At 71.2% G+C, this 57,671-nt stretch carries 51 protein-coding genes and 2 pseudogenes (2 of these 53 cut by a window edge); 33 read left to right on the forward strand and 20 right to left on the reverse strand.

Annotated features, from left to right (window positions below; genetic code table 11):
* The 4 genes in view from AB0959_RS03830 to AB0959_RS03845 are tightly spaced (each overlapping or abutting the next) and all read right to left on the reverse strand, a layout consistent with a single transcriptional unit that may run on beyond the window.
* Positions 1-464 carry the 5' end (the start) of an XdhC/CoxI family protein gene (locus tag AB0959_RS03830; protein WP_366824643.1) on the reverse strand. 679 nt of this gene lie to the left of the window's left edge, so 464 of the gene's 1,143 nt are visible here — the first part of the coding sequence; it begins with the start codon at positions 462-464; its stop codon lies beyond the left edge, outside the window.
* Positions 457-2,583: a xanthine dehydrogenase family protein molybdopterin-binding subunit gene (locus AB0959_RS03835; protein ID WP_366824644.1), complete on the reverse strand. Its 2,127-nt coding sequence runs from the start codon at positions 2,581-2,583 to the stop codon at positions 457-459. Before AB0959_RS03835 ends, AB0959_RS03830 begins: the two co-directional genes overlap by 8 nt.
* Positions 2,580-3,572 (reverse strand): xanthine dehydrogenase family protein subunit M, encoded by a 993-nt coding sequence (locus tag AB0959_RS03840; RefSeq protein WP_366824645.1) that lies wholly within the window; start codon positions 3,570-3,572, stop codon positions 2,580-2,582. The genes AB0959_RS03835 and AB0959_RS03840 overlap by 4 nt, the downstream gene beginning before the upstream one ends.
* Complete coding sequence (locus tag AB0959_RS03845; protein WP_366824646.1) at positions 3,569-4,156, reverse strand: 2Fe-2S iron-sulfur cluster-binding protein; 588 nt, start codon at positions 4,154-4,156, stop codon at positions 3,569-3,571. The genes AB0959_RS03840 and AB0959_RS03845 overlap by 4 nt, the downstream gene beginning before the upstream one ends.
* 350 nt (positions 4,157-4,506) lie before the next feature.
* Here AB0959_RS03845 and AB0959_RS03850 point away from each other — a divergent pair, with 350 nt between their 5' ends.
* From AB0959_RS03850 to AB0959_RS03900, 11 genes and pseudogenes are all read left to right on the forward strand, one after another.
* On the forward strand, positions 4,507-5,085 hold the full coding sequence (locus tag AB0959_RS03850) for a TetR/AcrR family transcriptional regulator (protein WP_366824647.1): 579 nt from the start codon (positions 4,507-4,509) through the stop codon (positions 5,083-5,085).
* A gap of 238 nt (positions 5,086-5,323) precedes the next feature.
* Positions 5,324-6,550 carry an amino acid ABC transporter substrate-binding protein gene (locus tag AB0959_RS03855; RefSeq protein ID WP_366824648.1) on the forward strand — a complete coding sequence of 409 codons (1,227 nt, stop codon included), beginning with the start codon at positions 5,324-5,326 and terminating at the stop codon, positions 6,548-6,550.
* 7 nt (positions 6,551-6,557) lie between these two features.
* The gene (locus AB0959_RS03860; protein WP_366824649.1) at positions 6,558-7,445 is read left to right on the forward strand and encodes a branched-chain amino acid ABC transporter permease; all 888 of its coding nucleotides are present in this window, start codon (positions 6,558-6,560) and stop codon (positions 7,443-7,445) included.
* A complete protein-coding gene (locus AB0959_RS03865) occupies positions 7,429-8,517 on the forward strand; it encodes a branched-chain amino acid ABC transporter permease (protein WP_366824650.1) in 1,089 nt (362 codons plus the stop codon). Before AB0959_RS03860 ends, AB0959_RS03865 begins: the two co-directional genes overlap by 17 nt.
* A gap of 4 nt (positions 8,518-8,521) precedes the next feature.
* A complete protein-coding gene (locus tag AB0959_RS03870; protein ID WP_366824651.1) occupies positions 8,522-9,265 on the forward strand; it encodes an ABC transporter ATP-binding protein in 744 nt (247 codons plus the stop codon).
* Positions 9,258-10,040 carry an ABC transporter ATP-binding protein gene (locus AB0959_RS03875; RefSeq protein WP_366824652.1) on the forward strand — a complete coding sequence of 261 codons (783 nt, stop codon included), beginning with the start codon at positions 9,258-9,260 and terminating at the stop codon, positions 10,038-10,040. The genes AB0959_RS03870 and AB0959_RS03875 overlap by 8 nt, the downstream gene beginning before the upstream one ends.
* Positions 10,041-10,201: 161 nt before the next feature.
* Complete coding sequence (locus tag AB0959_RS03880) at positions 10,202-11,155, forward strand: hypothetical protein (protein ID WP_366824653.1); 954 nt, start codon at positions 10,202-10,204, stop codon at positions 11,153-11,155.
* Positions 11,156-11,182: 27 nt separating this feature from the next.
* Positions 11,183-13,267, forward strand: coding sequence for a PQQ-dependent sugar dehydrogenase (locus AB0959_RS03885; protein WP_366824654.1), 2,085 nt, complete (start codon positions 11,183-11,185; stop codon positions 13,265-13,267).
* Positions 13,268-13,582: 315 nt separating this feature from the next.
* Positions 13,583-15,058 (forward strand): cytochrome P450, encoded by a 1,476-nt coding sequence (locus tag AB0959_RS03890; RefSeq protein WP_366824655.1) that lies wholly within the window; start codon positions 13,583-13,585, stop codon positions 15,056-15,058.
* Positions 15,042-16,049 (forward strand): (-)-alpha-amorphene synthase, encoded by a 1,008-nt coding sequence (locus AB0959_RS03895; RefSeq protein ID WP_366824656.1) that lies wholly within the window; start codon positions 15,042-15,044, stop codon positions 16,047-16,049. The genes AB0959_RS03890 and AB0959_RS03895 overlap by 17 nt, the downstream gene beginning before the upstream one ends.
* A 207-nt stretch (positions 16,050-16,256) precedes the next feature.
* Positions 16,257-19,170: pseudogene (locus AB0959_RS03900) on the forward strand (AAA family ATPase).
* A 31-nt stretch (positions 19,171-19,201) separates the two neighbouring features.
* Here the strand turns inward: AB0959_RS03900 and AB0959_RS03905 are convergent.
* A complete protein-coding gene (locus AB0959_RS03905; RefSeq protein WP_366824657.1) occupies positions 19,202-20,836 on the reverse strand; it encodes an AMP-binding protein in 1,635 nt (544 codons plus the stop codon).
* Positions 20,837-21,107: 271 nt separating this feature from the next.
* On the opposite strand from AB0959_RS03905, the gene AB0959_RS03910 reads away from it, so the two are divergent.
* Positions 21,108-22,619 carry an FAD-dependent monooxygenase gene (locus tag AB0959_RS03910; RefSeq protein ID WP_366824658.1) on the forward strand — a complete coding sequence of 504 codons (1,512 nt, stop codon included), beginning with the start codon at positions 21,108-21,110 and terminating at the stop codon, positions 22,617-22,619.
* Between the two features lie 41 nt (positions 22,620-22,660).
* Here the strand turns inward: AB0959_RS03910 and AB0959_RS03915 are convergent, their stop codons facing one another.
* The 6 genes from AB0959_RS03915 to AB0959_RS03940 form a co-directional block, all read right to left on the reverse strand.
* Positions 22,661-23,680, reverse strand: a complete 1,020-nt coding sequence (locus tag AB0959_RS03915; RefSeq protein ID WP_366824659.1) for an NADPH:quinone reductase — start codon at positions 23,678-23,680, stop codon at positions 22,661-22,663.
* Positions 23,681-23,738: 58 nt separating this feature from the next.
* Positions 23,739-24,632 carry an aldo/keto reductase gene (locus AB0959_RS03920; protein ID WP_366824660.1) on the reverse strand — a complete coding sequence of 298 codons (894 nt, stop codon included), beginning with the start codon at positions 24,630-24,632 and terminating at the stop codon, positions 23,739-23,741.
* Positions 24,629-25,186 (reverse strand): TetR/AcrR family transcriptional regulator, encoded by a 558-nt coding sequence (locus tag AB0959_RS03925; protein ID WP_366824661.1) that lies wholly within the window; start codon positions 25,184-25,186, stop codon positions 24,629-24,631. Before AB0959_RS03925 ends, AB0959_RS03920 begins: the two co-directional genes overlap by 4 nt.
* Positions 25,187-25,337: 151 nt before the next feature.
* Complete coding sequence (locus tag AB0959_RS03930) at positions 25,338-26,531, reverse strand: ArgE/DapE family deacylase (protein WP_366824662.1); 1,194 nt, start codon at positions 26,529-26,531, stop codon at positions 25,338-25,340.
* Between the two features lie 20 nt (positions 26,532-26,551).
* The gene (locus tag AB0959_RS03935; RefSeq protein ID WP_366824663.1) at positions 26,552-27,208 is read right to left on the reverse strand and encodes a LysE family translocator; all 657 of its coding nucleotides are present in this window, start codon (positions 27,206-27,208) and stop codon (positions 26,552-26,554) included.
* A 28-nt stretch (positions 27,209-27,236) separates the two neighbouring features.
* Entirely contained in the window at positions 27,237-28,370 is a 1,134-nt protein-coding gene (locus AB0959_RS03940) for a diaminopropionate ammonia-lyase (RefSeq protein ID WP_366824664.1), read from the reverse strand.
* Between the two features lie 128 nt (positions 28,371-28,498).
* Between AB0959_RS03940 and AB0959_RS03945 the strand changes: the two genes are divergently transcribed.
* From AB0959_RS03945 to AB0959_RS03960, 4 genes are all read left to right on the forward strand, one after another.
* The gene (locus AB0959_RS03945; RefSeq protein ID WP_366824665.1) at positions 28,499-29,497 is read left to right on the forward strand and encodes a LysR substrate-binding domain-containing protein; all 999 of its coding nucleotides are present in this window, start codon (positions 28,499-28,501) and stop codon (positions 29,495-29,497) included.
* Positions 29,498-29,603: 106 nt separating this feature from the next.
* Positions 29,604-30,725 carry a GDSL-type esterase/lipase family protein gene (locus AB0959_RS03950; RefSeq protein WP_366824666.1) on the forward strand — a complete coding sequence of 374 codons (1,122 nt, stop codon included), beginning with the start codon at positions 29,604-29,606 and terminating at the stop codon, positions 30,723-30,725.
* Between the two features lie 35 nt (positions 30,726-30,760).
* Entirely contained in the window at positions 30,761-32,392 is a 1,632-nt protein-coding gene (locus AB0959_RS03955; RefSeq protein ID WP_366824667.1) for a cellulase family glycosylhydrolase, read from the forward strand.
* Between the two features lie 77 nt (positions 32,393-32,469).
* Entirely contained in the window at positions 32,470-33,342 is an 873-nt protein-coding gene (locus AB0959_RS03960) for an LLM class flavin-dependent oxidoreductase (protein WP_366824668.1), read from the forward strand.
* 101 nt (positions 33,343-33,443) lie between these two features.
* Here the strand turns inward: AB0959_RS03960 and AB0959_RS03965 are convergent, their stop codons facing one another.
* Positions 33,444-34,448, reverse strand: a complete 1,005-nt coding sequence (locus tag AB0959_RS03965) for a D-2-hydroxyacid dehydrogenase (protein ID WP_366824669.1) — start codon at positions 34,446-34,448, stop codon at positions 33,444-33,446.
* Positions 34,449-34,834: 386 nt separating this feature from the next.
* Between AB0959_RS03965 and AB0959_RS03970 the strand changes: the two genes are divergently transcribed.
* From AB0959_RS03970 to AB0959_RS04015, 10 genes and pseudogenes are all read left to right on the forward strand, one after another.
* Complete coding sequence (locus tag AB0959_RS03970) at positions 34,835-36,190, forward strand: MFS transporter (protein ID WP_366824670.1); 1,356 nt, start codon at positions 34,835-34,837, stop codon at positions 36,188-36,190.
* A 38-nt stretch (positions 36,191-36,228) separates the two neighbouring features.
* Complete coding sequence (locus AB0959_RS03975) at positions 36,229-36,894, forward strand: HAD-IA family hydrolase (protein WP_366824671.1); 666 nt, start codon at positions 36,229-36,231, stop codon at positions 36,892-36,894.
* Positions 36,895-36,984: 90 nt separating this feature from the next.
* Positions 36,985-38,379, forward strand: coding sequence for an FAD-dependent oxidoreductase (locus AB0959_RS03980; RefSeq protein ID WP_366824672.1), 1,395 nt, complete (start codon positions 36,985-36,987; stop codon positions 38,377-38,379).
* A gap of 179 nt (positions 38,380-38,558) precedes the next feature.
* The gene (locus tag AB0959_RS03985; protein WP_366824673.1) at positions 38,559-40,166 is read left to right on the forward strand and encodes a PucR family transcriptional regulator ligand-binding domain-containing protein; all 1,608 of its coding nucleotides are present in this window, start codon (positions 38,559-38,561) and stop codon (positions 40,164-40,166) included.
* 19 nt (positions 40,167-40,185) lie between these two features.
* A complete protein-coding gene (locus AB0959_RS03990) occupies positions 40,186-40,638 on the forward strand; it encodes a YbhB/YbcL family Raf kinase inhibitor-like protein (RefSeq protein ID WP_366824674.1) in 453 nt (150 codons plus the stop codon).
* A 50-nt stretch (positions 40,639-40,688) separates the two neighbouring features.
* Entirely contained in the window at positions 40,689-41,213 is a 525-nt protein-coding gene (locus AB0959_RS03995; protein ID WP_366824675.1) for a MaoC family dehydratase, read from the forward strand.
* 151 nt (positions 41,214-41,364) lie between these two features.
* Positions 41,365-42,516, forward strand: coding sequence for a S1 family peptidase (locus tag AB0959_RS04000; RefSeq protein ID WP_366824676.1), 1,152 nt, complete (start codon positions 41,365-41,367; stop codon positions 42,514-42,516).
* A 161-nt stretch (positions 42,517-42,677) separates the two neighbouring features.
* A pseudogene (locus AB0959_RS04005) lies at positions 42,678-42,887 on the forward strand (aromatic amino acid lyase); the annotation flags it as partial.
* A gap of 70 nt (positions 42,888-42,957) precedes the next feature.
* Positions 42,958-43,146, forward strand: coding sequence for a hypothetical protein (locus AB0959_RS04010; RefSeq protein ID WP_366824907.1), 189 nt, complete (start codon positions 42,958-42,960; stop codon positions 43,144-43,146).
* On the forward strand, positions 43,143-44,042 hold the full coding sequence (locus AB0959_RS04015; protein ID WP_366824891.1) for an amidohydrolase: 900 nt from the start codon (positions 43,143-43,145) through the stop codon (positions 44,040-44,042). Before AB0959_RS04010 ends, AB0959_RS04015 begins: the two co-directional genes overlap by 4 nt.
* A 20-nt stretch (positions 44,043-44,062) precedes the next feature.
* On the opposite strand, the gene AB0959_RS04020 is transcribed toward AB0959_RS04015, so the two are convergent.
* The 6 genes from AB0959_RS04020 to AB0959_RS04045 all read right to left on the reverse strand — a co-directional run bounded on the left by AB0959_RS04020 (position 44,063) and on the right by AB0959_RS04045 (position 50,269).
* On the reverse strand, positions 44,063-44,887 hold the full coding sequence (locus tag AB0959_RS04020; RefSeq protein ID WP_366824677.1) for a DUF427 domain-containing protein: 825 nt from the start codon (positions 44,885-44,887) through the stop codon (positions 44,063-44,065).
* A gap of 111 nt (positions 44,888-44,998) precedes the next feature.
* Complete coding sequence (locus AB0959_RS04025) at positions 44,999-46,039, reverse strand: Gfo/Idh/MocA family oxidoreductase (RefSeq protein ID WP_366824678.1); 1,041 nt, start codon at positions 46,037-46,039, stop codon at positions 44,999-45,001.
* Positions 46,036-47,046 (reverse strand): Gfo/Idh/MocA family oxidoreductase, encoded by a 1,011-nt coding sequence (locus AB0959_RS04030; protein ID WP_366824679.1) that lies wholly within the window; start codon positions 47,044-47,046, stop codon positions 46,036-46,038. The genes AB0959_RS04025 and AB0959_RS04030 overlap by 4 nt, the downstream gene beginning before the upstream one ends.
* Positions 47,047-47,060: 14 nt before the next feature.
* On the reverse strand, positions 47,061-47,894 hold the full coding sequence (locus AB0959_RS04035) for a carbohydrate ABC transporter permease (protein ID WP_366824680.1): 834 nt from the start codon (positions 47,892-47,894) through the stop codon (positions 47,061-47,063).
* Positions 47,891-48,838: a sugar ABC transporter permease gene (locus tag AB0959_RS04040; RefSeq protein WP_366824681.1), complete on the reverse strand. Its 948-nt coding sequence runs from the start codon at positions 48,836-48,838 to the stop codon at positions 47,891-47,893. The genes AB0959_RS04035 and AB0959_RS04040 overlap by 4 nt, the downstream gene beginning before the upstream one ends.
* Before the next feature lie 78 nt (positions 48,839-48,916).
* Positions 48,917-50,269, reverse strand: coding sequence for an extracellular solute-binding protein (locus AB0959_RS04045; RefSeq protein WP_366824682.1), 1,353 nt, complete (start codon positions 50,267-50,269; stop codon positions 48,917-48,919).
* A 263-nt stretch (positions 50,270-50,532) separates the two neighbouring features.
* Between AB0959_RS04045 and AB0959_RS04050 the strand changes: the two genes are divergently transcribed.
* The 6 genes from AB0959_RS04050 (at position 50,533) to AB0959_RS04075 (ending at position 55,216) form a co-directional block, all read left to right on the forward strand.
* Positions 50,533-51,807 carry an ROK family protein gene (locus tag AB0959_RS04050; protein WP_366824683.1) on the forward strand — a complete coding sequence of 425 codons (1,275 nt, stop codon included), beginning with the start codon at positions 50,533-50,535 and terminating at the stop codon, positions 51,805-51,807.
* A gap of 188 nt (positions 51,808-51,995) precedes the next feature.
* Entirely contained in the window at positions 51,996-52,394 is a 399-nt protein-coding gene (locus AB0959_RS04055; protein ID WP_366824684.1) for a hypothetical protein, read from the forward strand.
* Between the two features lie 26 nt (positions 52,395-52,420).
* Entirely contained in the window at positions 52,421-53,203 is a 783-nt protein-coding gene (locus tag AB0959_RS04060; protein ID WP_366824685.1) for a transcriptional regulator, read from the forward strand.
* 38 nt (positions 53,204-53,241) lie between these two features.
* Positions 53,242-53,742, forward strand: a complete 501-nt coding sequence (locus AB0959_RS04065) for a roadblock/LC7 domain-containing protein (RefSeq protein WP_366824686.1) — start codon at positions 53,242-53,244, stop codon at positions 53,740-53,742.
* Between the two features lie 88 nt (positions 53,743-53,830).
* Positions 53,831-54,205 (forward strand): hypothetical protein, encoded by a 375-nt coding sequence (locus AB0959_RS04070; protein WP_366824687.1) that lies wholly within the window; start codon positions 53,831-53,833, stop codon positions 54,203-54,205.
* A gap of 156 nt (positions 54,206-54,361) precedes the next feature.
* The gene (locus AB0959_RS04075) at positions 54,362-55,216 is read left to right on the forward strand and encodes a glycoside hydrolase family 16 protein (RefSeq protein ID WP_366824688.1); all 855 of its coding nucleotides are present in this window, start codon (positions 54,362-54,364) and stop codon (positions 55,214-55,216) included.
* Positions 55,217-55,245: 29 nt separating this feature from the next.
* Here AB0959_RS04075 and AB0959_RS04080 read toward each other — a convergent pair whose 3' ends face one another.
* Positions 55,246-56,658, reverse strand: a complete 1,413-nt coding sequence (locus AB0959_RS04080) for a cytochrome (protein WP_366824892.1) — start codon at positions 56,656-56,658, stop codon at positions 55,246-55,248.
* A gap of 156 nt (positions 56,659-56,814) precedes the next feature.
* The gene (locus tag AB0959_RS04085; RefSeq protein ID WP_366824689.1) at positions 56,815-57,228 is read right to left on the reverse strand and encodes an ATP-binding protein; all 414 of its coding nucleotides are present in this window, start codon (positions 57,226-57,228) and stop codon (positions 56,815-56,817) included.
* A 348-nt stretch (positions 57,229-57,576) separates the two neighbouring features.
* On the opposite strand from AB0959_RS04085, the gene AB0959_RS04090 reads away from it, so the two are divergent.
* Positions 57,577-57,671, forward strand: partial view of a helix-turn-helix transcriptional regulator gene (locus AB0959_RS04090; protein WP_366824690.1) — the 5' end (the start) only. Its footprint extends 778 nt past the window's final position; the window shows 95 of its 873 coding nt (coding positions 1-95); it begins with the start codon at positions 57,577-57,579; its stop codon lies off the right edge, out of view.

Genomic DNA, 57,671 nt, shown 5'->3' on the forward strand with positions numbered 1-57,671 from the left:
CCGAGGCTTCCGTCGTACGAGCCGTCGGGCCGTACGAGCAGGGCCCGGCCGAGGAGTTCGTCCGGACCCCGGACCACCCGGGCGAGGGCCAATGGCTCTCCCTGGGACGCGGCCGACAGCGCCGTCAGGAACACCGGCCTCACCGGTGCGTGCGCGCCGACCGGCGTGACCAGGATGTCGATGATCCCACCGCAGGTCAGCCCGACGGCGAAGGCGTCCTCGTCGCTGTAGCCGAAGCGCTGCGACACGGCCCGTCCCTCCGCCAACGCCTCTTGGCACAGCTCGTACACGGCGCCCTCCACACAGCCGCCGGAGACCGAGCCGATGGCCGTGCCCTCGCTGTCGACGGCGAGGGCGGCGCCGGGAGGGCGCGGGGCGCTGCCGCTGACCGCCACGACGGTGGCGACGGCGAAGTCCCGGCCCTCCTCGGCCCAGCGGTGCAACTCGGCGGCGATGTCAAGCATGTCCGCCTGCCGTCAGGACCCGGTCCGGGCGGATGGGCAGGTCGCGGTGGCGTACGCCGGTCGCGTGCCACACCGCGTTGGCGACGGCCGCCGCGGCGCCCACGATGCCGATCTCGCCGATGCCCTTGATCCCGACCGGGTCTTCCGGGTCCACGTCGTCCACCCAGTCGGCCTCGATGTGGGGCACGTCCGCGTGCGCGGCGACGTGGTAGCCCGCCAGGTCGGCGCCGTAGTGACCGCCCGTGGCCCCGTCCCGCACCGCCTCCTCGTGCAGGGCCATGGAGATGCCCCAGGTCATCCCGCCGATGAACTGGTTGCGGGCGGTCAGCGGGTTGACGATGCGGCCGGCCGCGAAGACGCCGAGCATGCGCCGCACCCGCACCTCGCCGGTGGCGGGGTCCACGGCGACCTCGGCGAACTGCGCCCCGAAGGAGTGCCGTTCCTTCTGGGAGAGGGCGCCGATGGCCGCGGTGGTGTCCGACCGTACGGTGATCCCCTCCGGCGGGATGCCGGTGTTCAGGGCGAGCCGCTCCCGCAGTTCACCGGCCGCGATCATGATCGCCCACGACCAGGAGCGGGTGCCCGTCGAACCGCCGGCGATCATCGCCGGTCCGATGTCGCTGTCGCCGATGCGTATGCGGATCTGGTCCGGGGTGGTCTCCAGCGCGTCGGCGGCGACCAGGGTGAGTGCGGTCCGGGCCCCGGTTCCGATGTCCGCCGCGTTGACCCGCACGGTGAAGGTGCCGTCCGCCTCGGCCGTCACGGCCGCCGTGGACGGCCCGGCCCCGGCGCCGAAGGAGGCGGCCGCCGTGCCGGTGCCGAGCAGCCAGCGGCCGTCGCGGCGCAGTCCGGGGCGCGGGTCGCGGTCCGCCCAGCCGAACCGGCGGGCGCCCTGCCGGAAGCAGGCGATCAGGTTGCGGCTGCTGAACGGCAGCCCGGAGACGGGACCCCGCTCGGGCTCGTTGCGTACGCGCAGCTCGATCGGGTCGATCCCCACCTTCTCGGCGAGTTCGTCGAGCGCCGACTCCAGCGCGAACGACCCGGGTGCCTCACCGGGCGCCCGCATGAACGTCGGTGTCGGCACGTCGAGCCGTACGACCCGGTTGGCCGTGTGGTGGGCGTCGGCGTCGTACATCACCCGGGCCGGTCCGGCGCCGGACTCGATGAACTCGTGCACGGTCGAGGTGAGGCTCAGACAGCTGTGGTTCAGTGCGCGCAGCCGTCCGTCGGCGTCGGCGCCCAGCCTGACCCGCTGCGCGGTGGGGCTGCGGTAGCCGGCGAGCGAGAACATCTGACGGCGGGTCATGACGACGCGGACGGGGCGCTGGAGGACCGTCGCGGCCATCACCGCGGCCACCTGGTGCGCGCGCAGGCCCTTGCTCCCGAAGCCGCCACCGACGTGTTCGGACCGCACCCGTACCGAGCCCGGGTCGAGGGAGAACATGTTCGCGATCTCGCTCGCGACCCAGCTGGTGCCCTGGTTGGAGTCGACGACCTCCAGCCGCCCGCCGTCCCAGAGAGCGGTCGCCGCGTGCGGCTCCATCGGGTTGTGGTGCTCTTCCGGGGTGGTGTACTCGGAGTCCACGACGACGGCGGACGCGGTGAGCTCGGCCTCCAGGTCGCCCTTCTGCGTCACCGCCGGACCGAAGGCGTCCAGCGAGTACGCGTCCGGGCGGTCGGCGGAGAACGCGATGTCGTGCGGCTCCTGCTCGTAGTGCACCACGAGCGCCTCGGCGGCCTCCCTGGCCTGCTCGGAGGTCTCGGCGACGACCAGCGCCACCGGCCAGCCCACGTGCGGCACCCCGTCCTGCTGGAAGACGGCGGCGGTCGGGTCCGGCTTGCCGAGCATGCCGACGTAGTCGGTGTCGACGCGCGGGGCGTTCTCGTGGTGCAGCACGGTCAGCACGCCCGGCATGGCGAGGACCGCCTCGGTGTCCACCGAGCGGATGCGGCCGTGAGCGACGGTGGACAACACCAGCCAGCCGTGGGCGAGTTCGGCGAAGGGTATCTCGCCCGCGTACCGGGCCGCTCCCGTCACCTTCTCGCGGCCCTCGATGCGGGTGTGCGCGGTGCCGACGGAGCCCTTGACCGCCCTGGTCCCGGTCGTGGCGGTGGTCATCGGGTGCTCTCCTCGGCGAGTTCGGTCAGGACGGCCACCACGAGGTTGCGCATCAGGGTCACCTTGTATGCGTTGTGGGGCAGCGGCTCGGCGGCGGCCAGTTCGGCGTCCGCGGCGGCGGCGAAGGCCGCGGCGTCGGCCGGGCCGCCGGTCAGCGCGCTTTCGGCCGCACGGGCCCGCCAGGGGCGGGAGGCGACCGCGCCGAAGGCCAGACGCACCTCGCGGACGACGCCGTCCTGGACGTCGAGCGCGGCGGCGATCGAGCCGATGGCGAACGCGTACGAGGCGCGTTCACGGACCTTGCGGTAGCGGGAGTGCGCGGCCACCGGGGCGGGCGGCAGGCTCACGCCGGTGATCAGCGCGCCGGGCGGCAGCGCGGTCTCCCGGTGCGGGGTGTCACCGACGGGCAGGTAGAAGTCGGCGAGCGGCAACTCGCCGGGCCCGTCGGCGGTTTCGTACGCGACGACGGCGTCGAAGGCGGCCAGTGCCACACCCATGTCGGAGGGGTGGGTGGCCACACAGTGATCGGAGGCGCCCAGGACGGCGTGGTTGTGGTGCTCGCCGGCGATCGCGGGGCACCCGCTGCCCGGGACCCGCTTGTTGCACGGCTTGCTCACATCGGCGAAGTAGCCGCAGCGGGTGCGCTGGAGCAGGTTGCCGCCGACGGTGGCCATGTTGCGCAACTGCCCCGAGGCGCCGGCCAGCACCGCCTGCGCCAACGCCGGGTAGCGGCGCCGGACTTCGGGGTGGGCGGCGAGGTCGCTGTTGGTGACGGTCGCGCCGATCCGCAGACCGCCGTCCTCGGTCACCTCGATGCCGTCCAGTGGCAGCTCACGGACGTCGACGAGCCGGCCGGGCCGCTCCACGCCCGTCTTCATCAAGTCCACGAGGTTGGTGCCGCCGCCCAGGAAGCGGGCGTCCGGGTCGGCGTCGAGCAGGGCGAGGGCGCCGGAGACGTCCAGCGCGCGATGGTAGGCGAACTCCTTCACGCCGCAGCCCCCTCGGTCTGCTCGGTACCGTGCCCGGCCGTCTGTGCCTCGAGTCCGGCCGCACGGGCGACCGCCTCGACGATCGACACATACGCCCCGCACCGGCACAGGTTGCCGCTCATCCGCTCCCGTATCTCCTCGGGCGTCAGGGGCGGCGGCCCGGCCTCGGGCCGTACGTCGTCGGTGGCGGCGCTGGGCCAGCCCGCCGCGTGCTCCTCGATCACGGCGATCGCCGAACAGATCTGCCCGGGCGTGCAGTAGCCGCACTGATAGCCGTCCAGATCGAGGAAGGCCTGCTGCACCGGATGCAGCCGCTCGCCCTCCGCGACGCCCTCGATGGTGGTGATCTCACGCCCCTCGGCGGCCACCGCGAGCTGCAGACAGGACACGGCCCGCCGCCCGTCCAGCAGGACCGTGCAGGCACCGCACTGTCCCTGGTCGCATCCCTTCTTCGTACCGGTCAGATCAAGACGCTCGCGCAACGCGTCGAGCAGGGTGGTGCGATGGTCGACGGACAGCACATGTTTCTCACCGTTGATGTTCAAGGTGATGGCGCTGTTCGTCGAGGAGGGGGCTGTGGCCATGATCAGCCTTCTTTCGCGTATCCGGAGCACGCCCCAGGGGCGATCCGGCAGGCAGACATATCAGGAGAGGTATCGGTGAGTGACGTAACAGGACGGGGCCCACAGGGAGATGACATAGAAGCAGATGACATATGGGGAGACGTGGTGATGGAGCTGTACGTCGCGTTGTCGGTTCGGGAGCATGGACTGGGCAGGAACGCTGAAGGCGAACGGCCACCCGGCTACCGACACCACCCGCCCTCACAGGTAAGGTGGACCTAACCGGACAGCTGTCCGCTCACAGAAACGTAACGGACAACTGTCCGGTTCGGCAAGGACGGGATTCGGCCACGGGCCCGCGAGGAGGACGAGTGCGGCAGAAGAAGGACGCACCCCTGCGTTCGGACGCGCAGCGCAATCGCGAGCGCATCCTGGAGGTCGCACTGGCCGAGCTGACGCTCTGTGCCGACGCCCCACTGAGCGCGATCGCCAAGAAGGCGGGCGTAGGGCAGGGCACGTTCTACCGCAACTTCCCGCATCGGGAGGCGCTCGTCCTCGAGATCTACCGTCACGAGATGCAGCAGGTCGCCGACAGCGCGGCCCAGCTGCTCGCGACCCGGGAGCCCGACCAGGCGCTGCGCGAGTGGATGGACCACCTCGCCGGATTCGCCATGACCAAGGCCGGTCTGGCCGACGCGATCCGCCAGGCCACCAGCACACCGGGAAGCCCGGGAAAACCGGGACACACACCGGTGACCTCCGCGGCCGAGCTCCTGCTCCGCGCGGCGGAGGAGGCCGGCACCATCCGCCCCGGAGTGACGGGGGACGACTTCCTCCTCGCCATCGCCGGACTGTGGCAGATCGACCCCCGCCAGGACTGGCGGACCCGCACCACCCGGCTGCTGGACCTGGTCATGGACGGCCTGCGCGCGGGAGCACCCGGGCGCTGAGCGACACCGGTCCGCGCCGCCGGTCCGCGCCCCCGCGGGCGGCACCCACACCGGGCTCCGTCGGCTCACACGCCACATCAAGGACAACTGGTGCGTGCACAACGGTTGTCCGGCTCGGCACAGTGCGGCTTACATATGGGGAAAGCATCCGAGGTATGCGCTTTCCCGCACGCGTTTACGCACCACGAAATGCCGGCCGACCCATGACGGGTGTCCAGCCGACGAGGGGTGTCCAGCGATGTCCAGAACGCACCGTCCACAAGGAAGAATCGCCCTCGCCACGTTATCCCTGATCCTCACCGCCAGCGCCTGCGGCTCAGGCTCAGGTTCCCAGGAATCGTCCGATGACCCCATCACGATCGGCGTCTCCCTACCACTGACCGGCGACTTCTCCGAACCCGGCAAGGGCGTCGAACGGGGCTACAAGGCCTGGGCGAAGATCGTCAACGACAAGGGCGGGCTCCTGGGCCGCAAGGTCGAGCTGAAGATCCTCGACGACCAGTCCAACGCCGACCGCGTCGTCTCCGACTACGAGCAACTGATCGGCAGGGACGAGGTCGACCTCGTCTTCGGTCCCTTCTCCACCCGGCTCGTCGTCCCGTCCGCCCGCGTGGCCGAGGAGTACGGAATGCTCTTCGTGGAGCCCGCGGGAGCCGCACCGGAGGTCTTCACCCAGGGCTTCAAGAACCTCTTCTACGCGGCTCCGGCCGTCGCGAACGACCACTACAAGCACCTGGCCGAGTACATCCTCGCCATGCCGGAGAACGAGCGGCCCAGGACGGTCGCGTACGCCGCCATGGACGACCCCTTCGCCCAGGGAACGGCCTACGGGCTGAAGGACAGACTTCAGAAGGCCGGCATCAGGACCGTCGCCGACGAGGTCTACCCGCCGAACACCACCGACTTCGGCAACATCGCCGCCAAGATCGCCGACTCAAAGGCGGACATGGTGGTGGGCGGCACCCAGTACCAGGACGGCGTCAACCTGATCGTCGCTCTCCAACAGCTGGACTACCAGCCGAAGATGGCCGCCTTCTCCACCGCGCCGACCGAACCCGAGTTCGCCAAGGCCATCGGCAACAAGACCGAGGGGATCCTCGCGCCCACCGGCTACACCCAGAAGGCGGACTACCCCAGCAACAAGGAGTTCGTCGAGAAGTACACCAAGCAGTACGGCAAGGCGCCCGAGGAGGACGAGGCCAACGCCTACACCACGGGCCAGGTGGTCGCCGCCGCCGTCGAGGCGGCCGACTGCGCCTCCCAGGACCCCGACTGCCAGGGCGAGTTGGTGACGTGGCTGCGCGGCAACACGGTGCAGACCGTGGTCGGTCCCCTGAAGTGGGACGACAAGGGCCGCCCCCAGAGCGCTCACATGATCCAGCAGTGGATCGACGGCGAGATCCAGATCGTGCTCCCCGAGGCACAGAAGGAAGCCGACCTCGTCCATCCGAAGCCGAAGTGGTGATGCGGGCGTGCCCTCCGCGAGCCTCGTCTTCCAGAGCGTCGTCCTCGGTGTGCTGCTGGGTGGGCTCTACGCCCTGCTGGCCGCGGGCCTCACCCTCTACTTCGGCGTCATGCGCGTCGTGATGATCGCCCACTCCGCCTTCCTGATCCTCGCCGCCTACCTCGCCTGGTACGCCCACCGGGAGACCGGCATCGACCCGCTGCTCACCCTGTTCGTCACCGTCCCGCTGTTCTTCGCCGCCGGGGTCGCCATGCAGCGGCTGCTCCTGACCCGCCTCCGCCCGGCGACGCTCACCATGATGTCCGTGCTGCTCACCTTCTCGGTGGCGCTGGTCATCGAGGGACTGCTCGGGTACGCGTTCAGCGGCACCCAGCGCCGTGTCCGGCTCGGCTACAGCTCGGCGAGCATCGAGTTCTTCGGGGCGCGCGTCGCGGTGGTCAAGCTGATCGCCTTCGGTATGGCGGCGCTCGCCCTGCTCGGGCTCTACGTCCTGATGAAGCACAGCCGGTTCGGACAGGCGCTGCGGGCCACCATCCAGCACCGCGAGGCCGCCCAGTTGCTCGGCATCGACACCGACCGGATCGCCGGGTACGGCTTCGGGCTCGGCCTCGCCACGGCGGCCGTCGGCGGCACGGCACTGTCCCTGGACACCACCATCTACCCGTCGCTGCACTGGCACTGGATCGGCCCGCTGATGGCCATCATCGTCGTCGGCGGCCTCGGCAGCGTGCCGGGGGCCGCGATCGCCGCCATGACGCTGGGCATGCTGCAGAGTCTGCTGCAACTGGAACTCTCGACGACCTGGGCGCAGACCGTGTTCTACGTCGCGCTCTTCGCCACCCTGGCGGTCCGGCCGCAGGGATTCTTCGGGGGGCGGCTTGCGCAGAGGTTCTGAACTCCCGTCCCGGACAGGTCAATTACTGCACCTCGGCGCCATGCTGGCCGCCGTCGCCGTGGCCCTCTCCTTCCCGTCCATGGCCCCGAGCCCGTACGAGATCACCGTGGGCATCGCCGTCCTCAACTATGCGGTGCTGTCCACCTCCTGGAACTTCGTCGGCGGCTTCACCGGCTACATCTCCCTCGGGCACGGGGCGTTCTCCGGACTCGGTGCCTACGGAACGGGGCTGCTGACCGCCAAGGCCGAACTCCCGCCGTTCGCCGCGCTGTTCGTGGCCGCCGCCCTCGTGTCCGTGATCGCCGTCCCCGTCGGCTACGCCGCCCTGCGGGTGCGGGGCGCCTCCTTCGTCATCGTCTCCATCGCCCTCGTCCTCATCCTGCTGCTGGTCTTCCAGAGCTGGGCCTCCCTCACCGGCGGCTCCCGGGGGCTGGTCGTCCCACGGCCCTTCCCCGGCATGCTGCGGGCCGAGCACCACCGGACCTTCTACTTCCTCTTCCTGGCGCTGCTCGCGACGGCCCTGCTGGCCTGGTGGGCCATCGACCGCTCACGGTTCGGCATGGGCCTGAAGGCGATCCGCGAGGACGAGGACAAGGCCCAGTCCCTCGGCACGCCCACGTACACGTACAAGCTGGTGGTCTTCGTCGTCTCGGCCGCCTTCACCGCGCTGGCCGGCGGCCTGTACGCGCTCTGGTTCGGCGACCTCGACCCCGTCTTCCAGTTCTCCATCCTCAGCGGCGCCTACATGGTGCTGATGGCCCTGCTCGGAGGCGTACGCCATCTGTACGGGCCGCTGCTCGGGGCCGTGGCCGTCGGGTACGCGCTCGAGTACGCCAAGGTCGAGTACGGCGACACTCCGCTGCACCTGGTCGTGGCGGGGCTGCTCCTGTTCGTCGTCGTGATGTTCATGCCGGACGGGGTCATCCCGGCCGCCGGCGCTCTGCTCGGCCGGCTCCGCAGGACCGGCGAGACGTCCATCAGGGAGGTGACCGCCGCCGAACTGCGGGGGCGGCGCGAAGAGGGCGAGGGAACGGAGGTGAGGGACAGTGAGCGAACCGGAAGGGGCGCCTGAAGGCGTGCCGCGGCCCGAACCGAGTCTGGCGACCGAGGGGCTCACCAAGGCCTTCGGCGGTGTCACCGCTCTCGACTCCGCCGCCGTCGCCTTCCACCACGGCAAGGTCAACGCCCTGATCGGCCCCAACGGTTCGGGCAAGACGACCTTCTTCAACTGCGTCACCGGGATGATCCGCCCGGACGCGGGCCGTGTCACCTACCGCGGCCGCGACCTCACCGGCAGGCCCCCGCACCGGATCGCCCGCGCCGGCATCGGCCGCTCCTTCCAGCTCTGCCGGGTCTTCCCCCGGATGACCGTGCTGGAGAACCTGCTCGCCGCCGTGCGTCCCGGCTCCCTCGCCGGACAGCTCGCACGCGCGGGCGGCCGGGCGGAGACCGAGCGGGCCCGCGGCTGGCTGACCCGCATGGGCATCGAACACCTGGAGCGGGCGGAGGCCCGCCAACTGTCCTGGGGGCAGCAGAAGTTGCTGGAGCTCGCGGGTGTGCTGATGAGCGAGCCGGAGCTGATCCTGCTGGACGAGCCGGCGGGCGGCGTCAACCCGGCGCTGATCGACCGCATCTGCGACCTGGTCCGCGAACTCAACGCCGAGGGAAGGACGTTCCTGATCGTCGAGCACAACATGGACATGGTCATGAGCCTCAGCGACCACGTCGTCGTGTTCGACCGCGGTCGGCCGATCGCGCAGGGCCCGCCCTCGGTGATCCAGTCCGACGAACGAGTCCTCGGGGCATACCTTGGTGTCTGACTCCCCCATCCACTCCCCCATCCACTCCCCCACTCACTCCTCCACTGAATTCCTTCTCGAACTCGACGACGTACGTGCCGGGTACGGCCGTGCGGCCCTGGTCCTGCGCGGGCTGACGGTGCGGGTACCCGCCGGGGCCATCGTCTGCCTGGTCGGGCCCAACGGCGCGGGCAAGTCCACGGTCCTGAAGGTCGCCAGCGGACTCGTCACCCCACGCTCCGGACGGGTCCTCGTCGACGGCGAGGACGTCACCGGCCGCGGACCACAGCGGATGCTGGCCGCCGGGGTGGCCCATGTCCTCCAGGGCCACAGTGTGTTCCGCGAGATGACGGTCGCCGAGAACGTCCTGCTCGGCGGCTACACCGTGCGGGACAAGGCGACCGTCGCCGAGCGGGTCGCGTTCGTAAGAGACCTCTTCCCGGTCGTGGCCGAGCGGTGGACGGACCTCGCCGGGCTGCTCTCCGGCGGTCAGCAGAAACAGGTGGAGTTCGCGCGGTCGTTGATGGTCAGGCCCCGGGTGGTGCTGCTGGACGAGCCGTCCATGGGCCTCGACCCCAAGGCGACCGGTGTGGTCTTCGAGCAGATCGTGCGGATGCGGGACGCGGGAACCGCCGTGCTGCTGGTCGAGCAGAACGCACGCCGCGCCCTGGAGACCGCCGACACCGGCTGCGTCCTCGACCTCGGCCGCGTCCATGTCTCGGGCCCGGCAGGCGAGTTGCTGGCGGACCCGCAGCTCGGAGAGCTGTACCTCGGGGGCCGCCCCGCGCAAGGGTGACCTGCCCCTGTAAGGGGCGCGGGGCTGTGTTGAACATGCGGCTCCGCCGCGTGGACGCGACCAGCCACAACGAACCCGCAGCCGACCACCGACAGCAACCCGGCAGACGAGATCGATCCGGCCACGCCCCGAGTGCACCACGTCGCAAAGGAGCAAGTGGCATGTTGATACGACGAAGGCACACGATCACAGCTCTCGCGGGGGCGGCAGCCCTCCTGACCACCCTGACCGCGGCCCCCGCAGAAGCCAGGGCCCGCCCAGCTCCCGTACACCCCTCCCTGCGAAAGCACCTCACCGCGTACTACGACTTCGAGCACCCCGTGCCCGGCAACCCCGCCAAGGAGCGCGACCTCGGCTTCTCCGGCACCGACATCGACCTCGTGAACGGCGGGGCCCAGGCCCGGACGAAGGACGGCGCGCACCGGGGCAGCCGGGCCTCGCTCCAGGTGCGGCAGGTGAACCCGCAGAGCGCGGGCAACGACGACTGGAAGGCGGGCGTGTACTCGGCCTCCGGCGTTCCGACGCTCAGGGCCTTCAACGCCGTCAAGGGGATGACCGTCATGGGCTGGTTCAAGACGACCGGCCCGAACCCTGCCCTCAACACCAACACGGCCGCCCCGGACGACCGTTACGGCGCCGTCGGCCTGGCGGGGGTGCTGTCCGGGAACTCCGACGGCCACGCGGTGCGCGCCCTGCTGGAGATCATCGAGGTGAACGGCGAGCTGCGTCTGGTGGCCCTCGGCCGGCGCGTCGACGGGGCGGCCTCGCAGACCTTCGCCGCCTCCCAGGACTGGCGGACCCTGCTGCCGGACGGCGAGTGGGTGTTCCTCGCCGCCACCTTCGACTTCGACACCGGAGCCATGGCGCTGTACCGCAACGGACAGCGGCTGGACGGCTTCTACACGGTTCCCGGTGACCCCTGGGACCTCTCGGGTCCCGGTCCGCACCGGTCCTCGCCCACCGACCCGCGCGGCATCAAGATCGGCGGCAGCTTCCCGCAGAACACTGTGGAGCGCAATCCCTGCGACTGCCGCATGGACAGCCTGATGTTCCTGGACAGCGCGGTGGACGGCGCACACATACGAGCCCAGTACCGGCTCATGACCAGCCACTGAGGACGCATGTCGACGAAGGAGTGACACATGGCCCCATCTCCCGGCGCCAGACCGAGAACCCTCTTCCCCACCGCACTCGCCATCCTCGCGCTGTTGCTGTCGGCCCTCGTCGGCCTCCCCGGCACAGCGCACGCCGCCGACCCGATCACCGATCCCATCCCCGAGCGGCCCGCGGCCTCCGGCATCGGGCTGACCGTCGAGGAGTACGCCGCCTTCCCGAAGACGGAGCCACCGCCCGGCCCGGTCACCGATCCACGGCTGATGCGGCAGGCCCGTATCAACTACCTGAGCGAACTGCCCGACCGGTCCGGCCGGATGGCCGTCCCCGACCTCAACGGCAAGCTGTACCTGGTGAAGGACGGCACCCCGCGCCTCTACCTCGACATCGCAGCCGCCTTCGCCCCGCGGTTCTTCGCCAGCCGGGGCCTCGGACAGGGCTTCGGGTTCGTCACCTTCGACCCCGGCTTCCGGCGCAACGGCCGCTTCTACACCGTCCACACCGAACTGGCCTCGACCACCACGGCCGTGCCCGACTTCCGGCAGGCCGCCACGACGAACTACCACGGCGTCATCACCGAGTGGACCGCCGACGACCCCTCCGCCGACACCTTCTCGGGCACCCGCCGGGAGATCCTGCGCATCGGTTTCGCGGGCACGGTCCACGGCATCCAGCAGATCGACTTCAACCCCACGGCCCGGCCTCACAGCCCCGACCGCGGCCTGCTCTACGTCGCCGTCGGCGACGGCAGCGAGGGCTTCAGGAACAGTGAGCCGCAGGACCTCTCCCTGCCGCACGGCAAGATCCTGCGCATCGACCCGCGCGGCACCAACAGCGCCAACGGCAAGTACGGCATCCCGGCCGGGAATCCGTTCACCGGCACTCCCGGCGCGCTGGGAGAGATCTACGCGTACGGCATGCGCGACCCGCACCGCTTCAGCTGGGACCCGGGCGGCAGCCATCGCATGTACCTGGGGCACATCGGGCAGCACGCCGTGGAGTCCGTGTACGAGGTCCGGGCGGGCGACAACTTCGGCTGGAGCGAGCGCGAGGCCGCCTTCGTCTTCGACAAGAAGGCCACCGACCCCTGCGCCCAGATCCTCCCGCTCCCCGAGGACGACGAGAAGTACGGCTACACCTACCCCGTCGCCGCCTACGACCACGACCCGCCCGCCGACTGGAACTGCCGCTCCGACGTGGGCCGGGCCGTCGTCGGAGGCTTCGTCTATCGCGGCCGTGACCTGCCCGCACTGCGCGGCACGTACATCTTCGGGGACCTCGTCGACGGACGTCTGCTCTTCGCCGACACCAAGGACATGCGGCGCGGCAGCAAGGAACTCGCCCAGCTGTACGACCTCATGCTGTACGACGAGAGCGGCAAGCGCGTCACCATGCGGGATCTGGCCGGGGATGCGCGGGTGGACCTGCGGTTCGGGCAGGACGCCGACGGTGAGCTGTACCTGCTGTCCAAGGCCAACGGCAAGATCTGGAAGGTCACCGGCACCCGGACGTTCGCCTCCTGCGACACCGGCGGCTCCCGACTCACCCACGTCATGGACGCGAGGAACTGGGCTCCCGTGACCCCGTCCAAGTGGCGCTTTCCGGGCCGTGAAGCCGTCCTCGCCGAGGCCGGGGTCCAACGGCCGGGTCCGCGCCGTCCGTTCGAGTACGCCGTGCTGACCGCGGGCCGGGAGTACGGTGACGTGCGGATCGACGCCGAGGTGCGGATCGACACTCCGGTCGAGGTCACCAACCGGGACGTGATCCTCGTCTTCGACCATCAGTCGGACACGAGGTTCTCCTACGTCCATCTGTCCTCGGACAACACCATCTACCCGCACAACGGCATCTTCGTCGTCAACGACGCGGACCGGGTGCGGATCGAGGACCAGTGGAACGGCAGGACGGGCGCACCACCGGCCATCACGGACACCGCCTGGCACCGGGTGCGGGTCGTGCGCTGTGCGAGCAGCGGTGAGGTCGCGGTCTACCTGGACGGCTCGAAGCGCCCGCTGATGACCGCCGTCGACACCACGCTCGCCTCCGGCAGAGTGGGCTTCGGGTCGTTCGACAACACCGGTCGGCTGCGTGGTCTGAAGGTCTCCGCTCCCTGAGAACAGGTGCCCACCCCGTCGTGTCCGGCGGGCGGTCTGCCCAACTCCGGCAGTGCGTCCGCCGCCGACTCGGAGGCAGGCTCCCTCGCGAGCCTTCACCACGTATCGCTCACGCAGCCCGGCATTCGCAATTACCTGTCGACGTAACACACATAACGACTGTTGGGTCCATGCCCCTTTGTGCTCCCGTGCGCCCCCAAGGAAAAGAGATCCGGGGGGCCGACTGCGGATGGACTGGGCAGGACATGATTCGGGCACCAAGCCGAAGGAACAGTCACCGACTTTCGTGAGTCGACTGAGGCAGGTGGTATCGCGATGAGCGGCACAATCCCCGAACCAGAACGCAAGTGGACAGTGGGTACTGCGCCCGGCATATTCCCACCCATCAGCCACGGTATCGCTTTGTTCCGCAGACCGTTGGCATTTTTGAATTCCCTACCCACACAGGGCGATCTCGTCGAGATACGCCTGGGAACGCTGCGCGCCTGGGTGGTGTGTCACCCGGAACTGGTCCACAGGATGCTCATGGACACACGCACCTTCGACAAGGGCGGTCCGCAGTACGACAGGCTCAAAATCCTGATGGGTGACAGTCTCGTCACCTGCCGCCACGACGCGCATCGACAGCAGCGCAAGCTGCTGCAACCCGGCTTCCGCCCCTCCCGGGTCGCCGATCACACGGACCTGATGGGCAGGGAAGCCGAGTCGCTGTGCCGCGAGTGGCTGCCGGGGCAGAGGATCGACGTCAGCGCGGCGATGATGGCACTGACGACGCGCGTCACCAGTCGCGTGCTCTTCTCCGACTCGCTCAGCGACCCGGCAGCCGCCGAGGTGCGCGACTGCCTCGGTGCCATCGTCCGGGGCCTGTTCATTCGCACCGTCGTACCGGTCGACGCCCCGTTCCGTATCCCGACACCCGCGAACCGTCGCTATCGGCGCGCGATCGACCGCCTTCACGGGATCATCGACTCGGTCGTCGCGGAGCGCCGCCGAGGCGCTCCCCGCGACGACCTGCTGGGCACCCTCCTGGAAGCCACAGGTGACGGCCACGCGGGAACCACGGTCACCGAACAGATGGTCCACGATCAGCTCATCACGCTCCTGCTCACCGGAGTGGAAACCACCGCTCTGTGCATGACCTCCGCCTTCAGTCTCCTGGCGCGGCACCCCGAGGCGGAGCGCCGGCTGCAAGCCGAAGCCGACGCGGTGCTCGCCGGGGGGCGACGGCCCGGCCCCGACGACATGCCACGCCTCGTTCACACCCGGTGCGTCATCACCGAGACGCTGCGTCACTCCCCGCCCGGCTGGCTCTTCACCCGCGTCACGACGACGGAGACGGCACTCGGCGGACACCGGCTTCCCCAGGGAGCCACCATCATGTACAGCCCCTACCTCCTGCATCACGACCCCGCGTCGTTCCCCGACCCCGACCGGTTCCTGCCCGATCGCTGGCTGGAGGGGCGGACCACCACAGCACCGCACCACGCGATGCTGCCGTTTGCCACAGGCAGCCGAAAGTGCATCGGCGACGCGTTCGCCATGACGGAGGCCACGGTGGCCGTCGCGACCATCGCCGCTCGCTGGCGTCTGCGCCATCTGCCCGGGCCTGTCGAACAGCCGCGCCCCGCGGCGACGCTGGGGCCGAGGTCACTGGTGATGACTTGCGAACCGCGCTCGCACGAGCCGCTCGGCGCACGGCCTCGTGCGCGTTCTCTCGCGCCCCGGGCAACGGGGACACCCCGAGGGCAGGACTCCCGAACGGCAGGTGACAGCAATGTCGACGACGCATGAGGAAATCGCGGTCCACCCGCAGGGGGGATTTCCGACCGCCAGCCTGAAGGACCTGATCGACACCAACCTCTACATGCCGTTCCCGTTCCTGCGCAATCGCCATGAATCCGAAGCAACAGCGGGGGTCGGGAAATGGCTGCGCGCATGGGGGCTGACCGACGCTCCGGCCGTGGCCGCGATGATCGCCTGCACTCGCCCCGCCCAACTCGCCTCCTACAACAGCCCGACCGTCGACGCCGGCATTCTCCAGATCGTGGCCAATCAGATCGCCTACCAGTTCATCTTCGACGACCAGGCGGAAGAGGTGGGCCGGAGGCAGCCGGGCCGGCTCCTGCCGATGCTGAGCGAGAGCGTCGGAATCCTGCGGGACGGACAGCGGCCCACCACCCGCCTCGGGGCCGCACTCGCCGATCTCCACCGGCAGGTGCAGGAGCGGTGTACGCCCGCTCAAGCCGCTCGATGGGCGGGGAACAGCCGGGAGTACGTGCACGGCTTGCTGTACGAAGCGGTGGCCCAGACGGATCCGGCCCCGTTGGGTATCGGGCTGTGCGGCTCGATCCGGTCTCTGACCGCGGGCATCGAGCCCTTCTTCCCGCTGTACGAGGCCGCGCAGTCCCGCGAGCTACCCCCGGAAGACCTCTGCGACGCGAGGATGCGGCGGCTGCGGCGCCTGTCGGTCGACGCGGCGGTGTGGACGGCCGACCTCTTCTCCGCGGTCAAGGAGCAACGGGTGGGCGGAATGATCAATCTCGCCCTCGGCTACCAACGCGCGAACCACTGCTCCCTGCCCGAGGCCGTCATGCTGGCGATCCGACGCATAAACAGTGCGATCCACGAATTCGAGAAGCTCTACGGGGAGATGGAGCCGGAACTGGGTCCGGCCGGCGTCGGCTATCTGGACGGCATGTCCGGCTGGATCCGCGGGTGCTACTACTGGTCCCGTAGCGTGCCCCGCTACGCGGACGCGGCGGCGGTGCCGGCGCTCCCCTGAGGTCGGCAACCGGTCACCGCCCACAGCTCGGCCGCCAGACGCGGGCACATTCGAGTCAGATTACCCGAGGGAAATACGCCTAAACCACCGCACCGCACGATTCGCCCTTCCCTGTGTTCTCATTTCTCAATACGACCACCCGCTGTCCATAAGGGCGTACTCTCAGCGCTGTCCTCCGAGGCTCAACAACAGGAAGCGGTAGGGCACATGGCGCATGACCTGCGGCAATCGATCACCGAGTACCGTCTGTTGCTCGAACGCCAGAGGGAACTCCATGCGCTCGACGTCGCGTTGGCGAACCTTGGCCACGCCGTCGACGGTGTACCACGGGCAGGGCACGCCGGGCTGGTCACGTTCACCGGCCCGGCCGGGCTGGGGAAGACCGCGCTCATGGCCGAAGCACGCACCCGGGCCGCGGCCCGCGGCTTCAGAGTGATCTCGGGCAAGGGCGGTGAGAACGAACAGGAAGTGGCCTTCCGTGTGGTGCGCCAACTGGTGCAGCCTCCTCTGGCGGCGATGGCCGAGACGGAGCGCCGGGAGTTCCTGGGAGGCTGGTACGACATCGTCGCGGCCGTGCTCGGGCTCGAGGCGGCGGACTCCTCCCGCGTACCGGATCCCATCGGCGTGCGCGACGGCCTCGACTGGGTCATGACACGCCTCGCGATGACGAGAGGACCCGTCGTCCTGCTCCTGGACGACATGCACTGGGCCGACACGGAATCACTGAACTGGCTCGCCTCCTTCGCGCCACGGGCCGATGATCTCCCACTGCTTGTCGTCGCGGCCTACCGGCCCGACGAACTGCCTGCCGAGGCGGCCGCCTTCCGCGCGCTCGTCACAGGCCACGGCCACCGTCCTCACACCCTGGCGCCGCTCACCGCCGCCGGCGTGGCACGAATGGTCAGGGCCGAGGTCGGCGAGGAAGCCGAGGACGCGTTCTGCGACGAGTGCTGGACGGTCACAGGGGGAAACCCTTTCGAGACAGTCGAACTCGCCATCCGGCTCGGCGAACGGCGGATGAGGGGCAGTCAGGACGAGTTGCCCGTGATGCGGGATCTGGCCTCGGCTGTCAAGGGCCCCGGCTTGCTCGACCAACTGCACCGGCTCGGCACGACCACCGTGCGCTTCGCGTTCGCCGCCGCCGTCCTGGGCACCTCCATCTCTCCGGAACTCGCCGCCACCATCGCGGTGATCGGCCGTGAGGAGGCCTCCCTGGCCACAGAGAGGCTGCGTGCCGCCCGGATCCTGGCCGAGCCGTCGGGGCCGGGGGGCGACCTGGAGTTCGTCCATCCGCTGATCGCCACGACGGTCTACCGGGCCATTCCCTCGGGCCTGCGCGTCGGCCTGCACAACTCGGCGGCGGTGACCGTCCGGGCGGCGGGGTCCGGGCCGGCTGCCGCTGCCCGCCATCTGCTGGAGGTTCCCTGCGACGGTAAGCCGGAAGCGGTCGAGTGCCTGCGGGAGGCCGCCCGTGAATACCTCAGTGCCGGTGCTCCCGAGGCCGCCCGGCGCGTCCTGACCCGGGCGCTGCAGGAGCCGCCCCGCCCCGAGGACCGTGCGGCACTCCTGCACGAACTCGCCTGCTCGACCTTCCTGATCGAACCCGCGGCGACCGTCAGTCATCTCCGGGCGGCCCTGGCGGAGCCCGGAGTCGACTCCGACCTGCGTGCCTCCGTCGTCTACCGGCTGACCCAGGCGCTGGCCCACACCGACCAGGTGGCCGAGGCCGCGGCCGTGGCCGCCGACGAGGCGCAGCACGCCACCAATCCGCGCGTCCGGCTACGCATGCAGGCCGACCATTTCGTTTGGAGCGCGTGCAGCGCCGACGAACCCGACTCCTCCGCCCGCTCGCGCAGGCTGGCGAGGCTCGCCGAGCGTCTGAGCGGTCGCCCCGGTCTGGAGGAGCGGTACATCCTCGGTCTGCGGGCCTGGGACGCCGTGATGCGGGGCGAGCCGCGGCAGACCGCCCTCCAGTACGCCGAAGAGGCTCTGCGCGGCGGGCTCAGCTGGACCGCCGAGAACCGTGGCTTCGAGGTGCCCGTTTCGGTCGCCCTGACCTTCATGTACTGCGACCAGCCACGACGAGCCGAGGAACTGTTCAACAAGGGCATGGCCGAGTGCGCGACCAAAGGCTGGCACGGCTCACACCTGGCCGTCGGCCAAACCCTCCTCGGTTACATCCGCTACCGCCGCGGCTGCCTGGCCGAGGCGGAGGACCTGGTACGGGAGGGCCTGCGCACCGCGGACCGGGTGGAAGGAGCGGTGCCGGCCCAGTGGTTCGCCATCGGCATCCTCATCCAGACCCTCCTGGCCCGGGGACGGACCGGCGACGCGCGTCGGCTCGCCGACTTCTACCATTACGGCGAGGTGGTTCCGAACGCCGTCATCTACCCCGACCCCCCGCACGGCCTACGCCGAGCTGCTCCTGGCCGAGGGACGACACGACGAGGCGGCGGACCTGCTGTCCGTCGTCGGGGACCGGCACGAGTCCCGCGACTGGCACAACCCGAGCTGGTGCCCCTGGCAGCTGGACCTGGCCTCGGCTCTCGCCCCCACCGCTCCCGACCAGGCGATCCGCCTCGCCCGGGACGCCGCCAAGGCCGCCCGTGACTTCGGTGCCGCCTCCGCGATCGGCCAGGCGCTCCACACCGAGGCCGAGGTGACCGGCGGGCCGGCGGCGCTCGACCTGTACGCCGAGGCCGTCGACCATCTCGAGCGCTCCCCCGCCTCGTACGAACTGGCCCGTGCACTGGTCGGCTACGGCGCCGCACTGGCCCGCAACGGCCGCGTGCAGGAGGCCGCGGACTGTCTCTACCAGGGGCAGGAAGGGGCCGTCCACTGCGGTGCCGAGGCCCTGGCCTCCCGGGCCAGGGAAGAGCTCTCGGCGGCGGGGCTGCGGCCGCTGCCCCTGCGGTACCCGCAGACGGACACGCTCACCGCCCCTGAACGCGGAGCCGCCGAAATGACGGCCAAGGGGCACCCGGCGGCTGTGGTCGCGAAGGAACTGCGCCTCACGGAGCGGGGCGTGCGGCGGCTGCTCTCCTCCGTCTACCGCAAGATCGGCACCGACTCCGCGGGCCTCGCCAAGGCCCTGGAGACGTTTCCTCGCCCGCGAGAGTGATCCTGGATCCTGTGTGTCTCTTCGCCCCGGCTCAGGCGAGTTCGGTCAGTTCGCCGTCGGTGATGCGGTGGAGCAGGACGAATTTCTGGATCTTGCCCATGGCGTTGGCCGGGATGTCATCGGCCACGTACCAGTGGCGTGGTGTCTTGTGGGGTGCCAGGGCGCTGCGCAGGTGGTCGTGGAGTTCGGCGGCGGCGGGAGGGCGGCCGGGATCGGCGGGGCTGATCACGGCGGCGATCTGTTCGCCCCACTCCCGGTCGGGGACGCCGAGCACGACGGCCTGCCGGACCAGCGGATGGGCGGCGAGCGCGGTCTCGATCTCCGCCGGGTAGATGTTCTCGCCACCGCGGATGATCAGGTCCTTGAGCCTGCCGGTGATGGTCACGAAGCCGCGCTCGTCCATGGTGCCCAGGTCGCCGGTGTGCAGCCAGCCGTCCGCGTCGACGGTCCGGGCGGTGGAGTCGGGGAGGTCGTGGTAGCCGAGCATGACCTGGTATCCGCGGGCTCGGATCTCGCCGGTCTCACCGGGCGGCACGGTGTCCGCGCCTCCCGGCGAGACGATCTTGACCTCGACCTGCCAAAGCGGCCGGCCCGTCGTGTACCGCTTGTCGTGCGCGCTGTCGTCGGGGCTGGTCTGGGCGATGACGGGGCTGAGCTCCGTCTGCCCGTAGACGGTGGAGAACCGGGCTCCGAACCGGTGCTCGGCCTCCTCGATGAGGGCCGGGGGGACGATGTCGCCCCCGGACACCAGGATGTCGAGGGCCTGGAGGTCGAAGGAGTCGAAGCCGGTGTGGGCGAGGAGCGCGGCGTGCATCACCGGGACGCCGGCGAACAGGGTGGCTCGCCACTTCTGCAGGGCGTCCAGCGCGAGTTGGGGGTCGAAGAGCTGTTGCAGCACCAGGGTGCCCGTGTTCAGCGCGGTGCCCAGCACGGTCAGCCCACAGCCCGCGGTGTGGAACAGCGGCAGCGCGCTCGCCCATACGGCGCCCTCGGGGAACTGGGCGCGGGCGGCGACGAAGGCGGCGTTGGTGACGAGCCCGCGATGGTGCAGGAGCGCGCCCTTGGGCACTCCGGTGGTGCCGGAGGTGTACTGGATCTGCGCCGCGGCCGCGGGGTCCACCGGCGGCCGCGGTCCGGTCGGGGTGCGTCGGGTCTCGTCGAGCCAGCCGGTGAAGGAGATCTGCTCGCGCAGCAGCGACAGGCGCGGACGCAGGCGGTCCGCCGTCGCGGCCATGTCCGTGCCCCGGAAGGAGTCGGCCAGCAGGAGTCCGGCGGCGCGCGACTGCGACAGCACGTGCTCCAACTCGGCCTCGCGCAGAGCCGGGTTGACGGTCACCAGGACCAGCCCGGCCAGCGCCGCGCCGTACTGGAGCACGACCCATTCGGGGAGGTTCGGCGCCCACACGGCGATGTGCTCGCCCGGCTCGAAGCGCGCCGCCAGCCAGGACGCGGCATGTTCGGCGTCGTTGAGCAACTCGGCGTAGGTCCAGGTGCGGTCGGTGCGGTCCGCTCCGGACAACGAGCTGCCGGGCGGGGCGACTTCGGCGAGCGCCACCCGTTCCGGTACGGCCGCGGCGGCCCGGCGCAGCACGTCGCCGACGGTCAGGTCCAGCACCGGACGGGAGGTGTCGGCGGGCCAATGTGACAGTTTCAGCGGAAGTGTCACGACGTCAGCTCTCCACGAGGTCGGCCGAGGCGGGTTGTCCGTGTGCCGCGCATCGGGTGACCCCTACCCCGATCTCGATCAGGGACTCCCGACCGAGTTCCGGCCGCGGGCTCAACCCCCGTGTCCGAACCTCCCTTTGGAGCTCTGGGCGCGCGTATCGGTGGGCTGTCGGTCCGCTGTCGGCGGCTTGTCGGCGGGGTCTGACACCTTTCCGGAGAACGAGCCGGGTACCCACTCGGCCGCTCTGTCCCTCCTTGGGAAGGTGATCTTCGTGCATGACGTGGTGATCGTGGGAGCGGGCCCGGTTGGCCTGTTCCTCGCCTGCGAGCTCGGCCTCGCGGACTGCTCCGTCCTGGTGCTCGAACAGGAGCCGGAGCTCCACTCCCCGTGGAGGGCTGTCCCGCTCGGGCTGCGGGGCCTGTCCGCCGCGTCGGTCGAGACGTTCTACCGCCGCGGATTGCTGCGGCAGTTACTGGCGGCATCGGGAGTCGACGACTACCCCGACGCGCCGGACGAGCCGACGCCCCCTCGTCAGGTGGGCCACTTCGCCGGGATGGTGCTCGATCCGGCCGATGTCGACGTCACGGCCCTGCCGTTCCGGCTTCCCGGCCCGGCGATGGAAGCCGTGATGACAAACCTCGACGCGGTCGAGACGCTGCTGTCCGAGCGGGCGGCCGAGCTGGGCGTGGAGATCAGACGCGGCGTCAGGGTCTCGGCCGTCACGCAGGGCGAGGAGAACGTGGTCGCGCACGCAGGCGAGCACGAGTACGCGGCGCGCTGGCTCGTCGGCTGCGACGGCGGACGCAGCACGGTGCGCAAGCTCTCGGGCTTCGAATTCGTCGGCACCGAGCCGCAGTTCACCGGCTACACCATGCTCGCCACCGTCGCCGATCCCGAGAAGCTGCGCCCCGGGATCAATTCGACACCGGCGGGCATGTACCTGCGCATGCCCGTGCAAGGACATATGGCCGTGATGGAGTTCGACGGAGGCGCGTTCGATCGCTCGCAGTCGCCGAGCCGGGAGCACCTCCAGGCGGTTCTGCGCCGTGTGTCGGGTACCGATGTGACGCTGAGCGAGGTCCACCTGGCCTCCAGCTATACCGATCGGGCGATGCAGACGACGACGTACCGGCAAGGACGCGTCCTGCTCGCGGGCGACGCCGCCCACATTCACTCTCCCTTGGGAGGGCAGGGGCTCAACGTCGGCATCGGCGACGCCATGAACCTGGGGTGGAAGCTCGCGGCGACCGTGCGCGGGGACGCGCCGGCGGGGCTTCTCGACACCTACACCCGCGAGCGCCATCCGGTCGGCGCGTGGGTGCTCGACTGGACGCGCGCCCAGGTGGCGGCCATGAAGCCGGACCAGCACGGCCAAGCGGTCCGAGCACTGATCCGCGACCTGATCGGAACCCGCGACGGAACGACCTACGTGTTCGAGAAGATGTCCGGAACGTCGGTCCGCCACGACCTCGGCGGCGAGCATCCGCTGATCGGCCGCAACGCCCCGGACTTTCGTCTTGAGGACGGCACCCGCGTCGGCGACCTGACGCGGGAAGGACGAGGCGTCGCCCTCGATTTCACCACCGACCGCCGTCTGCACGATGCGGCGAAGGGCTGGGACAAGCGGATCCGGTACGCAGCCGGGCCCGCGCGCGACGACCTCGGACTCGGTGCCGTGCTCGTCCGACCCGACGGCGTGGTCGCCTGGGCTGGCGACAGCACCTTTGATCGTGAGGCGTTCGAGCGGGCCGCCGGCCACTGGTTCGGCAGTCCGGCCATCTGAGCAGCCACCGGCGCCTTGTTCGCACCGCAGCCGACCGGGGATCACGTCGTGACGTCCACCAGGACCTTGCCGACGGCGCCGCTCTCCACCGCCCGGTGGGCTTCGGCGGTGCGGTCGAGCGGAAAGCGGACCAGCGGCAGGCCGTGTTCCTCGCCGACCGGCACGGCGCCATCGCGGACCGCGGCGGCGATGTCCTCGGCGGCCGCGGCGCGCGCATCCGGTCCGGCCGTGTAGAGCACCAGGAACTGCAGGCGTGTGTTCAGCACCATGTTCTGCAGGACGTTCAGTTCTACCGGCTTGCCACCGTCGTTGGCGTACGTCGAGATCGTGCCGCGTGTCCGCAGCACGGCGAGGTCCAGTGCGAGGTTCGCGCCCAGCGCCACCTCGGCGACGATGTCGACGCCGTCCGGGGCGATCTCGCGGATCTCGGCGGCCGGGTCGCCCTCGCGATAGTTGATCACGTGGTGGGCCCCGGCGGCGGTGGCCAGCCGGGCCTTCTCCGGGCCGCTGATCGTGCCGATCACGGTGGCGCCGGCCCATCGGGCGAGCTGGATCACCGCGTGCCCGACCGCCCCGGCCCCGCCCGCCGCGAGCACCACCCTGCCGTCGAGCGCCCCGGGCCGCAGACGGCGCGGCCCGTCCTCGGCGACGGTGAGCGTGCGGTGCGCGGTGAGCGCGGGGACGCCGAGTGAGGCGCCGACGTCGAACCCGGCCTCGTCGGGCAGCGGCACAGCCTGTTCGGCGGGCACGACGGTGAACTCGGCGGCGGTACCGGTGGGCCGACCGGCGGCGGCCATGAACACCCAGACCCGCTGCCCGACCCGGCTCCGGTCGACCCCCTCACCGACGGCGTCGATCGTGCCGGCGCCGTCGAGGTGCGGGGTGACCTCCGGGAAGTGCTTGGGGTGGCCGGCGCCGGAACGGGCCTGCCAGTCGGTCGGGTTGACTCCGGACACGGCAATCCGGACGCGCACCTCGCCGGGGCCGGGCGCGGGCAGTTCACGGTCGACGAGCCGCAGAACCTCGGGGCCGCCGTTGTCGCGGTAAATGATCGCCTTCATGATCCGTTCTTGTCCGTCCTTGGAAAATTGGTGCCTGGTGAGGAAGCGGTGCTTCTGGTCAGCCGATGGGGACCTCGTTGGAGCGGGACTCGACGGCATCGAGGATGGCCAGGGTCGCGGTGTCGAGGGTGATCTCGCCGACCGCCATGTTGGCCTCGAGATGGGCGGCGTCGGCGGTGCCGGGGATGAGCAGCACGTTCGGGGCGTGGTGCAGCAGCCAGGCGAGGCCGACCTGGGAGGGCGTGACGCCCAGGGACTCGGCCGCGGCGCGCACCGCCGGCTCCTCGGTCGCCTTGGGCAGACCTGGAAAGGCGCCGCCGAGCGGGAAGAACGGCACCCAGGCGATGCCCTCGGCCGCGCACAACCGCAGCAGGTCCTCGTCGTCGCGGGAGACGAGACTGTAGGCGTTCTGCACGCAGGCGATGCCGGCCGGCAGGGCGCGGCGAAGACCGTCGAAGGTGACGCTGCTCAGGCCGATCGCACCGATCTTGCCCTCGTCGCGCAGGGCGGTCATCACCGCGAGCTGGTCGTCGAGGCCGACGACTTGGTCGCCCTCGGGACGCAGCCCGGGGCCGGAGTCGAGGCGCCGGAGGTTGACCACCGGGAGCCGGTCGACACCGAGGCCGCGCAGGTTGTCCTCGACGCTCGCGCGCAGTTGCTCGGGCCGCTGCGCCAGACGTAACGGCAGGGGCCCTCCTGGGTCGGGGTCGGCGCCGACCTTCGTGACGACCAGGACGTCGTCCTCGGGGCGCAGCACCTCGCGGATCACGTCGTTGGCGAAACCGAAGCCGTAGAACTCGGCGGTGTCCACATGGTCGACGCCCAGCTCGACCGCGCGGCGCAGCAGCGCGACGGCCTCGCCCCGGCGGTCGCGCAGGCGCTCGAGCTGCAACGCGCCGTAGCCGATCCGGGAAACGGTGCGGCCGGCGAACTCGGTGGTCGGGGTGGTCATGACGCTGTCTCCTCGGTCGGTGACTGCAGGGCGGTGTACAGCAGTTCGGCCTGGTAGAGCGCTGCCACCCGGTGGGCGATCGGGGTGGCGTGCTCGCGGGCCTCGGCGGGCTCGTGGTGCTCGACCTTGACGAGCCACGCCGTGACGCAGTCGTGCAGCAGCGCGCGCATCCGGTCCGTCATGTCGACGACGATGTCGCGGATGGCCGGGTCGGTGGTCGCCTCGCCCCAGGTCTGCACGCCGACCCGCCCGGCCGCGGGGTCGATCGCGGCGATCAGGCGGGCGAGCAGTTCGTCGGGGTCGGGCGGGGTGTCGCTCGCGGCGTACTCGCCGAGGACCTTGGCGCGCTGGGCGAGCACCTCACGGGCGGAGGCTTGGACCAGTTCGGCCTTGTTGCGGTAGTGGGAGTAGATCGAGCCGGCCGAGAGTCCGGACTCGGCGGTGATGTCGGCGATCGAGGTCCGATCCAGGCCGTTGCGGCCGAAGCAGCGTACGGCGGCCTCGGTGATCTGGGCGCGCCGGAGTTCCTTGCGCGCGTCGGTGAGCCGGGGCATCGCGGTCCTCCCGTAAAAGGAACGGCTGTTCTGCTTGCAGACCTTACAAGAAGAACGGTTGTTTTGTTTGTTACGGGGGGGGGTGCTACACGGACGAAACCGGCCCGGTCGTGACGACCGGGCCTGTTCGTGACAGGTTTGTCGGACCCACTCAGGAACAGAAGTCGGTGATGGTGGCGGCGAGGATGCCGGTGAGGCGGTCCAGCGAGGCGAGGTCGACGTACTCGGTGGCCGCGTGGGCGCCCTCGCCGTCGGCGCCGAAGAGCAGGCAGGGGATGCCGGCCCGGTCCAGGAGGGCGCAGTCGGTCCAGTAGGGCTCGGCGCGCACCACGGGCGGGTGGCCGAGGGTCTCCTCGGCGTGACGAGCGAGGGTGCGCACGATCGGGGCCTCGGGGTCGGCCTCGAAGGGGTCGCGGTGCAGGCCTCGGGTGAGGCGGCAGCGGAAGTCGGGGACCGTGGCGGCGAGGTGGTCGAGGACGTCGGTCAGCTCCTGCTCGACGGTGTCGGCGTTCTCGCCGGGTACGGTGCGGCGCTCCAGGGTGATGCGGCAGTGCGCGGGGTAGGTGGAGGCTTCCTCGCCGCCGCGGATGAGGGAGGCGTGCACGGTGCCGGTGCCCAGGAGGGGGTGTGCCGGGCCCGTTGCGAGGCGCTGTCCCAGTTCCTCCAGGGCGACCAGGAAGTGACCGGCCCTGGCGATGGCGTCGATGCCGAGTTCGGGCCGCGAGCCGTGGGCCGCGCGGCCCTCGATCTCCACGTCGAACCAGGCGAACCCCTTGTGGGCGAGGGTGACTTCGAGGTGGCTCGGCTCGGTGACGATCGCCGCGTCGGCGGTGAAGGATTCCAGCACGTCCTCGGTGCCCGAGCTGCCGTACTCCTCGTCGGCGACGCAGGCGAGGACGACATCTCCGCGCAGCGGGCCGTGGGCGGTGGCGCGGGCGGCGGCGACCATCATGGCCGCGACGCCGCCCTTCATGTCGAAGGAGCCGCGTCCGTACATCCTGCCGTCGTGGATCCGCGGGTCGAGCGGGTCGCCGTCGTGGTCGGCGAGTCCGACCGTGTCGAGGTGTCCGTTGAGCATGAGGGTACGGCCACCGCCGCTCCCGCGGGCGATCGCGACGAGCGACGGCCGACCGGGCCGCTTCTCCAGCCTGTGGACCTCGAAGCCACGGGCGGCCAGCCACGCGCCGCAGAAGTCGGCGATGACGGCCTCGCCTGCTCCGCCGGGAACGAGATCGGGGTTGACCGAGTCGATGAAGATCAGCCTGGCCAGCAGACGGCCGGGGTCCGAGTCCGGAGGATCGACGGCTGCCGAGGTTGAAGGGGTTGAAGGGGTCTCGCGGAGCATGGGGGACCTTCCGAAGTTCATCAGCCGGAGGTGGTGGCGACCACGAGCCCGAAGCCGATGAGCACGACGCCCGTGGTCCGTCCGAGGGCACGGCGGACACGAGGCTTGTACAGAACCGGGCCGGCCTTGGACAGCAGGAGCACGTAGCCGCCCAGCCAGGCGAGGGTGAGGACGGCATGGAGAAGGACGAGGAGCGTCATGGCCCAGGCGGCGGGCAGATTCGGAGGAGCCAGCGTGGGGAGCAGGCCCGTGTAGAAGACGGCGATCTTCGGGTTGAGTACGTTGCTGACCAGGCCGACGCGCCACGGGCTCCCGACGGCGGGCTGACCGGAGTCCGTCGGGGCGGCAGCTCCGGCTGCCGATGCGGCTTCGGCTGCGGCTTCCGATGCGGCGCGACGGTGCTGCCACAGCGCCTGCGCGCCCAGGAAAATCAGGTAACCGGCGCCGAGGAGCCTGACGATCAGGTAGGCCGCCGGGGAGGCGGCCAGCACGGCGGCGAGGCCGGCCACGGTCAGCGCGCCCCAGACCAGCAGCCCGGTCACGATCCCGCCCACGGTCCGCAGCGCGTCCCCGGGGCCGGCCACGAGGGCACGCCGGGTGACCACCGCCATGTCCGGGCCGGGCACGACCGTCAACAGGGCGAGGACGCCCAGCGCGGCCGAGAAGTGGGTCAGCACGACAGAGGGCCTTTCAGGTGTCGCGTGTTCAGTCATCGACGGCGGAGTGCGGGTTGGCGGCCGCGCCCTCGGTACTCAGAAGCACGACCACCGATGTCGTGTCGAGTCCCAGTGCGGTACGGCGCTCTCCGGCACCCACGCCGGTGAGCACCGCGCGGAGGCCGGCCAGCGAGGCGGCTCCGCAGGGGCCCGAGGAGACCCCGAGAGCGGCGAGATCACCGGCCGCGCGGACGCTCTCCGCGTCGAGGACGGCGACCGCGGCGTCCAGTCCGGCATGCAGGCGTGGCCAGGCGATGCTGGAGGGAGTGCCGCAGTTCAGCCCGGCCATGGCGGTCTCGCCGGTGGTGACACTGACGGGTTCGCCGAGCGTGAGGCTTTCGAGGACGCAGGCCGCTGTCTCCGGCTCCACCGACAGCAGCGCCGACGCCCGCCCGGAGGGGCGGCTGCGGTAGTGGGTGACGACGGCCTGGGCCAATGAGCCCACACCGACGGGCACAGCGACGAGATCAGGTCCTTCGACGGCTCCTTCGTCCGTCAACTGCTCGTCGATCTCGGCACAGAGGGTGGAGTAACCCTCGACGATCCACCCCGGGATCCGCTCGTAGCCCGGCCAGGCGGTGTCCTGGACCAGGACCGTGCCCGGCGTGGCAGCGGCTTCGGACGCCACCCGTACGGCCTCGTCGTACGGTCCCGCCACCTCGGTGACCTTCGCCTCCTCGGCGACGATGGCGGCCACGGCCCGCGGGTGCACGCCCCGCGGGACGAAGACGTGGGCGCGCTGTCCGAGCAGTCGTGCCGTACGGGCCACGGCTCGGCCGTGGTTGCCGTCGGTGGCGGTGACCAGGGTGACCGGGCCCGGTTCCGTGCCGTTCGCGGCCCGATCGGCAAGCGTGCGGTGGATCGCCCAGGAGGCACCCAGCACCTTGAACGCGGGCAGCCCCAAACGGCACGACTCGTCCTTGACGAAAACCCGGCCTACCCCCAACTCGGCGGCAAGTGGGGGGAGTTCGGTGAGCGGGCTGAGCGCGTAGCCGGGCAGTGCGGTGTGGAAGCCGCGCACCTCGGCGGGTGCGGGATCACACCGCCAGGTGCGGGCACCGGGCCGTACAAGCCACGGCGGCTCGGGGAGGAGGGAAGCATTCCCGGAAGAATTCTCGGACACAGGATCAGGGTCCGACGCCCTCGTACGGTCGGTCCAGCGAATCTTTTCGACCTATACTCATCGGATAAACCGACCAGTCCAGCCAGCCCTCGGTTCCGCGAGGCGCCGGGGGAGAGAGCGGGCCGCCCGTGTTCGATCTGCACCGGCTGCGCCTGCTGCGCGAGCTCAAGCACCGCGGCACGCTCGCGGCCGTCGCCGCCGCGCTGTCCTACGCCCCGTCCTCGGTCTCCCAGCAGCTGTCCCAGTTGGAGGCCGAGGTCGGCGTCCCCCTGCTGGAACCCGTCGGGCGGCGGGTTCGGCTGACCGAGCAGGCCGAGATCCTCGTCGCCCACACAGAAGCGGTCCTGGAACGCCTGGAGCGCGCGGAGGCGGACATCGCCGCCTCCCTGACGGAGCTGACCGGCACCCTGCGCATCGCCTCGTTCCAGACGGCCGCCCTGACCCTGGTCCCGACCATGCTCGGCCTGCTGCGCGACCAGCACCCGAACCTGCGCCTCCACGTCACGCACATGGAGCCGGAACAGGCCCTGCCCGCCCTCCAGGCCCGCGACTTCGACCTGGTCCTCGCCGAGGAGTACCCGGGCAACCCCAATCCGCGACCCGCCGAACTCGAACATGAGGATCTGCTCGACGACCCCCTCCACCTCGCCGTGCCGAGGCCGGCCGACAGCCCGGACACCGACGGTCCGGACACCGACGGTCCGGACACCGACGGTCCGGACACCGACGGTCCGGACGCCGGCGGCCCCATGGCGGCGCTGCGCTCACTCGCGAACCACCCCTGGGTGATGGAACCCGAAGGAACCCCCGCCCGGCACTGGGCCATGACCCTGTGCCGTGACGCCGGCTTCGAACCCGACGTACGGTTCGAGACCACCGACCTCCTGCTCCACCAGCGCCTCGTCGAGCAGGAACACGCCGCCGCCTTCCTCCCCGACCTCGTCTGGAACGGACAACCCCCCACCGTCACCCTGCGGCAGCTCCCCCGCGACCGGCGCTCACGCCGCATCTTCACCGTCGTGCGCCGCGGCCGCGGCCGGCACCCCGCCGTTCTGGCGTGCCGGGACGCCCTCCACCGCGCGATCACGCTCCGCCCCCGCCGGACGTCGGCGAAGCGCGGGGGCTGATCCCGCGCGCCGGGCACGGCCCGCCACCGAGGGGTTGACGTGTCAATGACAATGGTGGCTTGATGTTTCATGGGAGCGCTCCCACCTCACAAGGGAAGGGACCACCATGCGCAGCACCCACTACTTGCCCCTCCGGAACCTCTCATCGCGCCTCGTTCCGGTTCTCGGCCTCCTGGCCGCCCTGCTCCTGTCCGTCACAGGGCCGCTCGCCGGCCGCGCCACAGCCGCGGACGACACCGCGAGGGCCGTGCGCATCATGCCGCTGGGCGACTCGATCACCGGGTCGCCGGGCTGCTGGCGGGCGGTGCTGTGGAACCGGCTGCAGAGCACCGGCCACACGAACATCGACTTCGTCGGCACCCTCGGCCCTCAGGGGTGCGGACAGCCGTACGACGGCGACAACGAGGGTCACGGCGGTGAACGGGTCACCGATGTGGCGGACCAGAACCTCCTGCCGGGGCGACTGGCGGCCACACTGCCGGACATCGTTGTCATGCACTTCGGCACGAACGACGTCTGGAGCGACATCGCGCCCGACCGCGTCCTCGCCGCCTACTCCACACTCGTGCAGCAGATGCGTGCCTCGAACCCGGACATGAAGATCCTGGTCGCGCAGCTCATCCCCATGAACCCGAGCAGTTGCGCGGCCTGTGCCCAGCGTGTCGTCGACTTCAACGCGCGGATCCCCGCCTGGGCCAGGGCCACGAGCACCGACCGCTCCCCCGTGGCCGTGGTCGACCAGTGGACGGGCTTCAGCACCGCCACGGACACCTACGACGGCGTCCACCCCAACGCCTCCGGCGACGACAAGATCGCCGCCCGGTGGTACCCGGCCCTGGCCTCGCTCCTCGACGGGAGCGGACCCGGTGACCCAGGCGATCCCGGCGACCCGGGTGGAGACCGGCCCTCCTGCTCCGCGTCCTTCCGGGCACCCTCCGTCTGGCAGGGCGGCTACCAGGGCGAGGTGACAGTGGCCAACACGTCCGCGTCGTCCGTCGCGGGCTGGACCGTGACCGTCGTACCGGCCGACGGCGCCCGTCTCACCCAGATCTGGGGCGGCACTCTCACCACGGCCACTGACGGCACGGCCACCATCACCAACGAGACCTGGAACGGCGGCCTCGCCCCCGGTGCGAGCACCACCATCGGCTTCATCGCCAGTACCCCGGCAACGGCCGGCACCCCGTCGGCGACTGTCAGTTGCACGGCGCGCACCACATCCTCCTGACGCATCGTCACCCCATCGCACCCTTCGGAGCCGCCATGAGATCCCGCACCCGCAACGCCCCCCGAGTGGCCGCCGTCGTGGCCGCCCTCCTGGGCCTCCTGGTCCCCTTACTGTCCCTCGCCGCGCCTGCCCAGGCGGCGGCCACCGGATTCCGCATCCAGAACGGCCGACTGCTGGAGGCGAACGGGAACGACTTCGTGATGCGCGGAGTCAACCACGCCCACACCTGGTACCCGGGCGAGACGCAGTCGCTGGCCGACGTCAAGGCGCTGGGTGCCAACACCGTCCGCGTCGTCCTCTCGGACGGCCACCGCTGGACGAAGAACAGCGCCCAGGACGTGGCCGCTGTCATCGCCCAGTGCAAGGCCAACCGGCTCATCTGCGTACTGGAGGTGCACGACACCACCGGCTACGGCGAGGACGCCGCGGCCGGGACCCTCGACCACGCGGCCGACTACTGGATCGGCCTGAAGGACGTGCTCACCGGCCAGGAGAACCACGTCATCATCAACATCGGCAACGAGCCCTGGGGCAACACCAATCCCGCCGGCTGGACCGAGCCCACGATCGCGGCCGTCAAGAAGCTTCGGGGTGCCGGGTTCTCGCACACGATCATGGTGGACGCGCCCAACTGGGGCCAGGACTGGCAGGGCGTCATGCGCGCCAACGCCCAGTCCGTGTACAACGCCGATCCCACGGGCAACCTGATCTTCTCGATCCACATGTACAGCGTCTACGACACCGCCCAGGAGATCACCGACTACCTGAACGCCTTCGTCAACGCCAAACTGCCCATCCTCATCGGCGAGTTCGGAGGCCCGCCCGACCAGTACGGCGACCCGGACGAGGACACCATGATGGCCGTCGCCCAGCAACTGAAACTCGGCTACCTGGCCTGGTCCTGGAGCGGCAACACCGACCCGATCCTCGACCTGGCGATCGACTTCGACCCCACACGCCTCAGCTCGTGGGGCCAGCGCGTCTTCAACGGCGCCAACGGCATCGCCGCCACCTCGAAGGAAGCCACCATCTACTCCTCCGGCGGAGGCGACAGCACTCCCCCGACCGCCCCAGGGACACCGACCGCGTCCGCGGTGACCTCCTCGTCCGTCAGGCTGTCGTGGGCCGCCGCCACCGACGGAACCGGCGTCACGGGCTACGACGTCGTCCGCGTCAGCGGAGCGGGCGAGACCGCCGCCACCAGCACGGCCACCACCTCCGCCACCGTCACCGGCCTCACCCCGTCCACCTCGTACACCTTCGCCGTCTACGCCCGTGACGCCGCCGGCAACCGCTCACCGCGCTCGGGCACCGTGACGGTCACCACCTCGTCCGGCGGGTCGGCGGCGGTCTGCGGTGTCGGCTACCGGGTGACGAACGACTGGTCCAGCGGGTTCCAGGGCGAGATCGTCATCCGTAACACCGGCGGCGCGGCGATCAACGGCTGGACCCTGCGCTGGACGTTCCCCGACAGCCAGCGCATCACCAACCTGTGGGGCGGCACCGCCACGCAGAGCGGCGCCGAGGTCGGCGTCGCCTCAGCTTCGTACACCGCGACGATCCCCGCGGCGGGCTCGGTCACCCTCGGTTTCACGGCCACCCGCTCGACCACGAACCCCAGCCCCACCGCCTTCACCCTCAACGGCTCGTCCTGCGCGGTGACCTGACCTGACCGCACCCGAACCTCGGCCATCGCCACGCGACACCGTTGATCACACACCCGCGGGGGCATACGTTTCCCTGCATGACGGAGTTTCGGATCGGTGTGATGTACGACCGCGACTGGGCCCCCGAGGAGTTGCCCGGGTTCGCGCGGGAGGTCGAGGCGCTCGGAGCGGACGACCTCTGGGTGGTCGAGGACCTCGGGTGGAACGGAGGCGTGTCGGCCGCGTCCGTCGCGCTGGGGGCGACGGAGCGGCTGCGGGTGGGCGTCGGGATCATGCCCGCGCCGTTGCGGAGTCCCGCGTTGCTGGCGATGGAGGTGGCGACGCTGGCACGGGTGTTCCCGGGCCGGTTCGTGGCCGGGATCGGGCACGGGGTGCCGGAGTGGATGGCGTCCGTCGGCGTCGCCGCGCGGTCGCCGCTCGCGCTGCTGGAGGAGACGATCAGCTCCGTGCGCACGTTGCTGCGTGGGCAGCGCGTCGAGCTGGACGGGCGCGAAGTGCGCCTGGACGGCGTGACGTTGGTGCATCCACCCGCTCAGGTGCCGCCCCTGGTCGCGGGAGTGGTGCGGCCCCGCTCGCTGGAGCTGTCCGGGCGGGTCGCCGACGGCACGCTCATCGCCGAGGGGCACGGGCCGCGCGACCTTCGGAGCGCTCGGGCACTGATCGACAAGGGCGGAGCGGCCGCCGACCACACCCTGACGGTGTTCGCCTTCTGTTGTGTGGGGGACGACGCCGAGCAGGTGGCGCAAGCTCTGCGGCCTCAGGTCGAGGGGCAGGGCGCCTGGCTCGGCCGCCCGCCCGAGCAGGTCTTCACCGTGTCCGGCGGAGCGGCACAGGCCGCCGGACGGGTCCGCGAGCTGGCGGAGGCCGGTGCGAGCACGGTCGTGTTGCGGATGGCCGGCGCCGAGCCGGTCCGGCAACTGGGGACCGTGCTCAAGGCACTGGGCCGATAGGGCCCTTCCCGCATCACCACCGGAGCCGAGCAGCCCGCCCACGACGGCCGGCTGCTCGGCTCCGGTGGCGTCGGCCTCGGCGGTCCCTGGATGAGCGCGACCTACCGGAGGGTCACGGCAGTCCTCTCCACGACATAGCCCTTCTCCTTGTCGACGACGTTCCGAAGCGGCCGTCCCTCTCCCCAGCGCCCGAGGTTGTCGAGGAACAGGTCGGCCAGGTCACCGCGCCAGCCGGTCACCTCGCCCGCCGTGTGCGGGGAGACGATCACGCCGGGCATGTCCCACAGCGGTGAGGCCGGGAGCAGGGGTTCCTGGGCGAAGACGTCCAGGGCCGCTCCGGCCAGGCGCCCCTCGGCGAGGTGCCGGGCCAGCGCCTCCTCGTCGACGAGGCCGCCCCGCCCGACGTTGACCAGCCGGGCACCGGGCTTCATGGCGGCGAGGACGGAGGCGTCGACCATGTGGTGGGTCGCCGGGGTGAGCGGCGCGGCAAGGACGACATAGTCCGCCTCGGCCAGGGCCGTGCGCACGCCCGCGCCCTGGTGCACGGTGCCGAAGTCGGGATCGCCGTCGCGCGCGGTGCGCCCGGCGCCCGCCACGCGCATGCCGACGGCGCGCAGCATGCGGGCGATGGCACGGCCGATCGGGCCGGTGCCCCACACCAGCGCGGTGCGGCCGCCGACGCGCTCGCTGTCGCGCGGCCGCCACTCGCGGCGCCGTTGGTGCTCCCAGGTGCCGGGGAAGTCCTTGGCGAGGGCGAGGATCAGGCCGAGGACGTACTCGGCGATGGCCTGGTCGTAGACGCCGCGCGAGTTGGTCAGCACCACGTCGGGGTTGTCGACCAGGGCGGGGAAGAGCAGCGGGTCCACTCCCGCTGCGGCCACGTGGACCCAGCGGGGCGCCAGGGCCGGGTCCTCGGGCCAGGCCGTGGCGACCGCTGACGTGATGGAGTGCCAGCAGAAGACGGCGTCCGCGCCGGGCAGGAGGAGCGGCAGTTCCTCCTCGGTGGCGTACACGGTGTCGGCGAGGGCTTCGATGCGCTCGGCGTTCGGCGGCAGGATGCCGCGGTGCAGGACGACGAGCCGGTCGGCCTCGGACGGATGGCTCATGCGGCAGCTCTCCCACGGCGTGCGAGGGGCGGGGACGTCTCTCACCCTGTGGTGGGCGGGTCAGGAGGGTCAACGACCAGGGTGTCCGCCCCGGGCGGGGAGTGTGGACGGTCTGTCCACCGGACGGCGGCCGCGGAACAGACTGTCCATCCGCCGCCCGCGAAGCGAACACGGTGTTCATTGACGGTGGCCGTGCGCTGAACCAGGGTGATGGCCAACCCCGGACCACCTCCTCACCCGGTCGCTCCGGACACCCCGGGTGACCTCTCGGTCCGTCCGCGTACAGCGCCGTACGCCTGCCAATGCTTGACGCACGGCCTCCTCCGCTCCGGTCCCCCTGCCGGCGCGCGTCCCCCCGCAGCCCGCGTCCCCCAGGAGCCTCAAGCATGTCCGTGACCTCGTCCACCACCGGTGGGACCTCGTCCCTCGACGACACGCCCGTCAGTCCCTTCCACCGCCGGATCATGGCCGTGGCCATGGGCGGCCCGTTCTGTGACGGCTATCTGCTCGGCGTGATGGGTGTCGCCCTCGGCCTCATCACCCCCGCGCTCGCGCTCGACACGCTGTGGACCGGCCTCATCGCCGCTTCCGTCCTGGTCGGCGTGTTCGTCGGCGGCGCCGTCTTCGGCCCGATCACCGACCGGGTGGGCCGCCATCTGATGTACGTCCTCAACCTGGCCGCCTTCGTGGTCTTCTCCGCGCTGCAGTTCTTCGTCACCGAGGCCTGGCAGCTCATGGTGCTGCGGTTGCTGATCGGCATCGCGATCGGCGCCGACTACCCCATCGCCTCGGCCCTCACCACGGAGCTGGTGCCCCGGCGGATGCGCGGCCCGGCCCTGTCCGGACTGGTCCTGGCCTGGTGGGTCGGGTACGGCGTGAGCTACTGGGCGGGATGGGCGCTTACCGGGCTCGGCCCGGACTCCTGGCGCTGGATGCTGGCCTCGGGTGTGGTGCCGGCGCTGGTCTTCCTGGTCTTCCGGGCCGGTATCCCCGAGTCACCGCGCTGGCTGGCCTCCCGCGGCCGGATCGACGAGGCGAGGGCCGTCGTCCGCAAGCACCTGGGCCGGGACGTCGACACCGACGACCTGTTCGCGGAGACCCGGCGGGACCAGCGCGGCGGCTCGGGACTCGGCAATCTCGTCGAGGTCTTCCGGCGCGGCTACACGGTCCCGGTCGTCTTCTGTTCCGTCTTCTGGATCTGCCAGGTCGCGCCCGCCTTCGCGGTCCGCTCCTTCCAGCCGCAGATGCTGTCCGCGTTCGGTGTGGGCGGCACGTACGGTGCCAGCGCCCTGATCACCACCATCGCGGTGGCGGGCATCGCGGTGGGGCTGGTGGTCGTCAACCGGATCGGCCGCCGCTCGCTGCTCATCAGCACCTTCGTGGGCATCAACGTGTCGCTGATCGCGCTGGCGGTGCTGCCGCTGCACTGGGCGTTCGCGGTGGTGGCGCTGTTCGCCGCCTTCCAGTTCTTCGAGGCGGCCGGCAGCGGGCTGCAGTTCGTCTACCCGAGCGAGCTGTTCCCGACCGACCTGCGGGCCACGGGCGTCGGCATCGCCACCGCCATGAGCCGCGTGGGCTCGGCCACTTCCACGTTCCTGCTCCCGGTCGCCACCGCGGACCTGGGCGTGCGCGGCACGCTGGGTGTCGCGGTCGCGATCACCCTGGTGGGACTCGTCGTGTCGTACTTCCTCGCCCCGGAGACCAAGGACATGGGCCTGGCCGAGGCCAGCAGCCGTTCCTGAACCCCCTTCCCCTCAAGGACCCTCAAGGAGTTCCCTTCATGCGCAAGGTCGTCAGCTTCGACTGCTACCGCACGCTCATCAACTTCGACACCCGCACCGCCACCCACGAGATCGTCAAGGACCGCCTCGCCGAAGTCGGCGTCGACCCCGACCGGTTCCACCACGACGCGTACGTCATGCGCTTCCAGGGCGTCGTCGACGCGTACCGCCCCTACCGCGAGGTCGTCCGACGCACCCTGCGCAACGTGATGCTGCTGCACGGCCTGGAGTACCGGGACGAGGACGGCGAGGCGCTGATCGAGGCCATCAAGAGGTTCGAGCCGTTCCGCGAGGTGCCGGACGCGCTGCGCCGTCTGAAGAGCGAGTACGACATCGCCATCCTCTCCAACAGCGAGGACGACCTCATCCGGTACGCGGTGGACGCTCTCGGTGTCGAGTGGGACCACGTACTCACCGCCGAGCAGGCTGGGGCGTACAAGCCGCTGCCGCAGGCCTTCGAGTACCTGATGAAGGCGACCGGCCGGGGCCCGGAGGACATCATCCACACCGCCCAGGGCTGGGAGTACGACATCATGCCGACCAAGCGGTACGAGGGCATGCGGCGGATCTGGGTGAACCGGTACGGCTTCCCGGGCTCGGCCGCCTTCCAGCCGTACGAGGAGATCAAGGACCTCTCCGAGCTGCCCGGCCTGCTCGGCGTCTGACCACCTACGACCGGAGATGTGACGGAGTCCCGGATTCCGTCACATTCCCCGTCGGTACCCCGCCCCACCCGCCGTGAAAGGACCCCCTCCGTGAGCGCCTCCACGCTCGGCCACCCCGGCCCGGTCAACGGCCGGATCTCCCACTGGTTCGCCGAACTGCCCACACCCCGCCCGGCGTTGCCCGGCGATCGCGACGCCGACGTGTGCGTCGTGGGTGCCGGGCTCACCGGTTTGTGGACCGCGTACTACCTGAAGCTGGCCGACCCCTCGCTGCGGATCACCGTCCTGGAGGCCGAGTTCGCCGGTTTCGGCGCCTCGGGCCGCAACGGCGGCTGGGCATCGGGGCTGGTCCCCGGCGCCCGTGACCGGCTCGCCAAGCAGTACGGCCGGGACGCCGTACTCGACCATCAGCGCGCGATGAACGAGGCCGTCGACGAGATCATCGCCGTCGCGGAGCGCGAGGGGATCGACGCGGGCATCGTCAAGGGCGGCACCCTGCGCTTCGCTCGCACCCCCGCGCAGGCCACGCGGCTGCGCCACAAGACCGAGGCCGACCACGCATGGGGCGTCACGGAGGCCGTGATGCTCACGTCCCAGGAGGCCGCCGACCGTATCCGCGTCGACGGGATGACGGCGGCGGCCTGGACTCCGCACTGCGCCCGGCTCCAGCCCGCCGCCCTGGTCCGTGGACTCGCCGACACGGTCGAGCGGCTCGGCGTGACCCTCTATGAGAAGTCCCCGGTCACGGCCGTCGAGCCGGGCCGGGCGGTCACCGCGCACGGCACCGTGACCGCGCCCGTCGTCCTGCGCGCCACGGAGGGCTTCACGGCCTCGCTCAAGGGGTTGCGCCGCGCCTGGCTCCCGATGAACAGCTCGATGATCGTCACCGAGCCGCTGCCGAAGGAGGTGTGGGAGGAGATCGGCTGGGCGGGCCGGGAGACCCTCGGTGACACCGCCCACGGGCATCTGTACGCGCAGCGCACGTCCGACGACCGGATCGCGATCGGCGGGCGCGGGGTCCCGTACCGCTTCGGCTCACGCACCGACGTCGCGGGGCGGGTGGCCGACCGCACGATCGGCGAGCTCACCGAGACCCTGCACACGGTGCTGCCGCAGACCATCGGCGTCCGTGTCGACCACGCCTGGTGCGGGGTGCTCGCGGTGCCCCGCGACTGGTCGGCGACGGTGGGGCTGCACCGGGCGACCGGGCTCGGCTGGGCCGGTGGTTACGTCGGGCACGGGGTGACCTCGACGAACCTCGCCGCGCGGACACTGACCGATCTGGTGCTGGGCCGCGAGTCCCGGCTGACGCGGCTGCCGTGGACCGGGCACCGGCCGGGCACCTGGGAGCCGGAGCCGCTGCGGTGGCTCGGGGTGCGCGGGCTGTACGTCGCGTACCGGTTCGCGGACCGGCACGAGGCGGGTGGGCGGGCGCGGACGTCACCGATCGCGACAGTGGCGGATCTGATCGCCCGCCGACCATGACGCGCCCCCAAAGGGGCGCGGGGCTGCGACATGTGCGGCTCCGCCGCGTGGGCGCGAGCAACCACATCGAACCCGCAGCCGCCAACGCGCCCGGCGCCTCACGGCGAACCCGCGAGCCGCCTCTGAGCAGGGCAAGTGCCCCTTGCAATGACCGTGCCCCACGCTACAGAGTGGCGTCCATGCCGTTCCTCACAGTCGCGGACGTACTGCGGCTGCCCGTCATCGCCGCCGGTGTGCCCCGCGTGGCGGCCGGCGAGGGACAGCTCGGCCGTGCCGTCCGCTGGGTCCATGTCACCGAGCTCCTCGACCCCGCCTCGTTCCTGGAGGGCGGGGAGCTCGTGCTCACCACCGGTATGCCGCATCCCTCGGATCCGGCCCAACTGCGCGGGTATGTGGACCAGTTGGCCGACGTCGGTGTGTCGGGGCTCGTCCTGGAGCTGGGCCGCCGGTTCCAGCAGGCGTCCCCGGAGCTCGTCACCGCGTGCCGGGAGCGGGACCTGCCGCTGATCGTGCTGGCGCGCGGGGTGCGGTTCATCGAGGTCACCCAGACCGTGCACGCCCTGATCCTCGACGCGCAGGGCGAGTTGCTGCGCCGCGCCCAGCACGTGCACGAGCTGTTCACGTCGCTCACGCTGCGCGGTGCCGAACCGGAGGAGTTCGTGCGGACCGCCGCGGACCTGGCCGGCTGTCCCGTGGTGCTGGAGAACCTGATCCACCACGCGGTGGTCTGCGCGCCGGCCGGCCGCACGGACGGGCTGGTGCTGGAGGCATGGCCGCGCCGCTCGCGCACCGCCGGGACACCGGACCGGGCGGCGGTCAGCGGCCCCGAGGGCTGGCTCGTGGCACCCGTCGAGGAGAGGGGCAGCCGCTGGGGGCGTCTGCTGATGCTGCCGCTCGCGGGTGGGCCGTCCTTCGGGCCGGAGCACACGATGATCCTCGAGCAGGCCGCCACCGCCCTCACGCTGGCCCGGCTCACCGGCCGTCCCGAGTGGGACCGGCGGGCCCACAGCTCCGTCCTGCTCGACCTGCTGCACTGGCGCTACCGCAGCCGCACCGAGGCGCGACTGCGGGCGGAGGCACTCGGGCTGCCCACGACCGGCCACCGTCTGGTCCCCGTGGTCATCGACCACGCGGACGCGCCACCGCCCGGTGACACCACGGTGACCGGACATCTGGCGGCGCACCTGCAGACGTCGGGCGTGAAGGCCCTGATGGGGGACCTCTCCGAGCAGCGGTCCGGACTGCTGTTGGCACTCGCCCGGGCCAGTGCCTGGCAGCCCGTCGTGGAGCGCGTCGCCCGCGACGTACGGGCGGCCTTCGGTGAGAACGTCGTGGTCGCGGTCGGCCCGGGCGTCACCGAACTCAGCCAGGTCACCCGGTCGTTCCGCGAGGCGGAACAGGTCGCCGACGCCATCGGCCCCACGTCACGGAGCCGTCCCTTCCACCTCTCCTCGGACGTGGGCCTTCCGGAGCTCCTCTACTCCCTGCGCGACGACGTCCGCGTCCAGAAGTACGTGGAGCGACAGCTCGGGCGCCTCGTCCAGCACGACGCACGGCACGGGAGCGACCTGCTCGCCATCCTGCGGGCCTACCTCGACGCCGCCGGCAACAAGTCGATCGCCGCCCGTCACGCCGGCCTGTCCCGGCAGGCCTTCTACCAGCGCCTGCACACCATCGAACGTCTCCTGGGCACCGACCTGGAGTCCGGCGCCCAGCGCACGCAGCTGCACGTGGCGGTGACCGCGCTGGAGGCCCAGCCGCCGTCCGGCTCGGGTACGCCGCGCTGACGTGGGTACCCCGGGCCACATGGCTGACATCGACCTCAAGAGCAACGCATTCAGTGATCACGCCTTCATCACGCGGCGCTACGCGTACGAGGGCGAGAACGTGTCCCCGCCACTGACGTGGAGCGGCGCGCCGGACGACGCGTCCGAGCTGGTGCTGATGTGCGAGGACCCGGACGCGCCGTCGGGCACCTTCGCGCACTGGATCGTGGTGGGCATCGACCCCCACAGCGACGGCGTGGACGCGGGGCAGGTCCCGGCCGGCGGCACCGAACTCGTCAACAGCTTCGGAGAACACGGCTGGGGCGGCCCGCATCCTCCGCCGGGAGACGAGGCACACCGGTACTTCTTCCGGCTCTACGCTCTTTCCGAACCGTGTGTGCTCCCCGACGCACCCAGCGCGGACCAGGTGCATCAGGTCGTCGAGAAGCAGCAACTCGCCAGCGGCACCCTCGTGGGCCTGTACCAGCGCTGAGGGCCACTGACTGGTGGAGCGGTGACGACTGATCTGTCAGTCTGTCGCGAATGACAGCACCCGCCACCACCACGCTGAGTGACACCGACTTCGCCGCCCCGGTCGAGGACCGCTACTTCGAGGACTACGTGCCCGGCTCGGAGTACGTCTACGGCAGCGTCACCATGACCGAGGAGGACATCCTCCGCTACGCCAGGGAGTTCGACCCGCAGTTCATCCACGCCGATCCTCAGGCCGCGCGTCAGGGTCCCTTCGAGGGCCTGATCGCCAGCGGCTGGCACACGTGTGCCGTCATGATGCGCATGTACGCCGACCACTACCTCAGCGAGGTCGCCTCCCTGGCCTCCCCCGGCGTCGACGAACTGCGCTGGGTCCGGCCGGTGCGCCCCGGTGACAGCCTGTCCATCCGCACGACCGTCCGGGAGGCGCGCGTCTCGCGCTCCAGGCCGGACCGCGGACTCGTCCACACCGGGATCGAGGTCCTCAACCAGCACGGCGAGGCGGTCCTGACGATGAAGGCCATGAACATCGTGCTGCGCCGGCCTGCCGCGGGCGGGGAGCCCACACAGCGCTAGCCGTTCACCGGACCGCCGAGATCCGGCCTGCCCGAAATTGGTATGGACCTAGTCCGGTTTCCCTGGCTAGGCTCTGCCGCGCACGTTGCGAGAGCGCTCTCAGAGTTCTGCTGTTCCACCCCCACCTGCTGGAACAACGAAGGGCACCCCCTTGAGACGCACGTCAGCCATGCGCACCGGCCTCTCCGCGCTCCTCCTGCTGGGCACCTGGGCCGCGGCGAGCGCGCTGCCCGCCTCCGCCGCGGAACCCCCCGCACGCCCGGCAGCGGCGCCGGCCTCTCCCGAACTCCTCTCCGCCATGCAGCGCGATCTGGGCCTGTCGAAGAGCCGGGCCGAGGCACGCCTTGCCGCGGAGAAGACCGCGACGGCCGTGGAGCGGGAGGCGAAGCGCGCCGCCGGGTCGTCGTACGGCGGCTCCTGGTTCGACGCCGCGAGCGGGAAACTGACCGTCGCCGTCACCCCGGGCGCGGACACCGAGGCCGTACGCGCGACCGGCGCGACCATACGCCTCGTGAAGCACAGCGCGGCGCGGCTCGACGCGGCGAAGGCGCGCATCGACGCGCTGTCCGCACCCGCCGGCGTCAGCAGCTGGTACGTCGACCCCAAGGCCAACGAGGTCGTCGTGAGCGTCGTCGCGGCACGACAGGATGACAACGATGTCCAGGGCTTCCTGGCACGAGCCCGTGAGACCGGTCCCGTGACGGTGAAGCAGACCGCCGAGGCACCGCAGACCTTCGCCGCCGGGACCGTGGGCGGCGACCCCTACTACACCGGCAACGTCCGCTGCTCCATCGGCTTCTCGGTGCAGGGCGGATTCGTCACCGCCGGGCACTGCGGCGGGGCCGGTGCCGCGGTGTACGGCTGGGACCGCTCGTACATCGGCAACTTCCAGGGATCGTCGTTCCCCGACAACGACTACGCCTGGGTGAACGTCGGCAGCGGCTGGTGGACCGTACCGGTGGTCCTGGGCTGGGGCACGATCCCCGACCAGCTCGTCCGCGGTTCCGCCGAAGCCCCCGTCGGTTCTTCCATCTGCCGCTCGGGCTCCACCACGCACTGGCGCTGCGGCGCCGTCCTGGCCAAGAACGAGACGGTGAACTACAGCCAGGGCGCCGTCCACCAGATGACGAAGACGAGCGTCTGCGCCGAGGGCGGTGACTCCGGCGGCTCCTTCATCAGCGGAGACCAGGCGCAGGGCGTCACCTCCGGCGGCTGGGGCAACTGCAGCTCCGGCGGCGAGACCTGGTACCAGCCCGTCAACGAGATCCTCAACCGCTACGGTCTGAGGCTGCACACCGCCTGACCCTCGAAGCCCGGCCCTCCTCCTGCCCGGCGAAACCGCGCACGTGCGGTCTGCCGGGCAGGAGTGCGGGGTCGGACGTGTGGGCCGGGCCGGACGTATCGGCGTGGATCTTCTTCAGGCCCACCCACCCCTGTGTACGGGCGCTGCGGTGCGCGGCCCAGGTGCACGGGGGCGCTGCACGCCGCGCTGGACTTCGCCGACGAGGCGCTCGGGGCGGAGCGGAGCTCAACGGCTGCGGGGACAATCCGGTGGTGCTCGCCGACTCCGTGCCGGACGGCTCGGCGCTGGGCACCACGAGCGGGATCCTCTCCTCCGGCAACTTCCACACCCCGCCCCCGGCGCTCGCCCTCGACACCCTCGCGCCGGCCCTGACGCGGACCGCGTCGCTCTCCGTCGAGCGCGTGCGCCGGCTGCTCGACGCTGCCGTCAGCGGACCAGACGGTGGACCTGGCCGCACCGTCCGCGCTGGGGCGGGGCCCCGAGTTCCCGCACCGCGCGATCAGGGAACTCGTGCCGTGCCTGGACGACGACCGGCCGTGCGGGGTGGACGTGGAGGTGGTCAGCCGCGACATCCTGGAGTCCGACGACGTCCGGAGCACCCTGCGCGCCCTGCCGGGAGGAGCGTCATGACCAACGTCGACGTGCATCAGCATCTGTGGAGCCCTTCGCTGGTGGCGGCCCTGCGGTCCCGCCGCGAACCGCCCTTCCTGGACGGCTGGACCCTGTTCCTGGACGGTGAGCCGCCCTACGAGGTCCCTCCCGCGGACCACGACGTCGCCCGGCGCACGGACCTCGCCGCCGCCGACGGCCTGGGGCGCGCGCTCGTCTCGCTGTCCTCCCCGATCGGCGTGGAGTGGCTGCCCGCGGCCGAGGCGCGGCCCCTGCTCGACGCCTACCACGAGGGTGCGGCCGAGCTGCCCGAGCCGTTCGGCGCCTGGGCCGCCGCCTGTGTCCGGGACGTCGACGCGGACACGACGGCCAAGGTCCTCGACCGGGGCTTCGCCGGCCTCCAGCTCCCGGCGAACGCCCTGGCCGACGCGACCGGGTACGAGCGCTGCGCCCCGTTGCTCGACCTCCTCGAAGAGCGCGGCCTCCCGCTGTTCGTCCACCCGGGCCCCGCGGCAGGTGAGCCGCGGGGGCCCGGCTGGTGGCCCGCGATGGTCCCCTACGTCCAGCAGATGCACGCCGCCTGGTTCGCCTTCCGGGCCTTCGGACGGCCGCGCCGTCCGCGCCTCAGGGTGTGCTTCGCGCTCCTGGCCGGGCTCGCCCCGCTGCACGGTGAGCGCTTCGCCGCCCGGGGCGACGGCGGCACCGAGGCCGACCCGGGAGTGTTCGCCGAGACGTCCTCGTACGGTCCGCGTGCCGTCGAGGCGGTGGTCCGCGCGCTGGGGGTCGAGGCCGTCGTCCAGGGCTCGGACCGGCCCTACGCGGAGCCGCCGCGGCACCCGGGCTTCGGCCTGGGCGGAGCCGCGGCGTACGCGTTCCGCATAGCCAATCCGCGGCGGCTGCTCACGGGGAAGGACTGACCCGGGGCACGGGACGGTCCTCAGTCCTCGTCATCAGGCCGCGACGAGAGCGTCCTGGTGAACGGGGTGACGGGCCGCTCAAGGCGTTCGCCGTCCACGGTGATGTCGACCGCCTCGTTGTAGAAGGCGAGGAGCCCTTGGACCGCGCCCACCGCGGGCAGCGGGGCGGCGTAGCTCCACAGGACGTTCGGCGGTGCGCCGGTGTCGTCCGCCGGCGACCAGTACTCGGCCGTTCCCTTGTAAGGGCAGCCGGTGCTGTGGTCGGTGGGCTCGAACAGGTCGAGGCGGATGTCCTCGCGCGGGATGTAGTACCGCGTCGGCAGCCCGGTCTCGAAGAGCAGGACCGGGCGGTGGGTGTCCGCGACGACCGTGCCGCCGATCTCGACCTGGACATGGCGGCTGCTGGGCACGGCGTCCACCCGTTTGTGCGGGTCACGGGGGTGGATGAAGATCTCTTCCTCCTCCTCGTACCAGTGGTCGAGGCCCTTGCCGCTGCGCCGGAACCACTCGAAGGCGATGTGACCGGCCAGGTCGTCGGCGGGGAACGTCCAGGCCGCGTTCTCCAGCAGCTCGCCGCCGGCCTCGAGGTCGTAGAAGACCGTTGAGCCGGTGTGCGCGCCCGTCGGGGGGTTCTTCGCCGGGCGCAGCAGGTCCTCGCGGACCTCCGCGCGCGGGAAGGCGTAAAGCGGCACCGGCACGTCGGGCTCCCACACCAGGACGGGGTGCCTGCTGTCCACGACGGTGACATCACCCTTGCGGCCGCGCACCCAGCGTGCGCTGGGCTCCCACAGGAGTCCTTCCGGGGTGGCCCTGACAGCACGGGCGGTGGGAAACGGGGTGGTCATGACCGGCTCTCCTTCACTCGTCGAGCACTCGTCGAGACGGGCGACACCACCAGTGTCCTGTGTCAGGCGCAGTCCGGCCGAGTGCCGAGTCCACCGGCGGGCACGGGCCGGTCACTCCCCCACCGGTTCGGGCAGCGGTACGGGCTGCCCGGTCCTCAGCGACTCGTAGGCCGCCAGAACGATCCTGAGGCTCCGCAACCCCGCCTCGCCGTCCGGCCGGGGGCGGCGACCGGTGCGCACGGCGTCGAGGAACTCCTCCAGCATGGCCGCGTCGAGGTCGTCCCCGCCGGGTTCCCAGCGGGAGCGGGCGGTGGTGGAGTCGAAGCCGGAGAGCAGCCGGGGGAAGGCGTCGAACTCGACGATTCCCCGCTCGGCCACGCAGGTCAGGGCCAGGCCGCCCCAGGTCGGGTGGTCCTTCGGGTGGCTCCAGCTGCAGTCGACGGCCGCGACGACGCCGCCCGGGTACCGGACGGTGACCAGCCCGGCCGTTTCGACCCCGGACTCGGCGCTGCCCAGGGGGTGACCGCTGCCCAGGAGGTCGTTGGCCTGGGCGTAGACCTCCACCGCCTGCTCGCCGCCGAGCAGCACGTCCATCAGATCGGCGATGTGCACGGTGTGGTCCATCACCGCGCCGCCGCCCGCCAGCTCCCGGTCACCGAACCACGACCGTGAACCGCTGGGGTTCCAGCCGTTGTTGGAGCCGTGGACGCTGACCAGCGAGCCGAGCGAGCCGTTCTCGACGGCTTGGTGCAGCGCGGTGAAGGCAGAGCCGAAGCGGACCGGGTAGGCGGTCATCAGGGCGACCCCGGCGCGGGCGCACGCGTCGATCATCGCCCGGGCGTCCTCCTCCGTCGTGGCGAGGGGCTTCTCGCACAGGACGTGCGCGCCGACGGCCGCGGCCCGTTCGACGAGGTGCCGGTGGCGGGAGTTCTCGCTGGTCACCACGACCGCGTCGGGGCGCCGCGCGAACACCTCGTCCCAGTCGGCGCTGTAGGGCACGCCGAGCCGCGCGGCCAGTGCCGCTCCGCGGTCCGGGTCGTCCGGTGGGCCGTCGGGGTCGGCGGTGAGCAGTTCCACGTCGTCGCGGTCGCGCAGCAGCTCGATGTAGGTGGGGGCGTGGACATGGGCGAAGGACAGGACGGCGATCCTCATGCGGACGTTCCCTCCGGCGACGGGACGAGATCGACGGCCCGTCCGGTGCGGGTCGACGCGACGGCGGCTTCGGCGATACGGACGGCGGCCACTCCGTCGGCCGCGCTCACCCGGGGCTCGGCCCCTGACGCGAAGGCGTCGGCGAGTTCCCGTATCTGGGTGACGTACGGGGACTCGCCGAAGTCACCGGCCGGTATGCCCTCGGCGGGCCCGGCTCCGGCCGTGCCGACGATCCGCAGTCCGGGTGAGGCGAGCGAGTCGTGCCGTATGGTTCCGCCGGTTCCGGCGATGTGGAACGTCGTACGGAACGGGGTGGCGGGCGGCGCCCAGACGCCCACGATCTGGGTGATGACGCCCGTGGTGTGGGTGAGGACCGCGGTCCCCGTGGCGACCGCGCCGTCCGGCGCCGGGGCGGTCAGATGGCCGGACTGCTGCGCGTACACGCGGACGACCTCGCCGAACAGCCACCGGGCGATGTCCATGTCGTGGATCATCTGGTCGACCAGGATGCCGCCGGAGCGCGCCGGGTCGGCGAACCAGCCGCTCCACGTGGGGTAGCACCCGGTCCGGGTGAAGCGGGCCACCGCGACCCGGCCGAGTCCTCCGCCGGTGACCAGAGCGTGCAGCCGGGCGTAGGCGGGGAACCAGCGGACCACGTGGCCCGGGTAGAGCCGTACGCCGGCGGCGTCCGCGGCGGCGGCCATCTCCTCGGCGTCGGCCGCGCGCAGTGCCAGGGGTTTCTCGCACAGGACGTGGGCGCCGGCCGCGATGGCGGCCAGGGTGATCTCGTGGTGGGTGTCGGTGGGGGTGCAGACGTCGACCACGTCCGCCCCGTCGATCGCCTCGTGACGCGAGCCGGCCGGGCTCTGGCCGAACTCCCTTGCCAGGGCGGGGGCCTGGCCGTCGGGGGCGTAGACGCGGACGCGGGCTCCGAGCGCGGTCCATGCGGGCAGGTGGGTGCGTGCGATACCGCCCGCGCCGATCATCGCGACGTCGAGTTGTGCCATCTGGTGGGGGTCTCCTAGCCCTTGAGGGCGCCGCTGAGCACGCCGTTGATGAAGTGCCGCTGGAAGAACAGGTAGACGAGGACGACGGGGGCGATCACGATCAGGGTGGCCGCTGCCAGCAGCGGGACGTCGACGTCGAACTGGCCGGTGAAGAAGCCCAGTCCCGCGGGTGCGGTGCGTTTGGCCGGGTCCTGGATGAGGATCAGCGGGAGCAGGAACTGATTCCAGCTCCAGACGAAGTACAGGACGCCGAGCGTGGTCACGGCGGGCCGGGAGCTGGGCATCAGGACGCGCCACAGCGTCGTCCAGGAGGAGGCGCCGTCCAGCCGTGCCGCCTCGATGAGACTGCGTGGCACGGTGGCGAAGTGGGCCCGCATCCAGAAGACGCCGAACGGCATGAAGGCGGCGATCTCGGCGAGGGCCAGCCCCGGCACGGTGTTGGTGAGGCCGAGGGCGCGCAGGTCGTAGTAGAGCGGGATGACGGTGACTTCGGTGGGGATGGACAGCCCGAGCAGCACGTACCCATAGAACTTGCCGCCGCCGGGGACGTCCATGGTGGCCAGGGCGTATCCGGCCAGGGTGGCGCACAGGACCGCCGCGGGGACGACGGCGAGGGCGATCACGGCGCTGGAGCGCAGCAAGGGGCCGAATCCAGCCGCGGACCAGGCGTGGACGAAGTTCTCCAGGTGGATGCCGTCCGGCCAGGCGAGCCCGGTCAGCGGCGTGCCCGCGGGCTGGAGGGACGCGAGGAGCAGGGACAGGAACGGGACGAGGACGACGGCGACGAAGACCGCGAGCACCGCGGGTGCGGCCACATCGCGCCGCTGACGTGCCTGACGTGTCGTCATGGTGCCTCCCGGGACAGCCGGTTGATGACGACGACGGCCAGGGCGATGACCGCCGTCAGCACCACGGCCAGTGCGCTGGCCAGGCCCACGGCGCCGCCGCCGAAGGCCAGCCGGTAGATGAGGATGCCGGGCACGACGGTGCTGTTGCCGGGGCCGCCGCCGGTGGTGATGTAGATCAGGTCGAAGCTGGACAGGGCGGCGATCACGGTGATCGACAGGGCGACGGCGATCTCCGGCCGCAGCAGCGGGACGGTGACGGACCAGAACTCGCGCACCGGACCGGCGCCGTCCATCCGCGCGGCCTCGTAGACCTCCTGGTCGATGCGCTGTGTCCCGGACAGGAACAGCACCATGCACAGCCCGGCGACCACCCAGGTCCCGACCAGGCCGACGGCCGGCAGCGACCAGGTGAAGCTGCCGAGCCACGAGTCGGTGAGGTGGCCGAGGCCGATCGCCCGCAGTGCCTGGTTGAGGGTGCCGTCCTCGGCGTACACCCAGCGCCAGATGATGGCCACCGCGACCAGCGGGACGACCTGCGGCAGGAACAGCAGCGTACGGATCAGGGAGGTGCCCCGCCGGCCCGAGCGGCGGGCGACGAGCGCCGCCGACACCAGGCCGATACCGATGGGCAGGACGGAGAAGAAGAGGATGAGCGCGCCCGCGTGCCAGGCGGCGGCCCGCAGCTGCGGATCGGTGGCCACCCGGCGGTAGTTGTCGAGGCCGACGAAGGACGGCAGGGTCACTCCGTCCCAGTCGAACAGCGACAGGTAGGCGGTGTGCAGGGCCGGGAGGACGGCGAACAGCGTGTACGGCAGCAGCGCCGGCAGGACGTACAGCAGCGCCACGGCCCGGCGGCGCCTGCGCGTCGCGGTCCGTGCGCCGGACGGTGGTCCGGTGCGTTTGCGGACGGGAGGTGTGGCCCGTGGGGTGGTGGTGGTCGTCATGTCGTCCCAGGCGGGTCGGGAGGGGTTTTGGCAGGTCGGGCGAGGTCGGCGAGCCGTACGGGTGGGGCGGCGCAGGGGTCAGGAGTGGAACTGGTCGTAGTCGGCCTGGAGAGCGGCGAGAAACTTCTCGGGGGTGACCTTTCCGCCGGCGAGCAACTGAAGCTGCGTGGTGACGGTGTCGGGCATCGTCGGGGTGGAGGCGTTCTGGACGAAGGGCTGGAGCCCGGAGTCCTTGACGATCCCCTGCCAGCTGGTCAGTACGTCGCCGAGCAGACCGGTCTGCTGGGGCATCGAGGAGGCGTCGGGGGCCATGAAGCCCGCCTTCGCGGTGACGGCGGAAGCCTGCTGCGTCGCGCAGAAGTCGAGGAAGGCGGCCGCGGCCGCGGGGTTCTTCGACTTGCTGGAGACACAGTAGTAGACGCCCGCGCCGGTGGTGCGCACGGCGCCGCCCTGGGCGGCCGGCGGCATGTTGAACAGTCCGGCGTTGTCGCCGAGGCCCTTGGCGACGGCCGCGGCGGCCCAGTTGCCGCTGATCCGGAAGACGCCCTTGCCCTCGGCGAACGCGGCGGTGGCGTCGTTGTCGCTGGTGCCGTTGACCTTGGGGGTCACATAGCCCTTGTCGACCCAGCGCTTGAGGGTCGTCGCGGCCTTCACGGCCTCCGGCCCGGTGATCTTGGCGCCCTTGTGGCCGAACGCCCACGCCTCGCGGTCCTCCGGCTTGAGGTAGACCGACAGCAGCACGTTGAACGGGTGGTTGAGGCCTCCGTCGAGGTTGCCCTCGACGAGCGCGGTCTCCCCGGCCGCCTTGGCCTTGGCGAACATGGCCTCCAACTCGGCCACGGTGGCCGGAGGCACGGTCAGGCCCAGCTTCTTCAGCTTGGCCTTGTTGTAGTAGACGCCCTCGAACGACAGCCCGCCGGGCACGCCGTACAGGGCTCCGGTACCGGCGGTCTTGCCGTCGGCGCTGAAGGTGATCTGGTCCAGGCCCGGGAACTTGCCCGACCAGCCGTACGCCTTGCCGTAGGCGCCGACGTCGAGCAGCAGACTGCCCTTGACCAGGTTGTTCATGCCGGAGACGAACTGGGCTATGTCGGGGGCGGAGTCTGCCGACATCGTGGTGTTGATGCTCTTGAGGTAATCGTCCCAGCCGGTGTACTGGCGCTTGAAGGTGATGTTCGGGTACTTCTCGCGGAACGCCGCGAGCAGGCCGGGGGTCATGGTGGTGTCGTCCGCGTCGGCGACCACCAGGGTGATCTTCTTGTCGGTCGGTACGGCGGTGGACGCGGGCGAGGCGCTGCCCGCGTCGGAGGACTTGGCGCCGGGGGTGAGGGTGTCGCTGCACCCGACGAGCAGTGAGGAGCCGCCGGCGACGGCCAGGCCGGTGGCGGCGAGGAACGCGCGTCTGGACAGCGGGGTGGGGATGTGACTCATGGCGGACTCCTGGAACGGAGACGGAGGGAGGGCGAGGCGGAGAGCTGAGGGGCCTGCGGCGAAGAACCGCTGGTCTTGGGGGCTTGCGAGGGCGAGTGCCAGGGAGGTGCGCGGACGCGGTCTGCGTGGGCACCGAGTGGTTTAATAAAGCAGTTGCGTTTCATAATCGGGATCCGGCCATGGCGCGTCAAGAGTGGAGTGCATGCTGTTCCCGGCAACAGGCCGTTCCCGGCAGACAGGTCCCCGGTACAGGAGGTTGACCCTTGACCACATCCACGGGCTCCGGGGCCTACGCCTCACCGGAGCCGGATGCCGTCTGGCCGCTCAGCGGCGCCACGGAGCCGGGCCCCCCGGCGGCGGTCCCCTCGGTCGTGGGCGTGGCCGATCTGCGCGCCACCAACGCGGCGGCCGTTCTCGCCGTCGTCCGCTCCGCCGACCCGCACCCCCGGCTGTCGGAGCTGGCCAGGGCGACCAGCCTGTCCCGTCCGACCGTGGAGGCGATCGCGGAGGAACTCGCCGACAGCGGCCTGATCGAAGTGGCCCCCGCGCCGTCCGCCCGGGGCCAGCGCTCCCCCGGCCGCCCGGCCCGCCGTTTCCGCTTCCGCCCCCACGCGGGTTTCGTGGTCGGCGTCGACGTACGCCCCCGTTCCGTCACGGCCCGCCTGGCCGACCTCGACGGCGAACCCGTCGCCGTGGAGCGCCGCCCCGTTCGCGCCGACCTCGCGGGCCCGGCCCGCGCGCGCGCCGTGACCTCGGCGATCCAGGCCGCCCTGGACCGGGCGGGAGTGGACGCCTCCCAGGTGTGGGCCGCCACGCTCGGCACCCCCGGCCTGGTCGACCGGGACAACACCCGTGTCCGGCAGGCCGACAACCTCCGCACCTGGACCGAGGTGGACATCGTCGGCGTCCTCCACGAGTTCCTCGGCTGCCCGGTCGCCGTCGAGAACGACGCCAACCTGGCCGCGCTCGGCGAACAGTGGCGCGGGGTCGGCGGCACGGCGCCCGACCCGGCGACCGGTGAGATGGTCTTCGTCCTGCTCGGCGAACGCCTCGGCTCCGGTGTGATCACCGGTGGCCGCCTGTTGCGCGGCCACCACGGCGCGGCCGGCGAGATCGGCTTCATCCACTTCTCCGGTGGTGCCGGGCCCGATCGCCCGGGCCTGGACCCGCTGCCCGACGAGACCATCCGCGACGCGGCCGCGGCCGACCCGGACGCGGTCGCCGCGGTGGAGGCCTACGGGCGGCGGCTGGCCGGCGGTCTCGCCCCGGTCCTCCTCGCCCTCGACCCGGCCCTGGTCGTCCTCGGCACCGGGCTCTTCCCGGACCCGGCCGCGCTGCTCGCGGCGGAGATCCTTCGGAGCGCCGCCCAGCACCACGCCGACGACCTCCTCGTCGACCCACCGCGCTGGCACCTGTCCGCGCTGGGCGACGACGCCGTCCTCACCGGCGCGGTGCGCTTCGCGCTGTCCTCGGTCGAGGTGGTGCTCCGAACCCGCCCCACGAGCCTCAACACCCGCCGGGCGACTCGCGACGCGTAGACGCGCATGCGCCGGAAGATGTGAAAGTGCCGGGGATTCACCTGACGAAGGCTCACATGGTCAAGGAAAGCTACCCATCAGTCATACGTTCCACGGGAAGTTGACTGAGTCATCACACATGTCACACATACGGAGTCTAGGTTCTCCATGATTCCTACGACGTACGCACACCGGGAGGGACATCAGCGGTGCCCGGAATTGACGAATGCCTGCTGGAGGCCATGAGACTGCCCGGCGCCCGAGGTGCCGCCGTGGTCGACTGGACCAGCGGTCTGGCTCTGGGCACGGCCGGGGAGTCGGCGAGCGGTGACCACGAGGCCACGGCGGCCGAGACGGCGGAACTCGCCCGGATCGCGGCGGAGTACCAGTCCTTCGCCCCCGCCGACGGCTCCGACTGGTCCGACGACGACACTCCCGTCGAGGACATGATCGTCAGCAACCGCGACAGCTACCACGTAGTGCACTTCGTCCGCACCACGTTCGACAGCAGCGTCTTCCTGTATCTGTGGCTCGGCCGCACCGAGGGAAACCTCGCCCTGGCACGCATCCGGCTGCGCGAGATGGCCCGGCAGCTGGTGCTGGGGTGACCACGTTGCCGACGCTCTCCCCCGGCATGCCCCAGAGGAGTCCCGACACCGAGGCCCCTCCGGCCGGCTCGCCGATGCTGCACCGACTCGCCGCCGAGAAGGCCACCGGCTCCCTCATGAGGGAGCGGGGCACTCTCTATCTGTCCGGCGGACAGGTGATCCACGCGGAGAGCCCGGACACGCCCGGTCTTGACGTGCTGCTCACCGCGGGAGGTGCCCTGTCACCGGAGCAGTGGAGCGAGGCCCTCACCGAGGCCGGGCCCAACCAGCGGGTGGGGCGGTTCCTGGTGGAACGGGGCCACTTCCCCGAGGGCGCGCTGGAGCTGTGCCACCTCGGAGCGCTGTACGACGCGGCGTTCTTCGCGCTCGGGCGGAGCGGTGGCCCGGCCCGCTTCCGTTACGGGGTGGCGCACTGGATGGGGGCGATACGTCCCGTGCCCGTCGAAGCCGTGCAGCGCGAGTCGTCGCGCCGACGGGAGTTGCTGCACGAGATCTGGCCCGAGGACACGACGGACACCCAACCGCTCGTGCGGACCCGTCTCGTCCCGGACACCGTCCTGCCACGGCGTCAGCGCGCGGTCCTCGACCTGGTCGACGGCGTGCGCACGGCCGCGGACATCTCCCGGGCCCTGGGCCGGCCCGCCTTCCACACCCTCGTCGACATCCGCCGTCTCGCCGCCGGCGGCCTCGTCACGACGGCCGGGCGACCACCACGGCCCGTCGGCGTGCCCACCCGGCTCCCGGAAACCTCGGCCGGCCCCGACACCGCCCTGCTGCGCCGGATCAAGAACGCATTGGAGGCTCTGTGATTCGCGCTATCCGACAGCGCGCCGAGAGGAGACAACTCATGGCCGCCCAGGCCGAAGTCCTCGACGAACTCCACCGGCTCCTGGCCCGCCTGCCCCAGTTGACCGGAGCCCTGGCAGCCAGTGTCGACGGCCTCGTGCTGGCGCAGGACACCCGGGGAGTGGAGCCGGAGGGACTGGCCGCCCTCACCGCGTCCGCCCAGGGAATCGCCCTGAGGTTCGCCGACGTCACCGGTCAGGGCGCCTTCCGCGAACTGCTCGTCCGCAGCGCGCACGGCTATGTGGCCACCTACACCGCCGGTCCGTCGGCCGTGCTGACCCTGCTCGCCGAGGAACGGGTGAATGTCGGCCGGCTGCACCTGGAAGGACGCCGCTCCGGTCAGCGTATCCACGAACTGCTGGGGGCCGTCGTTCAGCAGCCCGACCGCGCCCCCGAACAGCGGCCCGCCACCACCACCGGGGGCGCCCTGCCTGTACGGACGCCCTCCGCACGGGCCCGCCGCACCCCGCGCCCAGCCACCGGGGAGGCCCCGAACACGTAGGCCGTCCCCCTCTCACCGCACCACAGTTCAGAACCGGCCCGGCACCACGAGCGGGCCGACAGCAAGTCCGAAGGGAACAACACCCGTCATGGCGAACACCGAAACAGCGCTCAAGGAAGCCCTCTCCACGATCGAGGGCGCCACCGGCGCCGCACTCGTCGACTACACCAGCGGGATGGCACTCGGGACCATCGGAGGCAACAACGGCTTCGACCTGAACGTGGCGGCCGCCGGTAACACCGACGTCGTCCGTGCCAAGCTGCGCACCATGGAACACCTCGGCCTCCAGGACGAGATCGAGGACATACTCATCACCCTGGGCACCCAGTACCACCTGATCCGGCTGCTCAAGGGACAGGCGGGCAACGGCCTCTTCCTCTACCTCGTGCTGGACTCCGGACGCGCCAACCTCGCGATGGCCCGCCACCAGTTGAAGAGGATCGAGTCCCAACTCGAGATCTGAGCCCGGCGGAGTACGACAGTCCGGTACGCACCCCTCTGTGGGGGATGGCGTCGCACCGGCACTACGGCGAGGATGCCTCCCTCCGAGGATCGAGGGGGGCATCCCATGGGTTCACACGCGGCGTCCCACCGCCGTCAACGCACCTTGCTCTTACCGTTGGGTCTCCTGCTTCTGGCCGCTGTCCTGGGCGTCCCCCGTGCGGACGGAGCACCGGGGCCGGCCGACGCCTGCGGTACCACCGGCGTCGAACTGCCCCGCGGCGACTGCGGGCCCTTCTGGCAGGTCCTCGCGGAGGACTTCAACGGTGACCGGGTGCCGGTGGGCGGCTTCAGTGACTGTGACCACCGTGTCGACACCTCCGCCGCGTACTGCGGGGGCCTCAGCGGCAGCTACCGCGACAATTGGTGGGCGTATCCGACCGGTTGGCGCGACACGGCGAACGACCGGGGCCGGGACGTGGTGGGTGTCTACCACCCGGAGGACACCGTGAGCGTGGGGCCTGCGGACAACGGCGACGGGCGCATGTTCATCAGGATGTGGCGACCCGACGACGGAGGTCCCGTGCACGCCGCCGCAGTTGTGCCGCGCGCGGTCATGCAGATGAAGTACGGCAAGTACAGCGCCCGTATCAAGGTGACCAAGCTCGCGCCGGGCTACAAGTCGGCCTGGCTCCACTACGGCGGGGGCTGCGAGATGGACCATCCCGAAGGCGAGTGGACCGGCGATCTGACCGCCTTCCACCATCCGTGCGGCGGCGGCGAGCAGGGCTACTTCCCGGGGAGCGACGACTGGACCGAGTGGCACACCGTCTCCACCGAGTGGACGCCCGGTCACGTGCGGTTCTTCGTGGACGGCCGACAGGTCGGACAGGACACCCGCGACGTGCCGGCCCGCCCCCTGTCCTGGGTGCTCCAGAACGAGAGCGCCCTGCAGGGGCCGGGCGCGGCCCCGGGCAGCAGCGCCCAGCTCGACATCACCTGGGTCGCCGCGTACGCGTACGGGTGGAAGTGACCCTCCGCGCCCGCCGCCGACGGACTCGCTCAGCGGCCTGAGCGGATGAGCCCCGTCAGATAGCGCCACAGCGACGAGCGCTGCCGGACGGCCGGGTCGGGCACGACCGTTGCGGGCACCTCGGCCGCCCCGGACGCGGGACCGGCCACCGGCGGCTGCGAGAGCACCGCGGAGGCGAGTTCGTACCGGACGGGCAGCGAGCGCAGTCCGCGCATGAACGGGGAGGAGCGCCACGGCAGTTGGTCGGCGGGCAGGGCGAGGTCCAGGTTGGAGAACCGCTCGAACAGCCGGCCCACGCCCACCGCCGCGACCGTCGAGGCGAGCTCGCGCGCCGGGCACTGGCGGGGGCCCGCGCCCCAGGAAAGATGCGCCCGGGTGCTGATCGTGCTGCCCTGCGCCACGTGGCAGGCGAACAGCGGGTCGGCGTGCGCGGCGGCGGAGGAGACCCACACCGGGTCGCCCGCCCGGATGGTGTACCGCCCGAGCGGGGTGTCCCTGGCCGCGAAGCGCGGCACGAAGTTCACCAGCGGCGGCTTGCGCATGACCACCCGGTTCATGGTCTCCCTGACCATCCCGGCGGACAGGCTGGCCCGCACGTCGCCCGAGCCCGAGATCACCTCGACCACGGTGTTGGAGATGAGGATGCCGACGTGGTCGGACGTCATGCCGAGCAGCATGAACAGTTCCCGGGCCAGCTCGTCGAGGGAGAGGTCGGGGTGTGCGGCCAGCAGGTACGAGGGGAAGTCGTCCCCGGGTTCCCTCAACTTCACCGCCGCCAGTTCCGCCAGTGTCGCCAGGAGCCGCTCCAGGGCGGGTTCCGCGTCCGGACCCGCGTCCAGGACGCGCCACATGTCCATCAGCGCGTCGTCGCCCTGCGAGCCGGGGAAGCCGAGCAGATGACTGGCCACCATCAGCGGCAGCGGCCGGGAGAACTGGGCTGACAGGTCCGCAACTCCCGTGCCGCCGCCCTGGCCTATCAAGGTGATCAGCTCGTCGGCGTAGGCGGTGACGGCCGCCTTCAGCCGGCCCGCCTGGGCACGGCGCGGGTCCTGGAACGGTTTGAGGGCCGCGTCCCAGGCCGTCCGCAGCGGCCGGTACCCCGGACCGCCCTGGATCAGGATGTGGTTGACCTCCAGGGACGGCCCGAGCGGCCAGTCGGCCGGCACCCGGCCCTCCGAGCGGGCCCGCCAGTTCTCCAGCCCCTTGGGCCACCCGTCGTCGTCCTGGAGCACCTGGAGCGCCTCGCGGTAGCCCAGCACCATCCAGGCGGGTACACCGAGCAGGTCGACCGGCGCGACGGGGCCGTGCTGCTGGCGCAGCCGTTCGTACACCAGTGAGGGGCGTGTCTCGTAGTCCCGGGTCAGCAGCGGCTGCGGCGACAACGCCTCCAGCCGAGCGTCGTCCCGCTCGCCGCCCAGATCCGCCAACCTGCCGTCGCCCAGGTGGGATTCCGTCACCTTTCCCCCTCCGACACTCCCCGTACCGGCGCACTGTCGGTCGGTAGCTACGAAACGGTGGGGACCCTACCCCAAAGTAGGGTCGGTGGAGGACACGGGGGTGCAAGTTGTTGCTGTGAACGCGGTGAGGAAACCACAGGGTCACAGAGGCGCGGTCAGGGTTGCCCACACGGCGTTCCCGCCGGTGAGCAGCGACCGGTCGACTCCCCAGGTGGCCGCGATCGCCTCGACCAGGAGCAGTCCGCGGCCGCTCTCGTCGTCCGGTCCCGGTTCGCACGTGGGCAGACCGCGGCCCGTGCTGTCCTGGTCGTGCACCTCGAGGCGGAGGCACCCGTCCGTGATGAGCCCGATGCCGCACAGGAACCGCGCACCGACCGTGTGACGCACGGCGTTGGTGGCCAGTTCCGACACGAGCAGTTCCGCGTCCGCGCACAGCTCAATGGGCAGGCGCCACGCGGTGAGCCGCGCGCTCGTGGAGTGGCGGGCGGCCCTGACGCTGGAGCGCCGCGCCGGGAGGTCGAGCCAGTGGGACCGATCGGGGCTCGCGACGTCCATGAGCCGGGGGGAGGAAGTCGTGTGGGGGGACACGGTGTCGCCTTCCATCGTGGGGCGGGCGCGGTGCGGAGGGGGGAAGGGTGAGCAAGGGGTCCGCCGGGAGGGGACGGCCGATGACCCGAACGTCGGAGCGCGCCAACCCTGCGGGGGACGGAGGGAGTTGACGAGGATGTGCTCGTTGCCCGGCGAGATCACTCACACAAGTAACTATGCTCACAGCCGAGTTCAGGCTGCAACTGCCTGCCTGATAATTTCAGGAAGGCGATATCCGGCCGTTGGTTTCCGTCTGGCAGCATCAGCAAGTCACTGTCGGACTCGTGCTCATGACAGTCCCCAGGAGGTAAGAGCGTGAGCGAGGCTCGTCCCGGCGCCGGCGCCAGCGCGCCCACCGTTCTCCGCATGATCCTCGGCAAGCGGCTGCAGGACATGCGGCAGGACGCGGG

The organism is Streptomyces sp. NPDC046862 (assembly GCF_040704615.1).
GTDB lineage: Bacteria > Actinomycetota > Actinomycetes > Streptomycetales > Streptomycetaceae > Streptomyces.

What these genes read in the sequence shown, in the direction of transcription:
- AB0959_RS03835 (WP_366824644.1), bottom strand. Translation starts at nt 2,583, where the DNA reads ATGACCACCGCCACGACCGGGACCAGGGCGGTCAAGGGCTCCGTCGGC.
- AB0959_RS03845 (WP_366824646.1), bottom strand. Translation starts at nt 4,156, where the DNA reads ATGGCCACAGCCCCCTCCTCGACGAACAGCGCCATCACCTTGAACATC.
- AB0959_RS03855 (WP_366824648.1), top strand. Translation starts at nt 5,324, where the DNA reads ATGTCCAGAACGCACCGTCCACAAGGAAGAATCGCCCTCGCCACGTTA.
- AB0959_RS03880 (WP_366824653.1), top strand. Translation starts at nt 10,202, where the DNA reads ATGTTGATACGACGAAGGCACACGATCACAGCTCTCGCGGGGGCGGCA.
- AB0959_RS03885 (WP_366824654.1), top strand. Translation starts at nt 11,183, where the DNA reads ATGGCCCCATCTCCCGGCGCCAGACCGAGAACCCTCTTCCCCACCGCA.
- AB0959_RS03890 (WP_366824655.1), top strand. Translation starts at nt 13,583, where the DNA reads ATGAGCGGCACAATCCCCGAACCAGAACGCAAGTGGACAGTGGGTACT.
- AB0959_RS03895 (WP_366824656.1), top strand. Translation starts at nt 15,042, where the DNA reads ATGTCGACGACGCATGAGGAAATCGCGGTCCACCCGCAGGGGGGATTT.
- AB0959_RS03915 (WP_366824659.1), bottom strand. Translation starts at nt 23,680, where the DNA reads ATGAAGGCGATCATTTACCGCGACAACGGCGGCCCCGAGGTTCTGCGG.
- AB0959_RS03920 (WP_366824660.1), bottom strand. Translation starts at nt 24,632, where the DNA reads ATGACCACCCCGACCACCGAGTTCGCCGGCCGCACCGTTTCCCGGATC.
- AB0959_RS03925 (WP_366824661.1), bottom strand. Translation starts at nt 25,186, where the DNA reads ATGCCCCGGCTCACCGACGCGCGCAAGGAACTCCGGCGCGCCCAGATC.
- AB0959_RS03930 (WP_366824662.1), bottom strand. Translation starts at nt 26,531, where the DNA reads ATGCTCCGCGAGACCCCTTCAACCCCTTCAACCTCGGCAGCCGTCGAT.
- AB0959_RS03950 (WP_366824666.1), top strand. Translation starts at nt 29,604, where the DNA reads ATGCGCAGCACCCACTACTTGCCCCTCCGGAACCTCTCATCGCGCCTC.
- AB0959_RS03955 (WP_366824667.1), top strand. Translation starts at nt 30,761, where the DNA reads ATGAGATCCCGCACCCGCAACGCCCCCCGAGTGGCCGCCGTCGTGGCC.
- AB0959_RS03960 (WP_366824668.1), top strand. Translation starts at nt 32,470, where the DNA reads ATGACGGAGTTTCGGATCGGTGTGATGTACGACCGCGACTGGGCCCCC.
- AB0959_RS03965 (WP_366824669.1), bottom strand. Translation starts at nt 34,448, where the DNA reads ATGAGCCATCCGTCCGAGGCCGACCGGCTCGTCGTCCTGCACCGCGGC.
- AB0959_RS03970 (WP_366824670.1), top strand. Translation starts at nt 34,835, where the DNA reads ATGTCCGTGACCTCGTCCACCACCGGTGGGACCTCGTCCCTCGACGAC.
- AB0959_RS03975 (WP_366824671.1), top strand. Translation starts at nt 36,229, where the DNA reads ATGCGCAAGGTCGTCAGCTTCGACTGCTACCGCACGCTCATCAACTTC.
- AB0959_RS03985 (WP_366824673.1), top strand. Translation starts at nt 38,559, where the DNA reads ATGCCGTTCCTCACAGTCGCGGACGTACTGCGGCTGCCCGTCATCGCC.
- AB0959_RS03990 (WP_366824674.1), top strand. Translation starts at nt 40,186, where the DNA reads ATGGCTGACATCGACCTCAAGAGCAACGCATTCAGTGATCACGCCTTC.
- AB0959_RS03995 (WP_366824675.1), top strand. Translation starts at nt 40,689, where the DNA reads ATGACAGCACCCGCCACCACCACGCTGAGTGACACCGACTTCGCCGCC.
- AB0959_RS04015 (WP_366824891.1), top strand. Translation starts at nt 43,143, where the DNA reads ATGACCAACGTCGACGTGCATCAGCATCTGTGGAGCCCTTCGCTGGTG.
- AB0959_RS04020 (WP_366824677.1), bottom strand. Translation starts at nt 44,887, where the DNA reads ATGACCACCCCGTTTCCCACCGCCCGTGCTGTCAGGGCCACCCCGGAA.
- AB0959_RS04025 (WP_366824678.1), bottom strand. Translation starts at nt 46,039, where the DNA reads ATGAGGATCGCCGTCCTGTCCTTCGCCCATGTCCACGCCCCCACCTAC.
- AB0959_RS04030 (WP_366824679.1), bottom strand. Translation starts at nt 47,046, where the DNA reads ATGGCACAACTCGACGTCGCGATGATCGGCGCGGGCGGTATCGCACGC.
- AB0959_RS04035 (WP_366824680.1), bottom strand. Translation starts at nt 47,894, where the DNA reads ATGACGACACGTCAGGCACGTCAGCGGCGCGATGTGGCCGCACCCGCG.
- AB0959_RS04040 (WP_366824681.1), bottom strand. Translation starts at nt 48,838, where the DNA reads ATGACGACCACCACCACCCCACGGGCCACACCTCCCGTCCGCAAACGC.
- AB0959_RS04045 (WP_366824682.1), bottom strand. Translation starts at nt 50,269, where the DNA reads ATGAGTCACATCCCCACCCCGCTGTCCAGACGCGCGTTCCTCGCCGCC.
- AB0959_RS04060 (WP_366824685.1), top strand. Translation starts at nt 52,421, where the DNA reads ATGCCCCAGAGGAGTCCCGACACCGAGGCCCCTCCGGCCGGCTCGCCG.
- AB0959_RS04065 (WP_366824686.1), top strand. Translation starts at nt 53,242, where the DNA reads ATGGCCGCCCAGGCCGAAGTCCTCGACGAACTCCACCGGCTCCTGGCC.
- AB0959_RS04070 (WP_366824687.1), top strand. Translation starts at nt 53,831, where the DNA reads ATGGCGAACACCGAAACAGCGCTCAAGGAAGCCCTCTCCACGATCGAG.
- AB0959_RS04085 (WP_366824689.1), bottom strand. Translation starts at nt 57,228, where the DNA reads ATGGACGTCGCGAGCCCCGATCGGTCCCACTGGCTCGACCTCCCGGCG.